The organism is Winogradskya humida (genome assembly GCF_016862215.1).
GTDB lineage: Bacteria > Actinomycetota > Actinomycetes > Mycobacteriales > Micromonosporaceae > Actinoplanes > Actinoplanes humidus.
Genome location: NZ_BOMN01000131.1, coordinates 57,672 through 110,136, shown reverse-complemented (window position 1 = coordinate 110,136; position 52,465 = coordinate 57,672). Strand labels below are relative to the sequence as shown.

Genomic DNA, 52,465 nt, shown 5'->3' with positions numbered 1-52,465 from the left:
ATCCGCACGAGCGACACCGCTGATCTGATCGTCGCCCACCACGACGGCCCGGTGCTCGAACACCGACCGCGTGGTCACCAGCGACCAGGCCACCTCTGCGGGGTCCAGCTCCGGGTGGTCCGTCAGCCATTCGCGCAGGCCGGCAACCTGAGCGGCCGCGCCGGCGGCGGACTTGGCCGACACCACGAAGGCGGCGGCATCCGAGACGACCGGTGCCGGACCGGCGGCCGGCGCGGTCTCGTCGGCCGGCGGTTCTTCGAGGATGATGTGCGCGTTGGTGCCGCTCATGCCGAACGACGAGACACCGGCCCGCCGGACCCGGCCGTTCACCGGCCATGCCACGGGCTCGCTCAGCAGCCGCACCTCACCCGACGTCCAGTCGACGTGGGACGACGGCTTGGTGGCGTGCAGAGTCTGCGGCAGTTGCTGGTTCTGCAGCGCCAGCACCATCTTCATCAACCCGGCCACACCAGCGGCGGCCTGCGTGTGCCCGATGTTGGACTTGACGGACCCGAGCCAGAGCGGCCGGTCCTCCGGACGATCCTGACCGTACGTAGCCAGCAACGCCTGCGCCTCGATCGGGTCGCCCAGCGTCGTGCCAGTCCCGTGCGCTTCCACCACATCAACGTCACCGGGCGACAGTCGCGCATTGGCGAGCGCCGACCGGATCACGCGCTGCTGCGACGGGCCGTTCGGGGCGGTCAGCCCGTTCGAGGCACCGTCCTGGTTCACGGCCGAGCCCCGGACCACTGCCAGGACCCGGTGCCCGTTGCGCTGCGCGTCGGACAGTCGCTCGACGACGAGTACGCCGGCCCCTTCGGACCAGCCCGTCCCGTCCGCGTCGGAGGAGAATGCGCGGCAGCGCCCGTCCACCGACAAGCCCTGCTGCCGGGAGAAGTCAACAAACGTCCCGGGCGTGGCCATCACTGTCACACCACCGGCCAGTGCGAGAGAGCACTCCCCCGACCGCAACGCCTGAGCGGCCAGGTGCAGCGCCACCAGCGACGACGAACACGCCGTGTCCACGGTGACCGCGGGGCCTTCCAGACCCAGCGCGTACGACACCCGCCCGGACAGCACGCTCGTCGCGTTGCCCGTCATCATGTGACCCTCGACGCCGGATTCGCCCTGACCGGCCAGCGTCACGGCGACGCTGTAACCGGAGCTGAACCCGCCGGCGAACACGCCCGTCGGACTCCCGTGCAGGGTGGAGGGGTCGATCCCGGACCGTTCGAGTGCCTCCCACGAGACCTCCAGCAGCAACCGCTGCTGCGGGTCCATCGCGAGCGCCTCACGCGGGCTGATCCCGAAGAACCCGGCATCGAAATCGGCCACCCCGGAGAGGAAACCGCCCTGCGCGACGTACGACGTACCGTCACTCTCGCGATCCGGGTCGTAGATGCTCTCGATGTCCCAGCCACGGTCCGTCGGGAACTCGCCGATGGCGTCGCCGCCTCCGGCCAGCAGGTGCCAGAACTGCTCGGGGGTCGCGACGCCACCCGGGAACCGGCAACTCATCCCCACGATGGCCAGCGGCTCGTCCGCCGCGGCGGTCGTCGCGACGACCCCGGGCGCGATGGCGTCCCTGCCGACGAGTTCGCCCCGCAGGAACTGCGCCAGCGCCGTGGGCGTCGGGTAGTCGAAGATCAGCGTGGCCGGCAGCCGCAGCCCGCTCACCGTGTTGAGCCGGTTGCGCAGCTCCACCGCGGTGAGGGAGTCGAAGCCGAGGTCCTTGAACGCCTGGCGGTCGGACACGGCCTCCGCCGACGCGTGACCCAGCACCGTGGCCGCCTCGGCGCGGACCAGCTCGGTGAGCAGCCGTTCCTGGGCGGCCCGGTCCAGGCCGCCGAGTCGCTGGGCCAGCTCGCCGCGGCTGCCGGCGATCGTGGTGACCGCCGCCACCGGAAGGGCGCGGATCTCGGGCAGATCGCGGACCAGCGGCAGTTCCCGCAGGTCGGCGGCGCCCGGGGCGGCGGCCAGCAGTGCCCAGTCGACGTCCATCACGCTCAGCACGGCGTCGGTGCCGTCGAGCGCTTCGCCGAGTGCCCGGACGGCGAGATCCGGGTCCATGGCGGGCATCGCGCCGCGGCGTACCCTGGCCCGTACCGCATCGCTCGAATCGGCGAAGCCGCTGCCGTTCCAGGCGCCCCAGGCCACTGCCAGCGCGGGCAGGCCGCGTCCCCGCCGGTTCTCGGCGAGCGCGTCGAGGTAGGCGTTGGCGGCGGCATAGTTGCCCTGCCCGGCGGTGCCGAGCGTGGCCGCGGCCGAGGAGAACAGCACGAACGCGTCGAGGTCCAGGCCGGCGGTCAGCTCATCGAGCAGCGCCGCGCCGGTGGCCTTGGCCCGCAGCACGGTCGCGAACCGGTCCGGCGACAGCCGCTCCACCACACCGTCGTCCAGAACCCCGGCGGTGTGCATGATCGTGGAGATCGCGGGGCCGCTCCAGGCGAGCAGCCCGGCAAGGTCATCCCGGTCACCGGCGTCGGCGGCGACGATGTCGACCCGCGCGCCGGTGCCGGCCAGCTCGGCGGCCAGCCGGGCGGTGTTCGCCGCGGCCGGGCCGGAACGGCTGGTCAGGATCAGCCGCTGCGCCCCACGACCGGTCAGCCAGTGGGAGACGTGCCCGGCGATCGCGCCCGTGCCACCGGTGATCAGGACGTCACCACGGGGCTGCCAGCCGTCGGTCGTGCTACGGGGTCGCGGTGCGCGGGAGAGCCGGCGGCCCAGGACGGCGGCGGGCCGGATCGCGACCTCGTCCTCACCACTACCGGCGAGGACAGCCACGAGTCGTGCTCCGGCGCGCTCGTCGAGCACGGCCGGCAGATCGATCAGGCCACCCCAGCGGTCCGGGTGTTCCAGAGCCACCACACGGCCCAGGCCCCAGGCCTGCGCCTGCACCGGGCTGCTCAGCACATCGCCGGACCCGGTGGTCACCGCGCCACGCGTCGCTATCCACAGTGGTGCCTCGATACCGGCCTGCACCAGGGCCAGCGTCGCGGCCAAGCCCTGCGACACCGCGGGGAAGTCCGGCATCGGGGCTTCGTCGAGCGCCAGCAGGGACAGCACACCGGCAACCTCGCCGTGCTCCGGCAGGGTCGCGAGCTCGACCAGGGACACCTCGGCGCCCCGGGCGGTGAGCGCGGCCACGACGTCGCCGCAGTCCTGACCGGCTGACCGGACAACGAGCCAGGTCCCGGACAGCGCACCCGCGTCCGGTTCGCTCACCGGGAGCCAGTTGACCCGGTAGCGCCAGTCCGCTGTCAGGGAGCGATCCACGGCGCGGCGCCGCCACGATGCCAGCGCCGGCAGCAGCTCGCCGAGCTGCTGGTCGTCGCCCAGGTCCAGGGTGCCGTTCTCGACGGCGGCCCAGAACTCGGCATCGGCGCCCGAGTCCGGCGCCGTCCCCGCGTTGTTCGGCGTCGGCAGCGTCAGGAGGCCCTCGGGCCAGTAGCGCTCGTGGCGGAACGCGTACGTCGGCAGCTCGATCCGCTCACCGGCCGGCAGCAGCGCACTCCAGTCGACGGGTACGCCGTGCACGAACGCGCGTGCCAGCCCGCCGACGAGGCCGCCGTCCGGTTCGGTGCGACGCTGCAGCGGCACGAACACCGCGTCAGCGACGGCTTCCGGGCCGAGCGAGGACAGCGAACCGTCCGGGCCGATCTCCAGGAACACCGACACACCCTCGGCGGCCAGCGTCGTCAGGGCATCCGCGAAACGCACCGCGTCCCGCGTCTGCGCCGGCCAGTATCCGCCGTCGCACTCGCCGACCAGTTCACCGGTCAGCGCACCCGCCCACAGCAGCTGGGGCCGGTCGTAGGTCAGTCCGGCGGCGACCCCGGCCAGCTCGCTCAGGACCGGGTCCATGGCCGGGGAGTGGAACGGGTGGCTGACGCGCAGAGCCCGTACCCTGCGGCCCTGCTTCTTCCAATGGCTCATCACCGACTCGACGGCGGCGAGGTCACCGGAGACCACGACCGATTCGGGGCCGTTGACCGCCGCGATCGACGCACCGGCCAGCGTGGGGATCACGTCGGCCTCGGGCGCGTTGATCGCCGCCATCGCGCCACCGGCCGGCAGCTCCTGCATCAGCCGGGCGCGGGTGGTCACCAGCCGGCAGGCGTCGGGCAGGCTCAGGACACCCGCGACGTACGCGGCAGCCACCTCGCCCACCGAGTGCCCCACGACCGCGTCCACGGGCACCCCGGCCGCCTTAACGACCGCGGCGAGGGCCACCTCGAAGGCGAACAGGCCGGTCTGGGCGTACAGCGTCTGATCCATCGGGGTCTGATCCATCGGGGTCTCGTCGGCGCCCAGCACGAGATCACGGACGGGGACGTCGAGCAGCTCGCAGACCCGGTCGAATTCCGCGGCGAACACGGGGCTGCTCTCGTACAGCGCCCGGCCCATGCCGGTCCACTGCGAGCCCTGACCGGCGAAGACGAGACCGACGCGGGCGTCCGGCTGCACCACACCCGTGACCACGGCACCCGACGACACCCCGGCCGCCAGACTGCCCAGCCCCGCGATGAGGTCGTCGCCCAGGACCACGGCGCGGTGCTCGAACGCCGAGCGGGTGGTCGCCAGGGACCAGGCCACATCCGCCGGGTTCAGGCCGGGACGGGCCGACGCCCACTCCCGCAGGCGGCCGGCCTGCGCGGCCAGTCCCCGCGCCGAGCGGGCCGACACCACCCAGGCGGCGGTCCCCGAGACGATCGGAGCCGGCCGGGCTGCAGGCGTGGTCCCATCGGCCGGCGGCTCCTCGAGGATGATGTGCGCGTTGGTGCCGCTGATCCCGAACGAGGACACACCGGCGCGCCGGACCTGCCCGGTCACCGGCCACGGCACGGGCTCGCTGAGCAGCCGGACATCACCCGCCGACCAGTCCACGTGCGGTGACGGCTGCTCGGCGTGCAACGTACGCGGCAGCTGCTCGTTCTGCAGTGCCAGCACCATCTTCATGACGCCGGCGACACCGGCGGCGGCCTGCGTGTGGCCGAAGTTCGATTTCACGGACCCGAGCCAGAGCGGCCGGTCCTCCGGACGATCCTGACCGTACGTAGCCAGCAGCGCCTGTGCCTCGATCGGGTCACCGAGCGTCGTGCCGGTCCCGTGCGCCTCCACCACATCAACATCGGCGGGCGACAGCCGCGCATTGGCGAGCGCCGACCGGATCACGCGCTGCTGCGACGGGCCGTTCGGGGCGGTCAGACCGTTCGAGGCACCGTCCTGGTTCACGGCCGAGCCGCGGACTATGGCGAGCACGTGATGGCCGTTGCGGCGGGCGTCGGACAGCCGCTCGACGACGAGCATGCCCGCGCCCTCGGCCATGCCCATGCCGTCCGCGTCGGCCGAGAACGCCTTGGACCGCCCGTTCATGGCCAGGCCGCGCTGCTGCGAGAAGCCCACCATCTCCCACGGGGTGGCCATGATGGTCACGCCACCGGCGAGAGCCAGCGAGCACTCCCCCGACCGCAGCGCCTGAGCGGCCAGGTGCAGTGCCACCAGCGACGACGAACACGCCGTGTCGATCGTGACGGCCGGGCCCTCCAGGCCCAGGGCGTACGACACCCGGCCCGACAGCACACTCGTGGCGCTGCCGGTCATCATGTGGCCTTCGAGACCCGCCGTGCCCTCGCCGACCAGCGCCATGACCGTGCCGTATCCGGAGCCGTACCCGCCGGCGAAGACACCGGTCGGGCTGCCCTGCAGCACACCCGGGTCGATCCCGGCCTGTTCGAGGGCCTCCCAGGAAACCTCGAGCAGCAGCCGCTGCTGGGGGTCCATGGCCAGTGCCTCACGCGGGCTGATCCCGAAGAAGCCCGCGTCGAAGTCGGCGACCCCGGAGAGGAAACCACCCTCCGCGACGTACGAGGTGCCGTCGTGATCGGGGTCCGGGTCGAACATGCTGTCGAGGTCCCAGCCGCGGTTGCGGGGTGCCTCGCCGATGGCGTCGGTGCCGGTGCTGAGCAGACGCCAGAGTTCCTCGGGGTTGCTGACGCCTCCGGGGAAGCGGCAGGCCATCCCGACGATCGCAATCGGCTCGTCGGTGCCCGCAACCGCGAGCGGCGGCTGTGGCGTGTTCACGGCGGCGGTGACCAGGTCCCCGACAAGTTCGGTACGCAGCAGCGTCGCCAGCACGGCCGGTGTCGGGTAGTCGAACACCAGGGTGGCCGGCAGCCGCAGACCGGTCTCGCTGCGCAGCCGGTTCCGCAGCTCGACCGCGGTCAGCGAGTCGAAGCCGAGATCGGTGAACGCGCGGCCCGCCTCGACGGCGTCGCTGGACGAGTGGCCCAGCACCGCGGCGACGAGCCGGCGGACCAGGTCGAGCAGGAACCGGTCGCGTTCGGGTCCGGGCATCGCGGCGAGCTTCTGCCGCAGTGCCTGCCCGGCGTCGCCGGGCGTCGCGGTGGCACCCGCCGCGGTCCGCCGGGCCGGGGCGCCGCGCAGTCCGCTGCCCTCGGTGAGCTGGACGGCCAGGACCCGCCAGAGCGGCGGGACCTCGCCCAGGTCCGCGGCCTGGGCGCGCAGTCCGTCGAGGTCGAGCCGGGCCGGGACCAGGATGGCCTCGGGCCGGGCCAGCGCGCGGTCCAGGACGGCGAGGCCTTCCTCGGCGCCCATCGCGGCGATGCCCGAGCGGGCGATCCGGTTCAGGGACACCTCGCCCAGATCGCGTCCGATGCCGGCTTCGTGGACCCACGGGCCCCACTGCAGCGACAGGCCTGCCAGCCCCGCTGCCTGCCGGTACGACGCCAGCCCGTCCAGATAGCCGTTGGCTGCGGCGTAGTTGCCCTGGCCCGGGGCGCCGAACGCGGCGGCGGCGGACGAGAACATCACGAAGTGGTCCAGGCTCAGGTCCTGGGTGAGTTCATGCAGATGCCAGGCAGCGTCAGCCTTCGGCCGCATCACCGCCGCCAGCCGCTCCGGGCTCAGCGTGGCGATCACACCGTCGTCGATGATCCCGGCGGCGTGGAACACCGACCGCAACGACGGCGTGCCATCGACGATCGCTGCGACGGCATCCCGGTCAGCGACGTCACACGCGATGATCCGAGCCTGCGCACCCAGCTCCGCGATCTCGGCGGCCAGCACACCAGCACCGCCGGCCTCCGGGCCGGAACGGCTCAGCAGCACCACATCGTCGGCGCGACCCGTCGTCACGAAATGCTTGGCCACGATCCCGCCCAGCGTTCCCGTGCCACCGGTGATCAGCAGCGCGCCGGCCGTACCTTCGGGTGCGGCGGCCTCGACCCGAGCCGGCCGGGTCAGCCGGCGGGCATAGGCCACCGAGTCCCGCAGCGCCAGCTCCGGCTCACCCGTGGCCAGTACGTCCACGTCGAGCCCACCGGTCGCGGGCAGATCCACCAGCACGATCCGGCCCGGGTTCTCCGACTGCGCCGAGCGCAGCAGACCCCACACCGCGGCGGCTCCGAGGTCGCTGACGCCCTCGCCGGGGACAGCGGCCACACCACCACGGGTCAGGACCACCAGCGGCACTGGCTCCACCCGCTCATCGGCCAGCCAGCGCTGCACCAGGTCCAGGGCCTGTCCTGCGGCGTCCGGACCGGCGACACACGCCAGCGCGGCAGCCGGAAGATCAGCGTCCTCGGCGTACGCCCGGACACCCAGCCCGAAGCGATCCTCCCCGAACAGCACCCAGTCGCCGGCTCCCCGGCTGCCGGAAACGTCGACGGGGGTCCAGTCGAGGGCGAACAGCGTCTCGGGTTCGGCGCTCGTCAACTGCTCGATCGCCACGGGGCGGTAGACGAGCGACGTCACCGACACCACGGGGGCACCTGTCGTGTCCGCCGCCGTCAGCGTCAGGCCGTCCTGGCCCTCGCGGCGCAGCCGGGCCCGCAGCACCGAGGCGCCACCGGCGGACAGCTGCACACCCGTCCACGCGAACGGCATCCGCAGACCGGCTTCAGCCTCCTCAACGAGCCCCGCGGCGTGCAGCACGGCGTCCAGCAGCACCGGGTGGATGCCGTACGAGCCGGCCTCACCGGCCACCACCTCGGGCAGTTCCACCTCGGCGAAAACGTCGTCCCCGCGCTGCCACGCCGCCCGGAGACCGTGGAACGAAGGACCGTAGACCTCGCCCAGTCGTACGCCGTACAGGTCAGCGACATCGAGCGGCACAGCGTTCTCCGGCGGCCACACCGCCAGCTCCGCGTCCGGGACAGCGTCCTCCACCGCCGGGGCGAGCACACCGCTCGCGTGCCCGGTCCACGCCGGCTCCGAGCCCGTACGCGAGAACACCTGCACGTCCCGGCGTCCCTGCTCGTCAGCGGCGCTCAGCACGACCTGGATCTGGACCCCGCTACCGTCCGCGGGCACCACGAGCGGCGCCTGCAGCGTGAGTTCCTCCAGCAGCCCGCAGCCGGCCTGGTCACCGGCGCGCACGGCGAGTTCGACGAACCCGGTGCCGGGCAGCAGTGCCATCCCGCCGACGACGTGGTCACCGAGCCACGGCTGGGTCCGCAGCGACAACCGTCCCGTGCACACCAGTTCGCCGCTCTGCAGTTCCACGGCCGCACCGAGGAGCGGGTGGTCGATGGCGGACTGGCCCAGCGACACCGGATCCCCGCCCCCGCCGGGCGCCGGAAGTGCGACGAGCCCCGCCGGCCAGTACCGCTCGTGCTGGAACGCGTAGGTCGGCAGCTCCACCTGAACGGCGGCCGGCAGGATCCTGGTCCAGTCGACGGCCGCGCCGTGCACGAACGCCTCCGCCAGCGACGTCAGCAGCCGGTGCACGCCACCGTCGTCGCGGCGCAGCGTCCCGCACACCGCTCCGGGCACGGCACCCGGCCCGGCTGTCCCGGCGACCTCTTCCAGGATGTCGCTGATCGCACCCAGCATGACCGGGTGCGGCGTGGTCTCGATGAACAGCTGGTGGCCCAGTCCGGCCAGCACGCGTACGGCGCGGTCGAAGTGGACGGGGGCGCGCAGGCTGGCGTACCAGTAGCCGGCATCCAGTTCGGTGCCGGTCAGCATCTCACCGGTCATCGCCGACACCATCGGCACCCGGCCAGCGCGCGGGTTCAGCCCGGCCAGCGCGGCGATGATCTCCTGTTCCAGGCTTTCGACCTGGGCGCAGTGCGACGCGTAGTCCACGGCCACCATGCGGGCCCGGACCCCGTCGGCCTCCACCGCCTCCTTCAGGTCCCGCAGCGCCGCCGGTTCGCCGGAGACGACCACGGTGGCGGGTCCGTTGACCGCCGCGAGCGACAGCCGCCCGGCGAAGCGTTCCAGCCGCTTCTCCACGACGGCGGCGGGCTCGGACACCGACATCATCCCGCCCGCACCGGCCAGCGCCCGCAACGACTGCGAGCGGAGCGCGACCACCCGGGCGCCGTCCTCCAGGCTCAGCATCCCCGCGACCACGGCGGCGGCGATCTCACCCTGCGAGTGACCGACGACCGCGCTGGGGTGGACCCCGGCGGCCTCCCAGACGGCGGCGAGGGAGACCATGACCGCCCACAGCAGCGGCTGGACCACATCCGCCGCGTCCCAGTCGGCGGTCTCATCGAACAGCGACCAGGTTCCGTACGGCGCCAGCGCCTGCTCGCACTCAGCGAGCCGCGCCGCAAACACCTCGGAGGAAGCGGCCAGGTCGCGGCCCATGCCGATCCATTGGGAGCCCTGGCCAGGGAACACGAACACGGGGCGTACGCGGGCCCGGGCCCGGCCCGAGACCACCGCCGCGGACAGCTGCCCGGCGGCGAGACCGCCCAGCTCGGGCAGGAGCCCCGTGCTGCCGATGACGACCGCCCGGTGCTCGAACACCGATCGGGTCACCGTCAGCGACCAGCTCACGTCCGCGGCGTCCAGTTCGGGGCGGGCCGCCAGCCACGCGTGCAGCCGGTCGGCCTGTCCCGCCAGTCCATCGGCGGACCGGGCGGACAACGGCCACGCCTGGATGCCGCCGGTGTCGACGACCCGGGGGGTGCCGGTGACCTCGACCGGGTCGCTCGCGGGTGCCTGTTCGAGGATGACGTGGGCGTTGGTGCCGCTGATGCCGAACGCGGAGACACCTGCCCGGCGGACGCGCCCGTCACCCGGCCACGGCACGGGCTCGGTGAGCAGCCGGACATCCCCGGCCGTCCAGTCCACGTGCGGTGACGGCTGGTCGGCGTGCAACGTACGCGGCAGCTGCTCGTTCTGCAGTGCCAGCACCATCTTCATGATGCCGGCGACACCCGCGGCGGCCTGGGTGTGGCCGATGTTCGACTTGACCGAGCCGATCCACAGCGGCCGGCCCTCGGGACGATCCTGACCGTACGCGGCGAGCAGCGCCTGTGCCTCGATGGGGTCGCCGAGCGTCGTGCCGGTGCCGTGCGCCTCCACGACGTCCACATCGGAGGGTGTCAGCTGCGCGGTGGCGAGCGCGGCCCGGATGACCCGCTGCTGCGACGGCCCGTTCGGCGCGGTCATCCCGTTGGACGCACCGTCCTGGTTGATCGCCGACGCGCGGACCACCGCGAGAACGGGGTGACCGTTACGGCGGGCGTCGGAGAGCCGCTCGACGACGAGCATGCCCGCGCCCTCGGCCATGCCCATACCGTCCGCGTCGGCCGAGAACGCCTTGCACCGGCCGTCCATCGCCAGGCCGCGCTGCTGCGAGAAGCCGACCAGCTCCCACGGCGTGGCCATGATCGTGACGCCACCGACGAGGGCGAGCGAGCATTCCCCGGAGCGCAGTGCCTGCCCCGCCATGTGCAACGCCACCATCGACGACGAGCATGCCGTGTCGATCGTGGCGGCGGGGCCTTCGAGACCGAGGGCGTACGACACCCGGCCGGACAGCGCGCTGGTGGCGTTGCCGGTCATCAGGTGGCCCTCGGCGCCCGAGGACTGGTTGCCGGTCAGTGCGGCGACCATCGCGTACCCGGAGCCGTAACCGCCGGCGAACACCCCGGTGGGGCTGCCACGCAGGGTTTCCGGGGCGATGCCGGCGCGTTCGAGGGCCTCCCACGCCACCTCCAGCAGCAACCGCTGCTGCGGGTCCATGGCGAGAGCCTCGCGGGGGCTGATGCCGAAGAACCCGGCGTCGAAGTCGGCGACCTCGTGGAGGAAACCGCCCTTGGCGACGTACGACGTGCCGTCGCTGTCCGGGTCGGGATCGAACAGGTTGTCCAGGTCCCAGCCGCGGTCGCGGGGCACGTCGCCGATGCCGTCGCCGCCCGTGGCCAGCAGGTCCCAGAACTGTTCGGGGGTGCTGGTGCCGCCCGGGAACCGGCAGCTCATCCCGACGATCACCATCGGGTCGTCGGCCGTCGTCGCGATCACCGGCGCCGGCAGCGCGGGACCGGCGGCGAGGTCGCCGGCCAGTTCGGTGCGCAGCTGGGCCGCCAGCGCGAGCGGGTTCGGGTAGTCGAAGATCAGGGTGGCCGGCAGCCGCAGACCGGTGGCGGCGTTGAGGCCGTTGCGCAGTTCGACGGCGGTCAGCGAGTCGAAGCCGAGATCGGTGAAGGCCCGCTCGGCGTCGACGGCTCCGGGCGACGCGTAGCCCAGCACCGCGGCGGCCTCGGCCTGCACGACCTCCGCCAGCAGGTCTTCCTGCTCGGCGCGGCTCAGTCCGGTCAGCCGCTGCGCAAGCTCGCCCTGGCCGCGGACGATGCCCTCGGTTCCGGCCCCGGTGGCGATCAGTGCCCGGATCTCGGGCAGGTCACGCACCAGCGGCAGGTCACGCAGGTCGCGGGCGCCGGGCGCCGCCGCCAGCTGGGGCCAGTCAACGTCCATGACGGCGAGTACGGCGTCGGGGCCGTGCAGCGCGTCGCCGAGCGCCCGCACCGCGAGCTGCGGGTCCATGGCGGGCATGGGTCCCTGCTGGGTGCGGTGCCGGACGACGTCGTTCGAGCCGGCCAGCCCCGCACCGGCCCACGCGCCCCAGGCCACGGCCAGTCCGGCCAGGCCACGGGCGCGGCGGTTCTCCGCCAGGGCGTCGAGATAGGCGTTCGCGGCGGCGTAGTTGCCCTGCCCCGCGGCGCCGAAGATCGATGAGGACGACGAGAACAGCACGAACGCCTCGAGGTCCAGGTCCGCGGTCAGCTCGTCGAGCAGGGTCGCACCGGCGGCCTTCGCGGCCAGGGCCGTCGCCAGCCGGGCGGGGGTCAGCCGCTGCACCACGCCGTCGTCCAGCACACCGGCGGTGTGCAGCACCGCGGACACGTCCGGCCCGGCCCAGGCGAGCAGCCCGGTCAGGTCGGCCCGGTCGCTCACGTCGGCGGCCACGACGTCCACCCGCGCACCGGCGGTCGCCAGCGCCGCGGCCGATCCGGCCACACCACCCGCGCCCGGACCGGACCTGCTCGTCAGGATCAGCCGCTGCGTGCCGCGCGCGGCGAGCCACTGCGCGACATGCCCGGCGATCGCACCCGTGCCACCGGTGATCAGGGCCGCGCCGCGGGGCCGCCACCCGCTGTTCGTGTCACGGGGCTGGGCGGCCCGGGTCAGCCGGCGGCCGAGGATCGCCCCGGAGCGGATCGCGACCTGGTCCTCACCGCAGCCCGCGAGGACGGTCACGAGCCGGGCGCCGGCCCGGTCGTCGAACACGACGGGCAGGTCGATCAGGCCGCCCCAGCGGTCCGGGCTCTCCAGCGCGACAACGCGGCCCAGGCCCCAGATCTGCGCCTGCACGGGGTTGCTCAGCAGTTCACTCGGGCTGCCGGCAACCGCGCCACGGGTGGCAAGCCAGAGGGGTGCGTCGATGTTGTGGTCGGCGAGCGCCTGGATCAGGGCCAGCGTCGCCGCCGTTCCCCGGGACACCACCGGGTGCTCGGGCAGCGGGGTCTCGTTGAGGGCGAGCAGGGACAGCACGCCCGCGACCGGACCCGGCTGCGGGAGCAGTGCGGCCAGTGCGGCCCGGTCGGTCACGTCCGCGCCGGCCTCGATCACGATCACCTCGGCACCGCGGGCGGTCAGCGCGGCCACGATGTCCGGCCCGAACCGCGGCCCGAAAACCGGCCCGGACTCCGGCCCTGAGTCCGGCTCGGTGATGACGAGCCATGTGCCGGACAGGACGCCCGTGCCGGATTCGATGACCGGCGCCCAGGTGGTGCGGTAGCGCCAGCTCGTGGTGAGCGACCGGTCCTGTTCGTGGCGCCGCCATTTGGCCAGCGCCGGCAGCACGTCGGCGAACGAGCGCTCCCGGCCCACGGCGAGCGTGTCGGTCAGTTGCGCCAGGTCGCCGCCTTCGACGGCCGCCCAGAACTGGGTTTCGGCCGGTGAACTCGCACCGTCGCCGCCCCGGGCCGGCGCGGTCGTGGTGGCGGTCTTCAGCCAGTACCGCTCGTGCTGGAACGCGTAGGTGGGGAGCTCGACGTTGTCGCCGGCGGGCAGCAGCGTGGCCCAGTCCACGGCGACGCCGTGCACGAAGGCACGGGCCAGGCCGCCGAGCAGACCGGCCACGGACTCGTTACGGCGCTGCAGCGGCACGAAAACGGCGTCGGCGACGGTCTCCGGGCCCAGCGAGGACAGGGAACCGTCGGGGCCGACCTCCAGGAACACCGAGATGCCCTGACCGCCCAGGGTCGTGAGGGCGTCGGCGAAGCGGACCGCCTGACGGGTCTGCGCCGGCCAGTATCCGCCGTCGCACTCGCTGATCAGTTCTCCGGTCAGCGCACCGGCCCACAACAACTTCGGCCGCTGGTGGTCGAGCCCGGTCGCGACCTCGCCCAGCTCGTCCAGGACCGGGTCCATGGCCGGGGAGTGGAACGGGTGGCTCACGCGCAGTGCGCGTACCCGCCGGCCCTGCTCCTTCCAGTGCTTGAGCACCGACTCGACGGCGGCGCTGTCACCGGAGACCACCACGGAGTCCGGGCCGTTGACCGCGGCGATGGACGCACCCGCCAGCGTGGGGATCACGTCGGCCTCGGGCGCGTTGATGGCCGCCATCGCGCCACCGGCCGGCAATGCCTGCATCAGGCGGGCCCGGGCCGACACCAGCTTGCAGGCGTCCGGCAGGCTCAGCGCGCCGGCGACGTACGCGGCGGCGATCTCGCCCACCGAGTGGCCCATGACGGCATGCACGTTCACCCCGGCGGCCCTGAGGACCGCGGCGAGGGAGACCTCGAAGGCGAACAGGCCGGTCTGGGCGTAGAGGGTCTGGGTGGCGAGTGACTCGTCGACACCGTCCGCGCCCAGCACGAGGTCACGGACGGGGACGTCGAGCAGGTCGCAGACGCGGTCGAACTCGGCGGCGAACACCGGGCTGCTCTCGTACAGTCCCCGGCCCATACCGGCCCACTGCGAGCCCTGCCCGGCGAAGATCAGGCCGACCCGGGCGGCGGACCGGGCCACGCCGGACACCACGGAACCGGACGACTGGGCGGCGGCCAGCGAACCCAGCCCGCTCATCAGCTCGTCCCGGTCACCGCCGAGCACGACGGCGCGGTGTTCGTACGCCGTCCGGGTGGCGGTCAGGGACCGGGCCACGTCCGCCGGGGTCAGTCCGGGGTGCGCGGTGATCCAGTCCCGCAGCCGCGCGGCCTGAGCGGCCAGCCCCGGCGCCGACCGGGCCGACACGACCCACGCGCCGGCGCCCGACACCACGGGGGCCGCGGTCTCCTCGGCCTCGGCCGCCTCGGGAGCGGGCGCCTCTTCCACGATGATGTGCGCGTTGGTGCCACTGATCCCGAACGACGACACACCGGCCCGGCGCGGACGCTCGGAGACCGGCCACGCGACCGGCTCGTTCAGCAGCCGGACCTCGCCCGCCGACCAGTTCACGTGCGGGGACGGCGCATCGGCGTGCAACGTACGCGGCAGCTGCTCGTTCTGCAGTGCCAGCACCATCTTGATGACGCCGGCGATCCCGGCGGCGGCCTGGGTGTGGCCGATGTTCGACTTCACCGAACCCAGCCACAGCGGCGACTGCCCGGCCCGGTCCTGACCGTACGTGGCCAGCAGCGCCTGTGCCTCGATGGGGTCGCCGAGCGTCGTGCCGGTCCCGTGCGCCTCGACGGCGTCGACGTCAGCGGTCGTGAGGCGGGCGTTGGCCAGCGCGGCCCGGATGACCCGCTGCTGCGAGGGGCCGTTCGGGGCGGTGAGACCGTTGGACGCGCCGTCCTGGTTGATCGCCGAGCCGCGCACCACGGCGAGGACCCGATGGCCGTTGCGCCGTGCGTCGGACAGCCGCTCGAGGACGATCATGCCGACGCCCTCGGAGATGCCCATGCCGTCAGCGTCGGCCGAGAACGCCTTGCACCGGCCGTTGCGGGCGAGCCCGAGCTGCCGCGAGAACTGGGTGAACATGATCGGGCTGGCAATCGTGGTGACACCGCCGGCGAGCGCGAGCGTGCACTCCCCCGACCGCAGCGCCTGCGCGGCCATGTGCAGCGCCACCAACGACGACGAACAGGCCGTGTCCACTGTGACGGCCGGGCCCTCGAGGCCCAGCGTGTACGACACCCGCCCGGAGATGATGCTGGTCGAGGTGCCGGTCATCAGATGACCGTCCATGTCCTCGTCCACGCCCGGTCCGAAGCCGTAGCCGGACAGCGAGGCCCCGGCGAACACACCGGTCAGCGAGCCGCGCAGCGACGACGGGTCGATGCCCGCGCGTTCCAGGGCCTCCCAGGACACCTCCAGCAGTAACCGCTGCTGCGGGTCCATGGCCACGGCCTCACGCGGGCTGATCCCGAAGAAGCCGGCGTCGAACCCGCTGGCGTCCTGCATGAACCCGGCCTCGCGGACGTGCGAGGTGCCGTCCGGATCCTGCTCGTACAGCTCCTCGATGTCCCAGCCACGGTCGGTCGGGAAGCCCGCGACCGCGTCACCGCCTGCGGCCAGCAGCCCCCAGAACCCTTCCGGGTCCTGGGCGCCACCGGGATAGCGGCAACCGATACCGACGATGGCAATCGGCTCGTGACTACGTTCTTCGACCTCCCGGAGACGCTCACGCGTCTCGTGCAGGTTGGTGGTCGCCCATTTCAGATAGTCACGGAGGGTTTCTTCGTCGGCCACGGAACCTCACTCGCTCAAGCCCTGATTACCGGCCGAGTTCCTTGTGAATGAACTCGAAGATTTCGTCGTCGGACGCAGCACCGATCTTCTCCGCGACGACCTGACGTCCTGTTATGTCGCCGGTGCTCCACTGGGTGACGATTCCCTGAAGCCGTTCCGAAATCATTCGGTAGGTCTCGTCATCCGTTTTGGCATCGGCCAGCATCGAACCGAGCCGGTCCACTTCGGAAAGAAGAGAAGCCGGGCTCGACTCGTCGGTGAATTGTTCGTTCCAAAGATAGTCGGCCACCTGTACGGGATTAGGGCAGTCGAACAGCAGGGTCGCGGGCAGCTGCAGGTCAGTAGCGGTGCTGAGCCGATTCCTGAGTTCAACTGCGGTCAGGGAATCGAAGCCCAGGTCGCTGAAGGCCCGGGTCTCCTCGACGGCATCGGGGCTCGGGTACTTCAGCACCGCGGCCGCCTGGGTCTGCACGAGGATGATCAGCGTGCGCTGCTGCTCCTCGCGGGACAGGCCCGCCAGTTGCTGCTTGAGGGCCGCACCCGCACCCGAGTCCGGGCCCGCCTCAGCGGCGCTGTCAGCGGCACCCAGGGTCCGCTGGACCTCGGGCAGGTCCCCGATCAGCGGGCTCGGCCGGCGCAGCGTGAACGGAGGCGCGAACAGCTCCCAGTCCACGTCCGCGATCGTCGTCGGGCCGTCACCGGCGTCCAGGATCTGCGCCAGCGCCTGCACCGCGTGCTCGGGCGTCATGACCATCAGGCCACGCCGGGCACCCTGCTCGGCGCCGTCCTTACCGGTCATGCCGCCGCCGCCCCACGGCCCCCAGGCCACGGACGTCGCCGGCAGCCCCAATCCGCGGCGCTGCTCGGCGAGGGCGTCCAGATAGGTGTTCGCCGCCGCGTACGCCGACTGCAGGCCACTGCCCCAGGTCGCCGCGATCGACGAGAACAGGACGAACGCGTCCAGGCTCAACTCCCGGGTGAGCTCGTGCAGGTGCGCGGCGCCGGATGCCTTGGCCGCCAGCACGTCCTGCAGGAATTCCGGGCTGTTCTCCGCGACAGCGGCGGTCGGTCCGACACCCGCGGTGTGCAGCACCGACGACAACGCCGGGCCGCTCGCCGCGATCCACGACACGATCCCGGCCAGGTCCGCGCGGTCACCGGCGTCACCGGCCACCACGTCGACCCGGCTGCCCGCGGTCGCCAGGTGCGCGGCCCGCTCGGCCACCACGCCGGCGGCGGGGCCGGACCGGCTGGTGAGCACGATCCGGGGCGCACCCCGGCCGGCCAGCCACGTGGCCAGGTGCCCGGCGAGAGCGCCGGTGCCACCGGTGATCAGCGCGGCACCCGCCGGTACGAACTCCGCGTCCCCGGCGCGGGGCGCGGGAGCATGCGTCAGCCGCCGCCCCAGCACCGCAGCCGACCGGATCGCGACCTGGTCCTCACCGCCACCCGCCAGCACGCTCACGAGCCGGCCCGCGGCCCTGTCGTCGAGCGTGGCCGGGATGTCGACGAGGCCGCCCCAGCGGTCCGGCTCCTCGAGCCCGACCACCCGGCCGAGACCCCACACCTGGGCCTGCACCGGGCTCGCGAGCACCTCACCGGGTCCGGCGGCGACCGCACCACAGGTCAGCGCCCACACCGGTGCTTCGACGCCCAGGGCCTGCAGGGCACCCAGCAGCGTCACCGTCGCGGCGAGTCCGGCGGGCACCGACGGGCGGTCCGCCAGTGGTGTCTCGTCCAGGGCAAGCAGCGACACCACACCGGCGATCGGTGGCAGATCCGGCAGATCCGGGCCGGTCACCAGGACCTCCGCACCCCGGTCGCCCAGTGCCGCCACCACGTCCGGGCGGGACTGCCCGTCCGGTGTCACGACGAGCCAGACACCACTCAGCGCGGCTGGGCCGGATTCGAGGATCGGCTTCCAGGTGGCCCGGTACCGCCAGCCGGCGGTCAGCGACCGGTCCTGCTTGCCGCGCCGCCATGACGCCAGCTCCGGCAGCAGGTCCTGGAACGGGCGGGTGGCGTCGATCGCGAGTGTCTCGGTGAGCCGGTCGAGGTCGGCGCTCTCGACGGCGGCCCAGAAGTCCGTGTCGGTGCCCGCACCGTTCGCGGCCGGTGCCTCGACGGGGTCGGGCTGCAGCCAGTACGGGTGGTGCTCGAACGCGTACGTCGGCAGGTCGACCGGCGCCGCGGCGGGCAGCACCGCCGCCCAGTTCACGGCGATGCCACCGGCCCAGGCGCGGGCCAGGGCCTTCAGGACGTGGGCCGCGTCGTCGTGGTCGCGTTCGAGGGTGCCGACCACGACTACGCCGGGCGTACCCGACTCCTGCGCGGTCTCGGTGACCGCGGCCGTGAGGATCGGGTGGGGTGAGACCTCGACAAAGGCGTTGAAGCCGCCGGTCAGCGCGACCTTGACGGCCTGCTCGAACCGGACCATCCGGCGCAGGTTGCTGTACCAGTAGCCGGCGTCCGCCGTCGTGCCGTCGAGCCAGTCACCGGTCACTGTGGACACCATCGGCACCCGGCCCGGCAATGGCTTGATGTCCGCCAGCTCGGCGGCCAGGACCGCTTCGAGCGGCTCGACAGCCGGCGAGTGCGCGACGAAGTCGGTCTCGGGGATCCGCCAGCGCATCACGTGCCGCGCTGCCAGCTCCCGCTCGAACTCCGCCAGCGCGCCGGGCTCACCCGACACCACCGATGCCGCCGGGCTGTTCACCGCGGCCAGCGAAAGCTTGCCGTCCCACGGTTCCAGCAACTCGGACACCGTCGGCGCGGGCATCACGACCGACACCATCGAACCCTGCACGGACAGACTCGACAGAGCCCGCGACCGCGCCACAACCACCCGGGCACCGTCCTCGATACTGAGCAGACCGGCGACCGTGGCCGCGGCGATCTCGCCCTGGGAGTGACCCATCACCGCTTCAGGGATGACTCCCGCGGCCTCCCAGACCGCGGCGAGCGACACCATCACGGCCCACAGGACCGGTTGCACCACGTCCGCGCGTTCCAGGGCGGGTGCCCCTTCGGCGCCGGTCAGCACGTCGGTCACGGACCAGTCGAGCAACGGCGCCAGCGCCTGCTCGCACTCGGCCAGCCGGTTCGTGAACACCGGCGACGTGCCGAGCAGTCCGCGGCCCATGCCGGTCCACTGCGATCCCTGACCCGCGAACACGAACACCGGGCGGGTGCCCGTACGGGCCGTGCCCGAGACGGTGAAGTCACCGAGACCGGCGATCAACTCGGCCCGGTCGGCGCCGATGACGACCGCGCGGTGCTCGAACGCCGCCCGGGAGGAGGCCAGTGCCCAGCCCACCTCGGCGGGCTCCACCTCCGGCCGGGCCGTGAACCAGGCGTGCAGGCGACCGGCCTGCCCGGTCAGCGCCCGCGCTGAACGCGCCGACACGACCCAGGCGCAGGCACCCTGTACCACGCCGCCACCGGTCGGGGCGTCGGCCTGCGGGGTCTCGTCGAGCGGGGCCTCCTCCAGGATGATGTGCGCGTTGGTGCCGCTCATCCCGAACGAGGAGACACCGGCGCGGCGTACCCGGCCGTTCGCCTTCCAGGGCGTCGCCTCCTGCAGCAGCCGGACCTCACCGGACGCCCAGTTCACGTGTGGCGACGGCTCGGCCGAGTGCAGCGACCGAGGCAGCTGCTGGTTCTGCAGCGCCAGGACCATCTTGATGATGCCCGCGGCGCCCGCGGCGGCCTGCGTGTGACCGATGTTCGACTTCACCGAACCCAGCCACAGCGGCGGCCGGCCGGCCCGGTCCTGACCGTACGTGGCGAGCAGCGCCTGTGCCTCGATCGGGTCACCGAGCACCGTGCCGGTCCCGTGCGCCTCGACGACGTCCACGTCGGCGGACGACAGCTTCGCACTGGCCAGCGCCGCGCGGATGACCCGCTGCTGGGCCGGCCCGTTCGGGGCGGTCAGGCCGTTGGACGCGCCGTCCTGGTTGATCGCGGAACCCCGGACCACGGCCAGCACCCGGTGCCCGTTGCGCCGGGCGTCCGAAAGCCGCTCGACGACGAGCATGCCCGCGCCCTCGCCCAGGCCCATGCCGTCCGCACCCGCCGAGAACGGCTTGCACCGGCCGTCCGGTGACAGCCCCATCTGCCGGCTGAACTGGTCGAACAGCAGCGGGTTGGCCGCCACCATCACACCGCCGGCGAGCGCCAGGTTGCTCTCCCCGGAGCGCAGGGACTGGCAGGCCAGGTGCAGCGCCACCAGCGACGACGAGCACGCGGTGTCGACGGTGACCGCCGGGCCCTCCAGGCCGAACGTGTACGCGACGCGGCCCGAGACCACGCTCGTCGACACGCCGGTGACGAGGTGGCCGTCGAGCTCGCCCTGCAGGCCGGCGCTCCAGCCGTACCCGGATGCGGACGCTCCCGCGAACACACCGGTGGCGGAGCCGTGCAGCGATGCCGGGTCGATGCCGGACCGTTCGAGGGCCTCCCACGCGACCTCCAGCAGCAACCGCTGCTGGGGGTCCATCGTGAGGGCCTCGCGGGGGCTGATGCCGAAGAAGCTCGCGTCGAAGCCGGGGGCGTCGTAGACGAAGCCGCCCGACCGGATGGCCTGGCCGCTGTATTCCGAGCCGGGCCGGTCCTCGATGGTCCAGCCGCGGTCCTCCGGCAGCACCGAGATGGCGTCGGTCCCCGCGGTCACCAGGTCCCACAACTCTTCCGGGCTGTGCGCGCCACCGGGATACCGGCAGCTCATGCCGATGATCGCGATCGGTTCGTCCAGGACCGACGCGGCGACCGGGCTGTTCGACGCCGTCCCGGCGGCTCCCCCGAGCTCTGCCAGCAGGAATTCCGCGGCAGCGGTCGGGGTGGGTGCGTCGAACAGGAGCGTGGCGGGAAGCTGCAGCTCGGTGGCGGCGCTGAGGCGGTTGCGGAGCTCCACCGCGGTGAGCGAGTCGAAGCCCAGGTCGCTGAACGCGCGGGTGGCCTCGACGGCGTCCGCGCTCGGGTACTTGAGCACCGCGGCGGCCTGCGTCTGCACGAGGCCCACCAGCAGACGCTGCTGGTCACCGCGGGACAGTCCGGCCAGTTTCCGCTTGAGTGCCGATCCGTCGCCGGCTTCGACGCCGGGCACGGGCGTGCTGGTGTCCAGGGCCCGGCGCACCTCGGGCAGGTCGCCGATCAGGGGACTCGGCCGGCGCAGCGTGAACGGGGGCGCGAACCGCTCCCAGTCGACGTCCGCGATCGTCGCGTAGCCCTCCCCGGCGTCCAGGATCTGGGCCAGGGCCTGCACCGCATGCTCGGCGCGCATGGTCAGCAGGCCACGGCGTACGCCCTGGGCGGCACCCTCCTCGTCGGTCATCCCGCCGCCGCCCCACGGCCCCCAGGCCACCGACGTCGCCGGCAGTCCCCGCGCGCGCCGGTGCTCGGCGAGCGCGTCGAGGTAGGTGTTGGCCGCGGCGTACGCGGACTGCAGACCGCTGCCCCACGTGGCCGAGATCGACGAGAACAGCACGAACGCGTCCAGGTCGAGGTCGCGCGTCAGCTCGTGCAGGTGCGCCGCACCGGCCGCCTTGGCCGACAGGACGGCGTCCATGAACTCCGGCGTGGTGTCCCCCACCGCGGCGGTCGGGCCGACACCGGCCGTGTGCATGACCGCCGACAGGGCCGGGCCGGTCGCGGCGATCCACGACACCAGTCCGGCGAGCTCCTCGCGGCTACCGGTGTCACCGGCGACGACGTCTACCCGGGCACCCGCGGTCGCCAGCTGGGCCGCCAGCGCCGCCGCACCCGCGGCTGCGGGGCCGGACCGGCTGGTCAGCACGAGCCGGGGCGCACCCCGGCCGGCCAGCCACCGCGCCACATGTCCGGCGATCGCACCGGTGCCACCGGTGAGCAGCGTGCTCGCGCGGGGAACCCACTCCACCACCGCGTTGCGCGGCGGCGGCGCGTGGACCAGTCGCCGGCCGAAGACCGCGGCGGACCGGATCGCGACCTGGTCCTCGGCACCGGCGGCCAGCACACCCACCAGCCGGGCCGCGGACTTGTCGTCCAGCTCGGCGGGAACGTCGATCAGGCCACCCCAGCGCTCCGGGAACTCCAGGCCGATCACCCGGCCGAGTCCCCACAGCTGGGTCTGCGCCGGATCCGGCAGTGCCTCGCCGGGTCCGGGGGCGGTCGCCCCGCTGGTCAGCACCCACAGCGGCGCGTCGATGCCGGAGTCGCCCAGCGACTGGGCCAGTGCCAGCGTCGCTGCCAGGCCCTGCGTCACCACCGCGTGGTCCGGCAGCGGTGTGGTGTCGGTTCCCAGCAGGGACACCACGCCCACGGCCGGGGCCGTGTCGTTCAGCGCCCCGGTGAGCAGACCGGTCAGCCCGGCCCGGTTCGCGGACCCGGCGGGTACCTCGATCTCCACCACCTCGGCGCCGCGCGCGGTCAGCGCCGCCGGCACACCACCGGTGTACCCGGCCGGGCGGACGACGAGCCAGGTGCCGCCGAGCAGGGCGGAGCCGCTCTCGCTGACCGGTTTCCAGGTCACGCGGTAACGCCACCCGGCGGTCACGGACCGGTCCTTCTCGCGGCGCCGCCAGGTGGCCAGCGCCGGGAGGACCTCGCCGAGGTAGTGCTGGTCCTTGATGTCCAGGACGTCGGCGATGTGCGCCACGTCCCCGCCCTCGACGGCGTTCCAGAACCGAGCCTCCGCGGCCGTTCCGGGTCCGTCCCCGCCGTCCGCGACGGGTTCGGCCGACGGCTCCAGCCAGAATCGGTGCTTCTCGAACGCGTAGGTGGGCAGGTTCACCTGCGGCGCGGCGGGCAGCACGGACTTCCAGTCCACACCGATACCCGTGACCCAGGCCCGCGCGAACGACGTCACCAGACTGACAGCGTCAACCCGCTCACGCTCCAGCGTCCCGACCGCAACCACGTCGCTGATCCCGGCGTCCTCCGCCGTCTCCAGCACCGCCGCCGTCAGGATCGGGTGCGCGGAGATCTCCACGAACGACGTGAAGCCCTCGCCCAGCAGCACCCGGATCGCCTGTTCGAAGCGGACCATCCGCCGCAGGTTGCTGTACCAGTACGCGGCGTCGAGCGGCGCGCCCGACAACCATTCACCGGTCACCGTCGACACCATCGGCACCCGGCCCGGCAGCGGGACGATCCCCGCCAGCTCCTCGGCCAGGGGCGCCTCGAGCGGCTCGACGGCCGGCGAGTGCGCGACGAAGTCGGTCTGCGGGATGCGCCAGCGCATCGCGTGCCGGGCCGCCAGCTCCCGCTCGAACTCGGCGAGGGCCTGCGGATCGCCGGAGACCACCGACGCCGCGGGGCTGTTCACCGCGGCCAGCGAAAGCTTGCCGTCCCACGGTTCCAGCAACTCCGACACCGCCGGGGCGGGCATCACCACCGACACCATCGAACCCTGCACGGACAGACCCGACAGCGCACGGGACCGCGCCACGACAACCCGGGCACCGTCCTCGATGCTGAGCAGACCGGCGACCGTGGCCGCGGCGATCTCGCCCTGCGAATGACCCATCACCGCGTCCGGAGTCACCCCCGCGGCCTCCCAGACCGCGGCGAGCGACACCATCACGGCCCACAGCACCGGCTGCACCACGTCCGCGCGCTCCAGGGCGGGAGCCCCCTCGGCTCCCGTCAGGACATCCGTCACCGACCAGTCCAGCAACGGCGCCAGCGCCTGCTCGCACTCGGCCCACTTCGCGGCGAAAACCGGCGACGACCCGAGCAGTCCGCGGCCCATGCCGAGCCACTGCGAACCCTGTCCCGCGAACACGAACACCGTCCGTGAACCCGTGCGTGCCACGCCCGAGACGGCCAGGTTGCCCAGGCCGCCCAGCAACTCGGCGCGGTCACCACCGACGACCACCGCGCGGTGCTCGAACACCGAACGCGACGCCGCCAGGGACCAGCCGACGCCGGCGACATCCGGGCGCGCACCGAACCACTCCCGGAGCCGCGCCGCCTGCCCGGCGAGACTTCCCGCCGTACGCGCCGACAGCGTCCACGCGTCCACCTCGCCGGCCCGCAGCACGGCGGGCACGGCGGCCTGCTCATCCTCGACGGTCTCGGGCGTGGCGTCCTCGGCCAGGCTCGCCGCCATCTCGGCGTCCTCGGGCGAGGTCTCCCCCGCCGTCGTCTCCGCCTCGGCGGTGGCCTCCTCCAGGATGATGTGCACGTTGGTGCCGCTCATCCCGAAGCCCGACACACCGGCCCGGCGCACCCGGCCGTCCGACGGCCAAGCCACGGATTCCTGCAACAGCCGGACCTCGCCCGCCGACCAGTCCACCTCGGAAGTCGGCTGGTCCGCGTGCAGGCTGCGCGGCAGCCGCTCGTTCTGCAGCGCCAGGACCATCTTGATCACACCGGCGACACCCGCGGCCTGCTGGGCGTGGCCGATGTTCGACTTCACCGATCCCAGCCACAGCGGTGGCCGGCCGGCCCGTTCCTGACCGTACGTCGCCAGCAGCGCCTGGGCCTCGATCGGGTCGCCGAGCGGGGTGCCCGTACCGTGCGCCTCGACGACGTCCACGTCGGACGGTGAGAGTTTGGCACTGGCGAGCGCCGCCCGGATGACCCGCTGCTGCGACGGCCCGTTCGGGGCGGTCAGCCCGTTGGACGCGCCGTCCTGGTTCACCGCGGAGCCACGCATGACCGCGAGCACCTGGTGGCCGTTGCGCCGGGCATCCGACAGGCGCTCCACAACGAGGACGCCGACACCCTCGGCCACGCCCATGCCGTCCGCCGACGACGAGAAGCTCTTGCAGCGCCCGTCGGGCGACAGGCCGAGCGACTGGTTGAAGTCGGTGAACAGCACCGGGGTCGCCGCCACGAACGCGCCGCCGACCAGGGCCAGCGAGCACTCACCGCCGCGCAGGGCCTGACCGGCGAGGTGCAGGGCCACGAGCGCCGACGAGCACGCCGTGTCGACGGTGACCGCCGGGCCTTCCAGGCCGAGCGTGTACGACACCCGCCCGGACAGGATGCTCGTCGCGTTACCGGTCATCGTGTGACCGTCGTGCTCGCCCTGCCGCCCGGTCGTCCACGCGTACCCGGATGCCGACGCGCCGGCGAAGACACCGGTGCTGGACCCGCGCAGCGACGCCGGATCGATCGCGGCCCGTTCGAGGGCCTCCCACGCGACCTCCAGCAGCAGCCGCTGCTGGGGGTCCATAGTGAGCGCCTCGCGCGGGCTGATCCCAAAGAATCCCGCGTCGAACTCGGTGGCGTCGTAGACGAAACCACCGGTGTGCACGCGGGCGCCGCCGGAATCGGGGTCGCCGGGGTCGCCGACGTCCCAGCCCCGGTCCTGGGGCAGCCCGGCCACGGCATCGGTCTCCGTGTTCAGCAGCTCCCACAGGTTCTCGGGGCTGCGTACGCCGCCCGGGAACCGGCAGCCCATGCCGACGATCGCAATCGGCTCGTCGCCGGCGGCTTCCATCTCGTGGAGCCGCTGCCGGGTCTCGTGCAGATTGGCGGTCACCCGCTTGAGGAAGTAGCGGAGCTTGTCTTCCATGTCTTACGTCACCTCGTCGAGGAAGTCGCGGGTTCGCGCCGTCAGTAGATGCCGAGCTCTTTTTCGATGAAGTCGAACACTTCGTCGTCCGTGGACGATTCGAGCTTGTCCACCACACCGGTGGTGGCCAGCCGGTCCTGGGTTTCCTTCCACTTCGAGAGCACGACCTCGAGCCGGTTCGTGATCTGAGCGGATCCGTCGTCGCCGTTGATCGCGGCGAGCATGCTCTCCAGCTTCTCCAGCTCGGCGAGGACCGGCTTGACCGGGCTCGCCTCCTCGTTCTGCGAGGAGCGCAGGAAGCCGGCCAGGGCAGCGGGCGTGGGGTAGTCGAACAACAGCGTGCTGGGCAGGCGCAGCCCGGTGGCCGCGCTGAGCCGGTCGCGAAGTTCCACGGCGGTCAGCGAGTCGGCGCCCAGGTCGCTGAAGGCCCGATCCGCGCCGACCACGTCGACGCTCGGATGCCCGAGTACCACCGCGGCCTCGGTGCGGACCAGATCGGTCAGCAGCCGGTCCTGGTCGGCGCGGGACAGCCCGCTCAGCTGCCGGGCCAGTTCGGCGCCCGCGGCCGTTTCCACCGGTCCACCGCCGTCGAGCGCGGCCAGGGCGTCGATGACCTCGGGCAGGCTCTCGATCAGCGGGCTGGGCCGGCGCACGGTGAACGGCGGGGCGAATCGCGCCCAGTCGACGTTCACCACGGTCATGAGCCCGTCGCGTCCGTCGAGCACCTCGGCAAGGGCCCGTACGGCCTGCTCCGGCTCCAGCAGCAGCAGGCCGCGCCGCTGCATCTGCTGCGCGTCCTCCACGTCGGTCATGCCGCCACCGGCCCACGGGCCCCACGCGACGGAGGTCGCGGGCAGGCCCCGGCTCAGGCGGTTCTCCGCCAGCGCGTCCAGGAACGTGTTGGCGGCGGCGTACCCGGCCTGCAGGCCACTGCCCCACGTGGCCGAGATCGACGAGAACAGGACGAAGGCATCCAGCTCCAGGTTCGCGGTGAGCCGGTCCAGGGCTACGGCGCCGGCGGTCTTCGCCGCCACCACCGATGCCAGCTCCGGCACGTCCGTCTCGTCCAGGGCGGTGGCCTGGCCGACACCCGCGGCGTGCAGCACCGCGGTCAGCGGCGGGCCGGATTCCCCGATCCGGGCGACCACGGCGGCGAGGGCCCGGTCGTCCCCGGCGTCGCAGGCGATCAGGTCGACGTGCGTGCCGGCCGTCGCGAGCTGCGCCGCCAGCGTGGCAGCGGTCGCCGCACCGGGACCGGAACGGCTGGTCAGGACGATCCGGGCGGCGTCACGGCCGGTCAGCCAGCGGGCGACGTGCCCGCCGATCGCACCGGTGCCACCCGTGATCAGTACGCTGCCCCGAGGCCGCCAGGGCTCGGCGGAGCCATCGGGTGCCGGGGCGTGTACGAGCCGGCGGCCCAGGATCCCGTCCGGGCGGATAGCGACCTGGTCCTCGCCACAGCCCAGCAGGACAGCGGCGAGCCTCCCGGCGGTCCGCTCGTCGAAGTCCGGCGGCAGGTCGATGAGGCCACCACCGTGGTCGGGGTGTTCCAGCGCCGACACCCGGCCGAGCCCCCACGCCTGTGCCTGCACCGGGCTGGTGAGCACGTCACCCGGCACGGCGGCGACCGCGCCGCGGGTCAGGGCCCACAGCGGGGCGTGGACCGCGAGGGCGATCAGTGCCTGGATCAGCGTCTGGGATCCGGCCAGGCCGTTCGCCAGGCCCGGGTGCTCCGCCATCGGGGTCTCGTCCATCGCGAGCAGCGAGACCACGGCGGCGACGCCGGTGTCCGGGATCAGTCCGCGCAGTTGCCCGGCCATCAGCGCGTGGTCGGTCGTCTCGGTGAGCTCGACGACGTCGACCTCCGCGCCCCGGTCCCGCAGTGCCCGCGCGACCGACCGCGTCAGCTCGTCGCCGGCCGAGCCGGTCGCCACGAGCCAGCGGCCGCTCAGCGCGGCGGTGCCGGGTTCGGTGACCGGCGCCCAGGTGACCCGGTAGCGCCAGCCGGTGGTCGCCGGCTCCGCGTCGGCAACGGTTTCCGTGGCAGTGGTGCCCGGGAGGAGGAGGGTGCCCTGCGGCCAGTAGTGCTCGTGGCGGAACGCGTACGTCGGCAACTCCACCCGCCCGGTGGCCGGCAGGACCGCACTCCAGTCCACGTTCACGCCGTGCACGAACGCCCGGGCCAGGCCGCGCAGCAGCACGTCGTCCCGGTTACGCCGTTGCAGCGGGATGAACAGTGCCTCGTCGGTGCCGATCCCCGCGACGGCGTCCTTGCCCAGCGAGGACAGCGAACCGTCCGGGCCGATCTCGAGGAACACCGACACGCCCTGGGCCGCGAGCGCCGCGACGGCGTCGGCGAACCGGACCGCCTGACGCGTCTGGCCCGGCCAGTACGCGGCGTCGCACCCGTCGACGAGCGCACCGGTCAGCGCACCCGCCCACAGCTTGCGGGGCCGCTCATAGCGCAGCTCCTCGGCGAGCTCCCCGAGCTCCGCGAGAGCCGGGTCCATCGCCGGGGAATGGAAGGCGTGGCTCACCCGCAGCGAGCGGACCCGCCGGCCCTGGCCCTTCCAGTAGTCCATGACCTTCTCGACCGCGCCGGCGTCACCGGAGACCACCACCGCGTCGGGACCGTTGACCGCGGCGATCGAAGCACCGGCGAGCGAACCGGCCACCTCCGCCTCGGAGGCGTTGATCGCCGCCATCGCCCCGCCCGCGGGCAGGGCCTGCATCAGCCGGGCGCGGGTGGCCACCAGCCGGCACGCGTCGGCCAGGCTCAGCACGCCGGCCACGTACGCCGCCGCCACCTCACCGACGGAGTGCCCGACGACCGCGTCCACGTGGACCCCGGCCCCCTGCACCACGGCGGCGAGGGCCACCTCGAAGGCGAACAGGCCGGTCTGCGCGTAGAGCGTCTGATCCATGACGGTCTCGTCGACGCCGTCCGCGCCGAGGACCAGGTCGCGTACCGAGATGCCGAGCTCGAGCTCGAGGAGCCCGCTGACCTGATCGAAGACGTCGGCGAAGACCGTGCTGCCGGCGTACAGGGCGCGGCCCATCCCGGCCCACTGCGAGCCCTGACCCGCGAAGATCAGGCCGACCCGGGCGTTCGGCCGCGCCACCCCGGAGATCAGGGTCCCGGACGGCTGACCGGCCGCCAGACCCGCGAGCCCCGCCAGCAGGGCGTCGCGGTCGTCACCGATCACCATGGCCCGGTGCTCGAACACCGAGCGGGTGGTCGCCAGGGACCACGCGACCTCGGCGGGTTCCAGCTCGGGACGGGTGGTGACCCAGCCCCGCAGCCGGTCCGCCTGGTCGGCCAGGCCCTCGGGCGAGCGGCCCGACACCAGCCAGGCCCCGGCGTCAGGCAGCACCTTCGGGCCCGTCGCGGCCTCAGCCGGTCCGGGCTCGGCGGCCGGTGCCTCCTCGACGATCACGTGGGCGTTGGTGCCGCTGATGCCGAACGCCGACACACCGGCGCGGCGTACCCGCCCGTTCACCGGCCACGCCACCGGCTCCTGCAGCAGGCGGACCTCGCCCGCGGTCCAGTCGACGTGCGGGGACGGGTCGGCGGCGTGGAGCGTACGCGGCAGCTGCTCGTTCCTGAGTGCCAGCACCATCTTGATGACGCCGGCCATACCGGCGGCGGCCTGGGTGTGGCCGATGTTCGACTTCACCGAGCCGAGCCACAGCGGCCGGTCCTCGGGGCGGCCCTGACCGTACGTCGCCAGCAGCGCCTGTGCCTCGATCGGGTCCCCGAGCGGAGTGCCCGTGCCGTGCGCCTCGACCGCGTCCACGTCATCGGTCGACAGCCCGGCGGTGGCGAGGGCCGCCCGGATGACCCGCTGCTGCGACGGGCCGTTCGGGGCGGTCAGCCCGTTCGACGCGCCGTCCTGGTTGATCGCCGAGCCGCGGACCACGGCGAGCACCCGGTGCCCGTTGCGGCGGGCCTCCGACAGCCGCTCGAGCACGAGCAGGCCGGCGCCCTCACCCATGCCCATGCCGTCCGCGTCGGCCGAGAACGCCTTGGAGCGCCCGTCCGCCGCGAGCCCGCGCTGCTTGGCGAACCCGACCATCTCCCACGGGGTGGCCATCACCGAGACACCGCCGACCAGGGCGAGCGAACACTCCCCGGACCGCAGTGCCTGACCGGCCATGTGGAGCGCGACCAGCGACGAGGAACACGCCGTGTCCACGGTCACCGCCGGGCCCTCCAGGCCCAGCACGTACGAGATCCGGCCCGAGATGATGCTCGTCGCGTTGCCGGTCACCAGGTGGCCGAGCCCCGCGCTGTCCGATGCCGTCAGCTGCATGCTGGCCGCGGCGTAACCCGAGGAATAGCCACCGATGAACACACCGGTACGCGAGCCGCGCAGCGCAGCCGCGTCGAGGCCGCCGGATTCCAGTGCCTCCCAGGACAGCTCCAGCAACAGCCGCTGCTGCGGGTCCATCGCCAGTGCCTCACGCGGGCTGATGCCGAAGAAGCCGGCGTCGAACTCGGCGGCCTGGTGCAGGAATCCGCCCTCGCTGGAGTACGTGGTCCCGGCGTTCGCCGGATCCGGGTCGAACAGCGCCGCGGTGTCCCAGCCCCGGTCCTGCGGGAAGCCGGAGACGCCGTCGCCGCCCGCGGCCAGCAGCCGCCACAGCTCGTCCGGGCTGTTCACGTCGCCGGGGTAGCGGCAGCTCATCGACACGATGGCGATCGGGTCGTCGTCGAGGGCGGGAGCCGCCGCCACGTCCGGTGTCGCGGCCTGCGTCAGCGATCCGAGCAGCGGCACCCGCAGGTGCTCGGCCAGGACCAGTGGCGAGGGGTAGTCGAACAGCAGGGTGGCGGGCAGCCGCAGCCCGGTCGCGGTGGCGATCCGGTTGCGCAGTTCCACCGCGGTCAGCGAGTCGAAGCCGAGCTCGCTGAACGCGCGGCTGGGTTCGACGTCGTCCGGGCCGGAGTAGCCGAGCACCGCGGCGGCCTCGCCACGGATCAGGTCGACGAGCAGCCGGTCCTGTTCGGCCCGGGACAGCCCGGCGAGTCGCTGGGCGAGTTCACCCTGGTCCAGCGTCGCACCGGCGGCGGCCGGGGCGGACGTCCTCAGCTGCTGCACGTCCGGCAGGTCGCGCAGGAACGGCACCTGCAGGACCTCGGCCTGCCCGGGTGCGCCGGCGAGCTGCGGCCAGTCGAGGTTCATGACGGTCAGTACGGTGTCCGGGCCGGCCAGCGCCTGCCCGAGCGCCTTGACGGCGAGCCGCGGGTCCATGAGGACCTCCCAGCGGTTGCGCCGCAGCCGCTGCCGGGCGGCCTCGCTGGCCTGGGACACACCGTTGCCGGCCCAGGGACCCCAGGCCACAGCGAGCGCGGTACGCCCCCGGGCCCTGCGGTTCTCGGCCAGGCCGTCCAGGTAGGCGTTAGCAGCCGCGTAGTTCGCCTGGCCCGCGCCACCGAACGTGGAGGCGCCGGAGGAGAACAGCACGAACGCGTCGAGTTCCAGTTCGGCGGTCAGCTCGTCGAGGTGCGCGGCACCGGCGGCCTTCGCGGCGAGCGCGGTGGCGAGCCGTTCGGTGTCCAGCCCGTCGAGGACGCCGTCCGCGAGCACGCCCGCGGTGTGCATGACGGAGGTGAGCGGCGGCCCGTCCGTGGCGATGCCGTCGATCAGTCCGGCCAGGTCGGCGCGTACGGCGCTGTCCGCCGCCGTGATGCGCACGCCGGTTCCCGCGAGAGCGACGTTCGCCGCCAGCTCGGCGGCGCCAGCAGCGCCGGGGCCTGAGCGGCTGGCCAGCACGAGCCGGGCAGCGCCACGGTCGGCGAGCCACTGGGCCACGTGGCCGCCGATCGCGCCGGTGCCGCCGGTGATCAGTACGGTGCCGCCCGGCGTCCATTCCACGCCGGCGCGGGCCTGCGGTGCCCGGGTGAGCCGGCGGCCGAGGATTCCGGCCGGCCGGATCGCCACCTGGTCCTCGTGGCAACCGGCGAGGACCGCCACCAGGCGTGCACCGGCCCGCTCGTCGAACGAGGCGGGCAGGTCGATCAGGCCACCCCAGCGGTCGGGCTGTTCCAGGGCGACGACCCGGCCGAGACCCCACGTCTGCGTCTGGACCGGGCTGGTCGTGACATCGCCCGGGCCACTGGAGATCGCACCGCTCGTCACCATCCACAGCGGAGCGGCGATGCCGGCGTCGGCCATGGCCTGCAACAGGGTCAGCGTGCCGTTCAGTCCCGCGGGCACGAGGGTGTTACCGGGAGTGGGCCGCTCGTCCAGTGCCAGCAGGGAAACGACGCCCTGCACCGTCGTGGTCAGCTCAGCGGCCAGGTCCTCGCGCCGGGCAGCACCCGCCGCGACCTCGACCACCTCGATCGTGGTGCCCCGCGCGGTCAGGGCCCGCAGGGACGCCTGGACCAGGCCGGCGCCCGGACCGGCGAGGTTCGCCGGGACGGCCACGAGCCAGGTACCGGCCAGGGTGGCCGGGGCCGGGTCGGTGATCGGCGCCCAGGTGACCCGGTAGCGCCAGTTCGCCGTGACGTCGCGGTCCCGTTCGCGGCGGCGCCAGGAGGCGAGCGACGGCAGCACCTCGCCGAACGATCGGGTGCTGTCGACGGCGAGCGTGGCGGCGAGCTGGGTCAGGTCCGCGTTCTCCACGGCGGCCCAGAACTGCGCCTCGGCCGCCGACGCCTGCTCGCCGTCCGTGCCGTAGGTGACCGGGGCGGCCACGCGGGAGGCTTCGAGCCAGTAGCGCTGGTGCTGGAACGCGTACGTCGGCAGGTCCGTGCGGCGTCCCTCGCGCAGCACCGCGGCCCAGTCGACGGCGGTGCCACCGACGTGGACCTGGGCGAACGCGGTGAGCAGCCGGAGCGCCCCGCTGTTCTCCCGGTCCAGGGTTCCGGTGATCACGGGGGCGCCGGCCGTGCCGAGGTCCTCGATCGTCTCGGCGATTCCCGTGGTGAGCACCGGTTGCGGGGACACCTCGATGAACGTGTGGTTCCCGGCCGTGGCCAGCGCGCGGATGGCCTCATCGAAGCGGACGGTCTGGCGCACGTTGGCGAACCAGTAGCCGGGGTCGAGCTCCGGGCCGGTCATCCAGCGGCACTCGACCGTGGAGAACATCGGGATCCGGGCCGGACCCGGTTCGATGCCGGCCAGCCCGTCGGCGAGGACCCCGGCGAGGCCCTCGATGCCGGCGGAGTGGGCGACGAAGTCGGTGACGGGGAGCGGCCAGCGCATCACGTGCAGGGCCGACAGTTCCTTGCCGAAGGCCGCGAGTGCGTCGGTCTCACCGGAGACCACGGTTGCCGCGGGTCCGTTCACCGCCGCTACCGACAGGCGGTCGCCGTACGGCTCCAGCAGCTCCCGAACCGCCGCGACCGGCATGACGACCGACAGCATGCCGCCGCCGGTGCCGAGCCCCGACAGCGCCCGGCTGCGGACAGCCACGACCTTCGCCGCGTCGTCCAGCGACAGGATCCCGGCCACGGTCGCAGCCGCGATCTCGCCCTGCGAGTGGCCCACCACGGCACCCGGGGTGACACCGGCCGCCTCCCAGACCGCGGCCAGCGCGACGAGCACGGCCCAGAGCGCGGGCTGCACCACGTCGGCCCGCTCGAGTTCGGGGGCGCCGTCCGCGCCGGTCAGGACATCGGTGAGCGACCAGTCCACGTACGGTGCCAGGGCCTGCTCGCACTCGGCGAGCCGGGCCGCGAACACCGGGGAGGACGCCGCCAGTTCACGGCCCATCCCGATCCACTGGGCGCCCTGGCCGGGGAACACGAAGACCGGCTGGTCCTCGTCGGCGGCCGCGGTCGTGCCGCTGACGACCCCGGCGCGGGTCTCCCCGGCGGCCAGCGCGCTCAGCCCGGCGGCGAGGTCGTCGCGGCCGGTCCCGGTGACCACCGTCCGGTATTCGAACACCGATCGGGTCGTCGCCAGCGACCGCGCCACGTCGGCGGGGTCGAGATCCGGGCGGGACGCCACGAACTCGGCCAGCTGGGCCGCCTGCAGCCGCATGCCTTCCGCCGTACGCGCGGACACGAGCCAGGCGTACGCCCCCGCCGTGTCCAGCAACGCCGGCCCGGTGTCCGCAGGTGTTTCCACCGCCGCCGTTCCGGGCGCTTCCTCGAGAATGACGTGCGCGTTGGTGCCACTGACGCCGAACGACGACACCCCGGCACGACGGGCCCGGCCGTCCTCGGTGGTCCACGGCAGGGTCTCGGTCAGCAGGCGCACCTCGCCGGCCGACCAGTCCACGTGCGGGGACGCCTCGCGGGAGTGGAGCGTCGCGGGCAGCTGCCGGTGCTGCAGTGCCAGCACCATCTTGATCAGGCCGCCGATGCCGGCCGCGGCCTGGGCGTGGCCGATGTTGGACTTCACCGAGCCCAGGTAGATCGGGCGCTCCGCCGGCCGGTCCTGGCCGTACGTCGCGATCACCGCCTGTGCCTCGATCGGGTCGCCGAGCACGGTGCCGGAGCCGTGTGCCTCCACGACGTCCACGTCGGCGGTCGTCAACCCGGCGTTGGCCAGGGCTGCCCGGATCACCCGCTGCTGTGACGGGCCGTTCGGGGCGGTCAGGCCGTTGGAGGCGCCGTCCTGGTTCACCGCGGAGCCGCGGATGACGGCCAGCACCGGGTGGCCGTTGCGCTGGGCGTCGGACAGGCGCTCGAGTACCACCATGCCGGCGCCCTCGGCGATGCCCATGCCGTCCGCGGCGGCGCCGAACGACTTCGACCGGCCGTCCGGGGAGAGCCCGCGCTGGCGGCTGGTCCACACGAACAGGTCGGGTGTGGCCGCGACGAACGCGCCACCGGCGACCGCCAGCGAGCATTCCCCCGATCGCAGGGCCTGGCCGGCGAGGTACACCGCCACCAGGGCCGACGAGCAGGCCGTGTCGACCGTCACCGCCGGGCCCTCCAGCCCGAACGTGTACGAGATGCGGCCGGAGAGCACGCTGGTCGTGGTGCCGGTCAGCAGGTGCGCTTCGACGCTGTCGGTGTTGGCCGCGACGCCGTAGCCCGCGAAGCTGCCGCCCGCGAACACCCCGGTCTGGCTGCCGCGCAGCACCGACTGGGTGAGGCCGGCCCGTTCCAGGGCTTCCCAGGACACCTCGAGGAGCAGGCGCTGCTGCGGGTCCATCGCGAGTGCCTCGCGCGGGCTGATGCCGAAGAACCCGGCGTCGAACTCGGTGGCGTCGTAGACGAAGCCGCCCTGCCGGACGTACGACGTACCGACCTGGTCCGGGTCCGGGTCGTAGAGGTTGTCCAGGTCCCAGCCGCGGTCCTGGGGGAACGCGCCGATCGCGTCCGTCCCCGAGGTCAGCAGCTCCCACAGCTCTTCCGGGGTCCGCACACCGCCGGGGAAGCGGCAGCTCATGCCCACGATGGCGATGGGGTCGTCGTCGACCGCGGTGCCGGCCGGGAGGGCGGGCCGCGCCCGGTCCTGGATCCCCAGCAGCTCGGTACGCAGATAGCGGGCGAGCACCGTCGGGTTCGGATAGTCGAAGAGCAGGGTCGCGGGCAGTTTCAGCCCGGTGCTCGCGCTGAGCCGGTTGCGCAGTTCGACGGCGGTCAGCGAGTCGAAGCCGAGATCGCTGAACGCCTTGGTGCTGCCGATGGCGTCTGGGGAGGCGTATTCGAGCACCGCGGCGGCCACGCCGCGCACGAGGGTCACCAGGGTGCGTTCCTGCTCGGGGACCGGCTGGTCCGCCAGTTGCCGGCGCAGTGGTGTGTTCGCGTCCGCGCCGGTCTCGTCCGTGCCCGGGTCGTCCAGGGCCTGCCGGACCTCGGGCAGGCTCTCGATCAGCGGGCTGGGCCGGCGCAGCGTGAACGGCGGGGCGAACCGCGCCCAGTTCACGTCGGCGACCGTCACCAGGGCGTCCCGGCCGTCCAGGATCCGGGCCAGCGTCTCTAGCGCCGGCTCGGGTGCCATCAGGCGCAGGCCGCGGCGTTCCAGCTGGGCGCCGTCGTCGCCGGAGCTCATCGAGCCGCCGCTCCACGGGCCCCAGGCGATCGAGGTCGCCCGTTGCCCGCGGGCGAGCCGGTTCTCGGCGAGCGCGTCGAGGTAGGTGTTCGCCGCGGAGAAGCCGGCCTGCTGGCCGCCGCCCCAGACCGCCGCGACGGAGGAGAACAGGACGAACGCGTCGAGGCCGGTGGTCAGCTCGTCGAGCAGCGCCGCGGCGCCCGCCTTGGCGGCCAGCACCCGGGCGAGTTCCGCGACGTCGAGCCCGTCCAGTGGCCCGTCGTCGATCGCTTCCTCGGTGTGGACGACCGCGGACAGGGCCGGGCCGTGGGCGCCGATCCAGCCGAGCAGTCCGGTGAGTTCGGTGCGGTCACCGACGTCGCCGGTGAGCACGTCGACGCGGGAGCCCGCGAGAGCCAGCTCCGCGGCCTGTGCGGCGTCGGGTGCGGTGCGACTGGTGAGAACGATCCTCGGGGCACCACGACCGGCGAGCCAGCGCGCGGTGTGCCCAGCGATGGCGGAACCACCGGTGATCAGGGTGGTGTCCTGCGGCTGCCACTGCGGGTCGCCGGTGCGGGGCTGCGAGGCGCGGGTCAGGCGCCGGCCGAACACGCCGGCCGCCCGGATCGCGACCTGGTCCTCCCCCGTCCCGGCGAGCACGGCGACCAGCCGCTTGCCGCCGCGGTCGTCGAGCACCGCGGGCACGTCGACGAGGCCGCCCCAGCGCTCGGGCTGTTCCAGCGCGGCGACCCGGCCGAGTCCCCAGAGCTGTGCCTGCACCGGGTTGCTCAGGACGTCGTCCGGGCCCGCCGCGACCGCTCCGGAGGTGATCCCCCACAGCGGTGCGGCGATGCCGGCGTCGCCGAGCGCCTGGATCAGTGTCAGCGTGGCGGCCAGGCCCTGGCTGAGGTGCTGGTGCAGCGCCGCCGGGGTCTCGTCGAGCGCCAGCAGGGAGAGCACGCCCGCGACGGGGGCCTGGTCGGTGAGCAGCGCTGCGAGTCCGGCCCGGTCGGTGGTCCCGGCCGGCACCTCGACGGGTACGAGCTCGGCGCCCCGGGCAGCCAGCGCCGCCGTCACGTCCGGCCGGTCAAGCCCGGTTGCGGTGAGCACGAGCCAGCGTCCGGTCAGCACACCCGGATCGGTACGCGTGACCGGACTCCACGTGACCCGGTACCGCCAGTCCTCGGTCACCGGCCGGTCCACGGAACCGGCCGCCCCCGTCATGGACCGCAGCCAGTAGCGTTCGCGCTGGAATGCGTAGGTGGGCAGGTTCACCTGCGGCGCGGCGGGCAGCACGGACTTCCAGTCCACACCGATACCCGTGACCCAGGCCCGCGCGAACGACGTCACCAGACTGACAGCGTCAACCCGCTCACGCTCCAGCGTCCCGACCGCAACCACGTCGTCGATCCCGGCTTCTCCCGCCGTTTCGAGGACCGCCGCCGTCAGCACCGGGTGCGCGGACACCTCCACGAACGACGTGAAGCCGTTACCCAGCAGCGTACGGACGGCCTGTTCGAAACGGACCATCCGCCGCAGGTTGCTGTACCAGTAACCGGCGTCGACCGCGGTGCCGTCGATCCATTCGCCGGTCACTGTGGAGACCATCGGCACCCGGCCGGCCAGCGGGACGATCTGCGCCAGCTCCTCGGCCAGAACCGCCTCGAGCGGCTCAACAGCCGGAGAGTGCGCGACGAAGTCGGTCTGCGGGATCCGCCACCGCATCACGTGCCGTGCCGACAGCTCGCGTTCGAACTCGGCCAGCGCGGCGGGCTCACCCGACACCACCGACGCCGCGGGGCTGTTGACCGCCGCCAGCGAAAGCTTTCCTTCCCAGGGTGCCAGCAGCTCGCCGACCGCGGCACCCGGCATCACGACGGACACCATCGAACCCTGTGCGGACAGGCTCGACAGCGCCTTCGACCGCGCCACCACGACGCGGGCACCGTCAGCGACGCTGAGCATGCCGGCGACCGTGGCCGCGGCGATCTCGCCCTGCGAATGACCCGTGACCGCGTCCGGAGTCACGCCGGCGGCCTCCCACACCGCGGCGAGGGACACCATCACCGCCCACAGCAACGGCTGGACCACATCGGCGGCGTCGAAGTCCCGCGACCTGTCCGTGCCGGTCAGCACCTCGGTCGGCGACCAGGCGACCAGCGGCGTCAGCGCCCGCTCGCACTCGGCCCACTTCGCGGCGAACACCGGTGACGACCCGAGCAGCTCGCGACCCATGCCGAACCATTGCGAACCCTGGCCGGCGAAGACGAACACCGTACGCGTGCCGTTGCGCGCCACGCCCGACACCGCGGGACTGCCCAGGCCACCGAGCAGGGTGTCCCGGTTGTCGCCGACCACCACCGCGCGGTGCTCGAACACCGATCGTGACGTGGCCAGCGACCAGCCGATTCCGGCGGCGTCCGCGTCGGGACGCGCGCCGGTCCATTCCCGCAACCGCGCGGCCTGAGCGGCCAGGCCCTGCTCCGAGCGGGAGGACAGGGTCCAGGCGCCGACCCCGCCCGCCTGCACGACCGGAAGCTTGACGACCTCGTCGACCGGCTCGGCAACGGCGGCTTCCGCCTCGGTGTCGTCCTCGGCCGGCACCTCCGCCACGGGGGCCGCCGTGGTGGGCGCCTCCTCCAGAATGACGTGCACGTTGGTGCCGCTCATACCGAACGCCGACACACCCGCGCGGCGGACCCGGCCGTTCGCCTCCCACGGCACGGACTCCCGCAGCAGGCGGACCTCGCCGGCGGACCAGTCGACGTGCGGGGAGGGCTGCTCGACGTGCAACGTGGCGGGCAACTGCTCGTGCTGCAGGGCCAGCACCATCTTGATCACACCGGCGACACCGGCGGCGGCCTGCGCGTGCCCGATGTTCGACTTCACCGAGCCGAGCCACAGCGGGCGATTCTCCGGCCGCTCCTGCCCGTACGTGGCGATCAGTGCTTCGGCCTCGATCGGGTCTCCGAGCGTGGTGGCGGACCCGTGTGCCTCGACGACGTCCACATCGGAGGCTGACACCCGCGCGTCCGCCAGCGCCGCGCGGATGACGCGCTGCTGCGAGGGGCCGTTCGGCGCGGTGAGCCCGTTGGACGCGCCGTCCTGGTTGACCGCCGAGCCGCGGACCACCGCGAGCACCCGGTGACCGTTACGCCTGGCGTCGGAGAGCCGCTCGACCACCAGGACACCGATGCCCTCGGCCCAGCCGGATCCCTCGGCACCGGCGCTGAACGACTTGCAGCGCCCGTCCACCGACATGCCGCGCTGCCGGGAGAACCCGACGAAAACGGCCGGGGTGGCGATAACGCTGGCACCGCCGACCAGGGCCAGCGAGCATTCGTCCGCACGCAGGGCCTGGATGGCGAGGTGCAACGCCACCAGCGACGAGGAGCACGCGGTGTCGACCGTGACGGCCGGGCCCTCGAAGCCGAACGTGAACGAGACCCGCCCGGACAGCACGCTGCCCGCGACGCCGGTCAGCAGGTGGCCTTCGGAGCCCCCGGCCTCCGGCGCGGGGTTGGAGCCGTAGCCCGAGGTGTATCCGCCGGCGAAAACGCCGGTCTGCGAACCGCGCAGGGTGGCCGCGTCGATGCCCGCGTGTTCCAGTGCTTCCCAGGACGTCTCCAGCAACAGCCGCTGCTGCGGGTCCATCACCAGCGCCTCGCGGGGGCTGATCCCGAAGAAGCTCGCGTCGAACTCGGCCGCGTCGTAGAGGAAGCCGCCGTGCCGCGAGTACGAGGTACCCGGGTGGTCCGGATCGGGATGGTAGAGCGAATCGATGTCCCAGCCCCGGTCCTGCGGGAACGCACCCACCGAGTCGGTGTCGGTGGCCAGCTGCTCCCACAGCTCGTCGGGGCTCTGCGCGCCGCCGGGGAACCTGCAACCCATGCCCACGATCGCAATGGGTTCCTGGCTGCGCTCCTCGACCTCGGCGAGGCGGCGACGGGTCTGGCGCAGATTGGCCGTGACCAGCTTGAGGTAGTCGCGGAACTTATCTTCGTTGGCCATCTTTGTCCGCCGTCCGAGATCGCCGAGGATATGCCGGTGGTGTGCTCGATCCGGCAATACCCGCAGGAAATTGACCGGCCGCACAATGTGCCGAAGAGACAGACTATTCGGCGTGGGAACCGTATCTTCGGCACCTCGGACGTCGCAACAAAGCAGTTGAACGCGACCGGTGCATAAAAAACAAAAAGCACGACCTCGACGGGGAATTCCGCGAGGTCGTGCTTTTAACAGGTCTGTCGCGTCAGCTGACGCCGCTGCCACGCACCCATTCGTTGGGCGAACGGCGTGCGGGCCGGACCTCGATGTCGCCGAAGCGGATCCGGCCGGACACCTTGATCGTGAATTTCACGGGGGTGTCCCCGTCCTCGTCCTCGGCGCGCGGGCTGATCTTCAGCTCGCCCTGGCGCAGCTTCAGGTGGTCGGCGACCACCTTGATCCCCGGAACGGTCACCAGCACCAGGTCACCGCCGATGCCGAGGTCGACGTCGAGCTCCACGCTGTCCTGGTTGAACACCGCCTGGGTGAAGTCGAGCTTCACGTCGCCGAGGATCAGCTTGATCTCGATACGCTTCGGCACGACCCAGGGCGCCTCGAAGTTGATGGTGCCGAAACGCCGGTCGATACGCATCAGGTCAGGTGTCTGACCCGTGGGCTCGACCACCGTGCTCGGCAGGTCGGCCGTGACCGCCGCCAGGTCGTTGAACGTGACCGCGGCCCGCGCGGACGTCTCGCGCTCCTCGCTCTCCGCCTGGGTGAGCCGGCCCTCCGCGACGGCCTCGTGAAGAATGCTCACAACCTGGTCGCGGTCGGCATTCGATACCCTCATATCCCCTTGGGGGATTTGCGCATCCGTCATGTTCGAATCCTAAAGAGACATTTACTGACCCGCAACACGAGCAAGAACTGACCGGTCAGGCGTTGACAGGCTCCGGCTCGACGATCTCGCCGGCCAGCACGGTGGTGTCGACCTTGGCCACGGCGGGCACGGTGAGCCCCGGGATGCTCAGGTCGGGAACGACCTTGACCGCGTCCATCGCGGACTGGATGGCCTCCGCCAGCGACGGCGACTGCTCGTCGTCGAAGTCCAGCTTCGCGACCGTCACCTCGGCGTTCGTCGGGAGCGAGTCGGTGCTGAACGTAGCGCTCTGGCAACCCGCCTCACGCAGCGCCGCGGTCTCGTCCTCGGTGATCTCCCGATTGAGGATCAGTGTGAAGATGTGTCCCACTGCTCATCACTCCTTGATTTCAGTGCGCACGATGAAGCCCGCCGACCGATGCGCCGGCAAACATTGGGGAGTCGGAAGGTCGACCAATTAGTGACTATTCTACAAGCCGTTCAACTGCCGAAGCCCCACACTTGAACCGCCCACTTGAACCGCCCACTTGAACCGCCCACTTGAACCGCTCGGGGGCCGATCGTTGCCAGCTTTTCCGCCCCGTTGTTAGCCTCGCCGCAATAATAACCGCCGATCGAGCAACGGCACAGGAGTGGCATGACAACTGTAGACACGACCGACGGCCTATGGCTGCGTCGTTACCGCCCGGCCACCGCCCCGAGCGCCCGGCTCGTCTGCCTGCCGCACGCGGGCGGTTCAGCGGCCTATTTCCTCCCGGTGGCGGCGGCCCTGAGCCCCGGCGTCGAGGTCGTCGCCGTCCAGTACCCCGGGCGGCAGGACCGGCGTACCGAGACCCCGATCGACGACCTGGCGGTGCTGGCCGACCAGATCGCCGAGATCCTGGCCCGGCAGAGCGAGCTGCCGCTGCACATCTTCGGTCACAGCATGGGCGCCTCGCTCGGCTTCGAGGTGATCCGCCGGCTGGAGGCCAAGGGCCTGCGACCGGTACGGCTGTTCGCCTCCGGCCGCCGGGCGCCGTCGGCACTGCGCAACGAAACCGTCCACCGCCTCGGCGACGACGCCATCCTCGCGGAGGTCCGGACGCTGAACGGCACGAACTCGATGCTGCTCAACGACGACGAGCTGATGCGGGCCGCCCTGCCCGCCCTGCGCGCCGACTACCGGGCCGCGGAGCTGTACCGCGCCCCGGAGGACGCCACGGTGCAGGCCGCCATCACGGTCCTGACCGGTGACAAGGATCCCAAGACCACGATTCCCGAGGCCGAGGCGTGGTCCCGGCACACCGTCGCCCCGGGCTTCGAGGTGAAGGTCTTCCCCGGCGGGCACTTCTTCCTCAGCGACCAGAACGCCGCCGTGCTGAAGGTGCTGCGCGGTCACCTCACCGCCTGATCGAGCCGCGACGGAAAGAGCCCGGTGCCCCTGGAGGCACCGGGCTCTTCGTGTGCCGTCAGATGCCCAGCTCGTTGTCGATGAAGGCGAAGATGTCGTCGTCGTCGGCGGTCTGGATCCGGTCCGCCACCGCCGCCTCTTCGCTGGTCTCGGCCACGCTGAGCTCGGCCAGGAGCTTCTTCACCCGGGCGGTGACCTTGGTCCGGGCGGCGTCGTCGGCGAGGATCCGGGCCAGCGAGGACTCGATCTTCTCCAGACCGGAGAAGGCCGCCAGCACCGTTGCGGTCTCCTCGGGCTGCGAGCCGATCAACTGCGTACCGAGATACGCCGCCAGCGCCTCCGGCGTCGGGTGATCGAAGACCGCGGTGGCCGGCAGCCGCAGGCCGGTTGCCACGCCGAGCCTGTTCCGCAGTTCGACGGCGGTCAGCGAGTCGACGCCGAGCTCCCGGAACGACCGGCCGCCCACCACGGCGTCCGGGCCGGGCATCCCGAGCACGAGGGCCGCCTGGGACAGCACGACCTCCTGCAGCGCCCGTTCCCGATCGTCCGGTTCCAGGGTGGCCAGCCGGGCCGCGAGCCCGTTCGCCTCGTCCGCGCCGCCGGCAGCGGCACCCGCCGGCCGCCGGGTGGGACGGCCCGGTGCGGAGCCGGCGGTGAGCGCGGACATGATCGGGGGCAGCCCGGCACCCTGCTGTTCCCGCAGGGTGGCGCGGTTGAGGTGCACCGGCACCAGCAGCGCCGTGCCCGCCTCGGTAGCAGCGTCCAGCAGGGACAGACCATCGGTCCCGGTGAGCGGGGACAGACCCTGGCGGGCCATCCGCTGCCGGTCCACCTCGGTCAGGTCCCCGGCCATCCCACCGCCGGTGAGCTCCCAGGGACCCCACGCCAGCGACGTCGCGGGCAGGCCCTGACCATGACGGTACGCGGCCAGCGCGTCCAGGACCGTATTGGCGGCGGCGTAGTTCGCCTGACCCGCGTTGCCCCAGATGCCCGCCACCGAGGAGAACACGACGAACGAGTCCAGGTCGCGGGTCCGGGTCAGCTCGTGCAGGTTCCACGCACCGTCGACCTTCGGCCGTAGCACCGCGTCGAGGCGTTCGGGGGTCTGCGCCGACAGCACCGCGTCGTCCAGCACCCCGGCCGTGTGTACCACGCTGCGCAACGGCGTCCCGGCCAGCAGAGCCGCCAGGTCACCGCGATCGGCCACGTCGCCGGCCCTGACCTGCACCGTCGTCCCCGCCGCCGCCAGCTCGGCGGCCAGCGCCACCTGACCCGGAGCCACCGGACCACGCCGGCTCACCAGCAACTGCGACTCCGCCCCGGCCAGATGCCGGGCGACAAGCCCACCCAGCGCACCGGACGCACCCGTGATCAGCACCGTCCCCCGCGCACTCACCGCAGCGGGCAACGTCAGAACCACCTTGCCCACATTGCGCGCCTGACTCAGGTGCCGGAACGCCTCCGGCGCACGGCGTACGTCCCACGCGGCCACCGGCATCGGCCGCAGCACCCCCTCGGCGAACAGCGTCGACAACGCCGCGAACATGCTGGCCAGCAGATCCGGTTCGCAGTCGAGCAGATCGAACGACCGGTACGTGATCCCGTCGTACTCGCGGGCCACCTGCTCCGGGTCGCGGACGTCGGTCTTGCCCATCTCCACGAACCGGCGACCGGACCCCGCCGCGAGCCGCAGCGACGCGTCCACGAACTCCCCCGCCAGGGAATCCAGCACCACGTCGACACCGCGACCGCCGGTTGCCGTACGGAAAGCGGCCTCGAAGTCGGTGTTGCGCGACGACGCCGTCCGCGTCGCCGGGATGCCGAGCCCGCCCAGCACCGGCCACTTCCCGGGGCTGGCCGTGGCGAACACCTCGGCCCCCAGATGCTGGGCCAGTTGCACGGCGGCGATGCCGACCCCACCCGCTGCGGCGTGAATCAGGATCGACTCGTTCTGCTGCAGGTCGGCGAGTTCGACCAGCGCGTACCAGGCGGTCAGGTAGACCACCGGGGCCGCGGCGGCCTGCGCCCACGTCCAGCCGGCCGGGACCGGGGCCACCAACCGCACGTCCGCCACCGCGTCCGGGGTGAAGGCGCCGGTGAACAGGCCCATGACCCGGTCCCCGGGCCGGAACCAGTTCACGCCCGGGCCGACCTCGGTCACCACGCCGGCGCCTTCGAGGCCGAGCAGGCCGGCGTCGCCCGGATACATGCCCAGGGTGTTCAGCACGTCCCGGAAGTTCACGCCGGCGGCCCGCAGCGCGACCCGCACCTGGTTGTCGCCGAGCGGGCTGCGCTCCACCGGTGCCAGCGTGAGATTCTCCAGCGTTCCCCGCTCGGTGAACTCGAGCCGCCACGACTCCGCGCCCGCCGGGACCCGCAGCACGGGGGCCGTCCGGGAGAGCCGGGGAACCAGAAGTTGCCCGGCCCGGACGGCGAACTGCGCCTCGGCCGAGACGAGGGCGGCCGCGAGCGCGGCGCCCAGCGGTTCGTCGTCAGCGGGCTCGGTGTCCAGGTCCACCAGCACGATCCGGCCGGGGTTCTCCGCCTGAGCCACCCGGCCCAGGCCCCAGACGCCCGCTCCGGTGACGTCGATGGTGGTGGCGCCGGCGTCCACGGCGTGCGAGGTGAGCAGCACGATCCGCGTACCCGTCAGGCTTTCCTCGGCCAGGAACCGTTGCAGGACAGCGAGCGACGCCGTCGTGGTGTCCCGGACCCGGGCCGCCACGTCGCCGGACCCGCCGGGGCCGGGCCGGCACGGCAGGATCACGAACTCCGGAAGCGGCGCGCCCTCGGCCGCCGATGCGAGAAGACCGTCGATGTCCAGGTCCGCGCCGAGGGTCACCCAGCCCGCCGGGCCGGCAGGGGCTGTGCTCGGGGCGGGCACCCAGTTCACCTCGTAGAGCGATTCCTGGGCCGTTGAGGCATTTCCGCCGGGAATGGCGCGCAGGATCAGCGATCCCACCGACGCGATGGGCTCACCGGTCTCGTCGGTGAGCGTCACCGCCATGCCCTCACCGGATGCGGCCGGGGCGAGCCGGACCCGCGCGGTGGCGGCGCCGGTGGAGTACACCTCCACGTCGTTCCACGCGAACGGCAGGAACGGGCCGGGACCCTCGAGGTTCAGCTCCGCCGTGCCCATCAGGTGCAGGGCGGCGTCCAGCAGGACCGGATGCAGGTCGACACCGGCCACGTCGAGACCGGCGGGCAGCGCCACCTCGGCGAAGAGTTCATCACCCCGGTGCCAGGCGGCCCGTACGCCCTGGAAGGCCGGACCGTACGCGAGCCCCGTCCCGGCCAGCGCCGGGTAGAACCCGTCCAGGTCCTGTGCCACCGCCCCGGCGGGCGGCCATGCGGTGTCGCCGGCCGCCGCCAGTTCAGCGTTCCCGGGGGTGACGACGCCGGTGGCGTGTGCCGTCCACGGGCCCCGTTCGTCGTCCGGGCGGGAGTAGATGACGATGTCCCGGCTGCCGTCCCCGGCCGGTTCCGCGACGGTGACCTGGAGGCGGGCACCGCCCTGCGCGGGGAGCAGCAGCGGTGTCTGGATGACCAGTTCCCGTACGCGGGAGCAGCCGACCTCGTCCCCGGCCCGCACGGCAAGCTCGACCAGGGCCGCACCGGGCACCACCACGCGACCGGCCACGACGTGATCGGCGAGCCATGGCTGGGTGCTGAGCGACAGGCGTCCGGTCAGGACGTGCCCGGCGCCCGCCGGCAGGTCGAGGGTCGCGGTCAGGAACGGGTGGTCCGACGCTTCGAGCCCGAGGCCGCCGGCGTCGATCCGGCCGTTCCCGGTGGCGAGCCAGTAACGCTGGTGGGTGAACGCATAGGTGGGCAGCCCGATCCGGCGCGCGCCCGAACCCGCGAACAGTGCCGGCCAGTCGACCAGGCCACCGCGTACATACAGCTGAGCGAGGGCCGTCACGAGCGTCTGCGGCTCGTCCCGCTCGCGGCGCAGCACCGGCGCCCAGACCTCGTCCTCGGCGCTGGACCGGCTCCCCAGAGCGGTCAGCACACCATCCGGACCGATCTCGACAAACGTACGCACACCCGCCGCACGCATCCCGTCGACCGCGTCACCGAAACGAACAGCCTCACGAACCTGACGCACCCAGTAACCCGGATCCGACCACTCGTCAGTCACAGCCTGACCGGTAACCGTCGAGATAGCCGGGATCGTCGGTGCCGCATACGACACCGAACCGGTCACCTCAGCGAACTCGGCCAGCATCGGCTCCATCAACGCCGAGTGGAACGCGTGCGATACCCGCAACCGCTTCGACCGCTCAAAACGACCGGCTGCTTCGAGCACGAGATCCTCGGGCCCTGAGATGACCACCGCACCCGGCCCGTTCACCGCCGCAATGTCAACGCCGTCCAGAACCGCACGAACCTCGTCCTCGTCGGCGTCAATGGAGACCATCGCCCCGCCGACCGGCAACGCCTGCATCAGACGACCACGAGCCGCCACCACCGCACACGCGTCCTCAAGGGACCACACACCAGCAACATGCGCGGCCGCAAGCTCACCAATCGAATGCCCCGCCACAATTGCGGGGCTGACACCCCACGACTCCAGGAGCCGGAACAGCGCCACCTCTACCGCGAACAGACCCGCCTGCGCCCACTGCGTCTGATTCAGCAACTCAGCGTCGTCACCACGGATGACACTGCCCAACTGCTCCCCGAAGATGTCGCACACAGCGTCGAACGCGGACGCGAACACCGGGTAGGCCGCGTACAACTGCTGACCCATCCCCAGCCGCTGCGCGCCCTGACCGGTGAACACGAACCCGACCTTGCCCACCGTGCCGGCGACGCCGGACACCACGTTCAGGTCCGAAAGCGCGGCGAGCAACGGGTCGCGGCCGGCGCCCACCGCCACAGCGCGGTGGCTCAGCGCCGCCCGGGTGGTGGCCAGCGACCATCCGACATCGACGGGCTCCAGCGCCGGGTGCGCCGACACGAAGTCGCCGAGCCGTTCCGCCTGAGCCGCCACTCCGGCGGTGCTACGAGCCGACAGCAGCCACGGCACGGCAGGGAGCGCCCGCGGCTGGTCCTCGGCCACGGGTGCGGGCTCTTCGGGGGCCTGTTCCAGGATGACGTGCGCGTTCGTGCCCGAGAACCCGAACGACGACACCGCAGCGCGACGCGGACCATCACCCGACGGCCACGGGGTCGGCTCGGTCACCAGCCGGACAGCGCCAGCCTGCCAGTCGACCTGGGAGGACGGCGCGTCCACGTGCAGCGTCGCGGGGACCACGCCGTGCGCCATTGCCTGCACCATCTTGATCACACCGGCGACACCGGCGGCCGCCTGCGTGTGCCCGATGTTGGACTTCACCGACCCGAGCAGGACGGGACGATCGCCGTCACGACCTTGACCGTACGTCGCGAGCAGCGCCTGGGCCTCGATCGGGTCACCGAGCCGCGTGCCCGTACCGTGGCCCTCGATCACATCGACGTCACCGGTCTGAAGTCCGGCGTTGGCGAGTGCGCCCAGGATGACCCGCTGCTGCGAGGGCCCGTTCGGAGCGGTCAACCCGTTCGAGGCACCGTCCTGGTTCACCGCGGTGCCCCGCACCATGGCCAGGATCCGGTGGCCGTTGTGGCGGGCGTCGGAGAGTCGTTCGACCACGAGTACGCCGACGCCCTCACCCCAGCCGGTGCCGTCGGCCGCGTCCGCGTACGCCTTGCAGCGCCCGTTGACGGCCAGGCCACGCTGGCGGGAGAACTCCACGAACGTGCCGGGTGTCGCCATGATGGTGACGCCACCGACGAGCGCCAGGGAGCACTCGCCCGAGCGCAGGGCCTGACCGGCCAGGTGCAGCGCGACCAGCGATGACGAGCACGCGGTGTCGACGGTGACGGCCGGGCCTTCGAGGCCGAGGGCGTACGCCACCCGCCCGGAAGCCACCCCGCCGGAGGAACCGGTGCTGACGTACCCCTCGACCTCGCCGGGCAGGACCCCGCCGACGCCGTAGTCGTGATAGATCAGCCCGGCGAACACCCCGGTGGCACTGCCGTGCAGCGACCCCGGGTCGATCCCGGCATCCTCGAGGGCCTCCCACGACGTCTCCAGCAGGAGCCGCTGCTGCGGGTCCATGGCCAGCGCCTCACGCGGCGAGATCCCGAAGAACTCGGCGTCGAAGTCCGCCGCGCTCGACAGGAACGCGCCCTGCGCGGAGTAGGTCTTCCCGGTCGCGTCGGGATCGTCGTCCAGGACGTCCTGCCACACCGGACCGCGATCGTCCGGGAAGCCCGACACGGTGTCCGTGCCGGCGGTCAGCAGGTCCCAGAACGCGTCGGGCGACTCGGCGCCGCCCGGGAACCTGCAGCCCATCCCCACGATGACGAGTTCGTCGCCGTCGATCGCCGTGGCCGCGACCGGGCCGGCAACCACCGGGCCGGTGCCCGCGAGGTCACCGAGCAGGTAGGTGCTCAGGCCGGCCGGGGTCGGGTAGTCGAACACGAGGGTCGCGGGCAGCCGCAGACCGGTCGCCTGCTGCAAACGGTTACGCAGTTCCAGGGCCGTCAGCGAGTCGATGCCCAGTTCCTTGAACGAGCCGGCCGCGTCGATGGCGTCGGGATCGTTCATGCCGAGCACGAGGGCGCACTGGGCGCGTACGAGCTCCAGCAGCACGCTCCGCTGTTCCGCCACCGCGAGGGAGGCGAGCCGGTCAGCGAGCGCGTTGTCGCCGGTGGCACCGGACTGGGCGATCCTGCGTCGTGCCGGTTGGCGGGTGAGGTTCGACAGCAACGGGAGCACGGTGCCGGTGCCCTGCGACGTGAGGTCGAGGCGAGCCGCGATCAGCAGGGCGGCGCCGAGGGTGGCCGCGGCGTCCAGCAGGGCGAGGCCGTCGTCCCCGGTGAGCGGCGCAAGACCCTGCCGGGCCAGGCGCCGGTGGTCCGCATCCGCCAGCGTGCCGGCCATGCCGCCATCCCCGACCTGCCACGGACCCCACGCCAGCGACGTCGCGGGCAGACCTTGACCCTGACGGTACGCGGCCAGCGCGTCCAGGAACGTGTTGGCGGCGGCGTAGTTCCCCTGACCGGCGTTGCCCCAGATCCCGGCCACCGACGAGAACAGCACAAAGGATTCGAGCTCACGGTCGCGGGTCAGCTCATGCAGGTTCCACGCGCCGTCGACCTTGGGCCGCAGCACCGCGTCGAACCGCTCCGAGGTCTGCGCCCCCAGCACGGCATCGTCGAGAACACCCGCCGTGTGCAACACGCCGCGCACCGGCACCCCGGCCAGCAGAGCCGCCAGCTGGTCGCGGTCGGCCACATCGCCGGCCCTGATGTCCACGGAAGTCCCCGCCGCCGCCAGCTCGGCCGCCAGCGCGACCTGCCCCGGAGCCGCCGGACCCCGCCGGCTCAGCAACAGTTGATTCTCCACCCCGGCGAGGTGCCGGGCCACGAGCCCGCCCAGCGCACCGGACGCACCCGTGATCAGCACCGTGCCGCCCGGGCCGGCCGTGACCGGCAGCGTCAGCACGACCTTGCCGACGTTGCGGGCCTGGCTCAGGTATCGGAACGCCTCCGGCGCACGCCGCACATCCCAGCAGGAGACCGGCAGCGGCCGCAGCACACCACGCCCGAACAGGTCGGTCAGCGCCGCGAACATCCTGGCGAGCTCACCGGGTTCGCAGTCGAGCAGGTCGAACGCCTGATAACCGAGTCCGTCGTGGTCCAGGGCGACCTGCCGCGGGTCGCGGATGTCGGTCTTGCCCATCTCCACGAACCGGCCACCGGGTCCGGCCGCCAGCCGCAGCGACGCGTCCACGAACTCCCCGGCGAGGGAGTCCAGGACCACGTCGACACCACGGCCGTCGTTCGCCGCCCGGAAAGCGTCCTCGAACGCGACGGTGCGCGAGGAGGCGATCTGACCGGCCGGCACCCCGAGGTCGGCGAGCACCGGCCACTTCGACGGACTCGCCGTGGCGAACACGCGGGCGCCCAGGTGCTGAGCCAGTTGCACGGCGGCGATGCCCACGCCACCGGCCGCCGCGTGGATGAGGATCGACTCGTCCCGCCGCAGTCCGGCGAGTTCCACGAGGGCGTACCAGGCGGTCAGGTAGACGACGGGCGCCGCCGCGGCCTGGGCCCAGGTCCAGCCCTGCGGCACCGGTGCCAGCAGCCGCGCGTCGGTCACCGCGTCCGGCGTGAACGCGCCCGTGAACAGGCCCATCACCCGGTCGCCGGGCCGGAACCCAGTAACCTCCGAACAGACCTCGGTCACCACACCGGCGCCCTCAAGACCCAGCAGCCCGGCATCCCCGGGATACATGCCCAGCGTGTTCAGCACATCGCGGAAGTTCACCCCGGCGGCGCGCAGTGCCACCCGGACCTCGCCGGCACCGAGCGGCGCCGTGGCGATCGGGTGCAGCGTCAGGTTCTCGAGTGTCCCGCGCTCCGTGAATTCGAGGCGCCAGGTGCCCGTACCGTGCGGAACCGGCAGTGCGGGGGTCGCCCGCGTCAGCCGCGGCACCCGGATCTCACCCTGGCGGATGGCGAACTCCGGCTCGCCGAGCCGGAGCCCGGCACCCAGCCGGGCGGCATCCCTGGCCGGGGAGCCGACGTCGGCGAGAACGAACCGGCCGGGATTCTCCGCTGTGGCGACCCGGATGAGCCCGAGCACTGCGGCCGACGCCGGATCCGGCGTCAGCCCGGCGCCGACCGCCCGGGACGTCACGACGACGAGCTTCGCGTCGGCGAGCGCCTCGGCGGCAAGCCATTCCTGGAGAAGCTCCAACGTGGACGAAACCAGCAGATGTGCCGTCTGCGCGGCGTTGAGCGAGGTGTCCGGAATGCAGGGCAGCACGACGACCTCGGGCACGGGTAGCCCCGCCGCCACCGCCGCCGCCAGCTCGGCCACACCCGGGTAACGGGCCGAGCCGGGCAGATCCGGTCCGGCGCCCAGGACGGCCCAGCCGTCGGTGCTCGCGTCGTCGTCGGCGCGGGCGGGGACCCAGTCGACCTCGAACAGCGCTTCCCGGCTCACCGCGGTGGCGGCGCCGGTGGAGAGTTCGCGCAGCGTCAGCGATCCGACCGAGACGATCGTATGGGCGTTCGCGTCCGTGAGGGTCACCGACCAGGCGTCACCCGTACCGGCCGGTGCGAGCCGCACCCGCGCCGCGACGGCTCCGGTCGCGTGGATCACGACGTCGGTCCACGCGAAGGGGACCAGCGGGCCGGTCTCGGCGCGCTGGTCGAGACCGAGCAGGTGCAGGGCGGCGTCCAGCAGGACCGGGTGGGCGGTGTACCCGTCCACGGCCAGGCTCTCGTCCAGACCGACCTCGACGAAGATCTCGTCGTCCCGGCGCCATGCCCGGCCGGCCGCCCGGAACAGCGGACCGTACGCGAGCCCCGAGCGGGCGAGCGCCGGATAGAGATCGGCCAGGTCCTGCTCCACCGCGTTCGCCGGCGGCCACACCGCCGGCTCCGGTGCTCCCGGTGTCTCCTGCGCGTCCGCGAGCACACCCGCGGCGTGCCGGGTCCACGGTGCGGCCGGGCCGGCGTCCCCGGGCTGGGAGTAGATCGCGACGTCACCGCCGTTGGTGACGGTGACCTGGATCCGGGCCGTGGCGTGCAGGCCCGGCAGGGTGAGCGGGCTTTCGATGACCAGTTCGGCGAGCCTGCCGCGCCCGGCCTCGTCGCCGGCGTTCACGGCCAGCTCGACCAGGGCGGCGCCGGGCACCACGATCTGCCCGGCGACGATGTGGTCGGCCAGCCACGGCTGGGTGGCCGGTGCCAGCAGCCCGGTCAGGATCACCCCGTCCCCACCGGCCATGCTCACCCGCGCGGCGAGCAGCGGGTGGGCCGCGGTGGTCTGTCCGAGCCCGGCGGCGTCGGAATTCCCGTTGCCAGCGTTCAGCCAGAACCGCTCCCGGTGGAACGCGTAGGTGGGCAGGTCGACCCGGCGAGCACCGGACCCGGCGAACAGCGTCGCCCAGTCCACAAACCCACCCCGCACATGCACCCGCGCAACAGCCGTAACCACCGTCACGGGTTCATCGCGGTCGCGGCGCAACCCCGGAACCCAAGCCTCATCACCAGTGTTGGTGCGCTCCCCCATCGCGGTCAGGACCGCATCCGGGCCGATCTCAACAAACGTACGCACACCGACCGCACGCATCCCGTCGACCGCGTCACCGAAACGAACAGCCTCACGAACCTGACGCACCCAGTAACCCGGATCCGTCCACTCGTCAGTCACAGCCTCGCCGGTAACCGTCGAAATCGCCGCGATCGTTGGCGCCGCATACGACACCGAACCGGTCACCCCAGCGAACTCGGCCAGCATCGGCTCCATCAACGACGAGTGGAACGCATGCGACACCCGCAGCCGCTTCGACCGCTCAAAACGACCGGCTGCTTCGAGCACGAGATCCTCGGGTCCCGAGATGACCACCGCACGCGGACCGTTCACCGCGGCGATGTCCGCACCGTTCAGTACCGCGCGGACCTCGTCCTCATCAGCCTCTACAGCGACCATCGCGCCACCGGCCGGCAACGCCTGCATCAACCGGCCACGAGCGGCCACCACCGCACACGCGTCTTCCAACGACCACACACCAGCAACGTGCGCGGCGGCAAGTTCACCGATCGAATGCCCCGCCACCACGGCCGGGCTCACACCCCACGACTCCAGCAGGCGGAACAAGGCGACCTCGACCGCGAACAACCCGGCCTGCGCCCACTCGGTCTGATTCAGCAACTCGGCGTCATCACCACGAATGACGCTGCGCAGCTGCTCCCCGAAGACGTCACACACGGCGTCGAACGCCGACGCGAACACCGGGTAGGCC

5 protein-coding genes and 2 pseudogenes (1 of these 7 running past the window's edge) are annotated in these 52,465 nt (G+C 72.7%); 1 reads left to right on the top strand and 6 read right to left on the bottom strand.

The window, feature by feature from the left end; genetic code table 11:
- The 5 genes and pseudogenes from Ahu01nite_RS45220 to Ahu01nite_RS45200 all read right to left on the bottom strand — a co-directional run.
- Positions 1-15,963, bottom strand: a 15,963-nt coding sequence (locus Ahu01nite_RS45220) for a type I polyketide synthase (RefSeq protein WP_203842936.1), incomplete at its 3' end; no start/stop codon positions are given.
- 25 nt (positions 15,964-15,988) lie between these two features.
- Positions 15,989-25,465, bottom strand: a complete 9,477-nt coding sequence (locus Ahu01nite_RS45215; RefSeq protein WP_203842935.1) for a type I polyketide synthase — start codon at positions 25,463-25,465, stop codon at positions 15,989-15,991.
- Positions 25,466-25,506: 41 nt separating this feature from the next.
- A pseudogene (locus tag Ahu01nite_RS45210) lies at positions 25,507-39,408 on the bottom strand (type I polyketide synthase); the annotation flags it as partial.
- Positions 39,409-39,652: 244 nt separating this feature from the next.
- Complete coding sequence (locus Ahu01nite_RS45205; protein ID WP_275411839.1) at positions 39,653-40,237, bottom strand: DUF1707 SHOCT-like domain-containing protein; 585 nt, start codon at positions 40,235-40,237, stop codon at positions 39,653-39,655.
- A gap of 85 nt (positions 40,238-40,322) precedes the next feature.
- Complete coding sequence (locus tag Ahu01nite_RS45200) at positions 40,323-40,637, bottom strand: hypothetical protein (RefSeq protein WP_203842932.1); 315 nt, start codon at positions 40,635-40,637, stop codon at positions 40,323-40,325.
- Between the two features lie 267 nt (positions 40,638-40,904).
- Here Ahu01nite_RS45200 and Ahu01nite_RS45195 point away from each other — a divergent pair, with 267 nt between their 5' ends.
- The gene (locus Ahu01nite_RS45195) at positions 40,905-41,657 is read left to right on the top strand and encodes a thioesterase II family protein (RefSeq protein ID WP_203842931.1); all 753 of its coding nucleotides are present in this window, start codon (positions 40,905-40,907) and stop codon (positions 41,655-41,657) included.
- A 331-nt stretch (positions 41,658-41,988) separates the two neighbouring features.
- Here the strand turns inward: Ahu01nite_RS45195 and Ahu01nite_RS51075 are convergent.
- Positions 41,989-52,465, bottom strand: a pseudogene (locus tag Ahu01nite_RS51075) (SDR family NAD(P)-dependent oxidoreductase) (its annotated part continues 16,802 nt past the right edge of the window); the annotation flags it as partial.

Coding starts and splice junctions, on each gene's coding strand:
- Ahu01nite_RS45195 (WP_203842931.1), top strand. CDS start 40,905: ATGACAACTGTAGACACGACCGACGGCCTATGGCTGCGTCGTTACCGC.
- Ahu01nite_RS45205 (WP_275411839.1), bottom strand. CDS start 40,237: ATGAGGGTATCGAATGCCGACCGCGACCAGGTTGTGAGCATTCTTCAC.
- Ahu01nite_RS45215 (WP_203842935.1), bottom strand. CDS start 25,465: ATGGAAGACAAGCTCCGCTACTTCCTCAAGCGGGTGACCGCCAATCTG.